Here is a 55,108-nt window from a genome sequence, read left to right on the forward strand (position 1 = left end):
GATCAGGGCGCCTTCGTGGAGTAGGAGGAGGCGGTCGGCCAGTTCGGAGGGGTTGGTGAAGCCGGCGGCTTGGGCCTGGGCTTTGAATTCGGAGCGGGTCCACTGTTTTTGGCCGACGATCACTGGCATTGCGGGGTGGTCGGGTGCGGCCAGTTCGACGCTGGCGTTGATGAAACCGCAGCCGTTGCGGGAGCCGGCCAGCCAGTCCGTGAGTGCTTCGAAGAGAGCCAGGATCACCGCCTCGGGGGTCGCGGGAGCGCGTTCGGCCAGTTGTTCGTCGAGGAAGCGGTGCCAGGCGCGGTCGCGGTCCTCGAGGTACGCGGCGATCAGCTGATCCTTCGAGCCAAAGCGGTCGTACAACGTCTTCTTGGTGACGTCCGCCGCCGCGGCGATCGCGTCGACGCCGACGGTGCGGATGCCCTGCTCGTAGAACAGGCTCGACGCGGCGGCCAGGATCCGTTCGCCCGCCGGGGTCAGCCGCGGCGCCTCCGGCACCGGGCGGTCCACGAGCAGTCTCATCTGTTGGGCCGGCATACTGACAGTATACCGACCGGTGTGGTTACCGTCGTGGTCATGAAGGCACTCAGCTTGGCCGCCGGCGCCGGCTTCGTCGTGTTCTGGAGTTGCGGATTCATCGGCGCGCGGTGGGGCACGGAGTACGCGACGGCCTTCGACCTGCTCGCCTGGCGGTTCCTCGCCGCGGGCGCGATCGCGGTCGTGGTGCTGGCGGTACGGCGGCCACGGATCTCCCGGCGCGACCTGGTGACCCAGGTACTGATGGCGTTCCTGACCCAGTTCGTCTATCTCGGCCTGATCTTCACGGGGATCGACCACGGCATCACCGCCGGCGTCACCGCGCTGATCGGTTCGCTTCAGCCGATCCTGATCGCGACCGTCGCGGGTCCACTGCTGGGCGAGCGGGTCAGCCGTGGCCAGTGGCTCGGCCTGTTCCTCGGACTTGTCGGCGTCGGCCTCGTCGTGGCCGACGACCTCAACACGGCCGCACCGCTGCTGTTCCTGCTTCCTTTCGGCGGCCTGCTCGGCCTAGTGGCCGGGACTGTCCTTGAACGCCGCAGAAGGCCAAGCACAAGCTCTCTCGACGCATTGGCCGTACAGAGCATCACGTCGGCTGTCCTCTTCATGGCACTGGCCGCGTCGACCCACAGGCTGACCGTGCCCAACCAGCCGGCCTTCTACGGCGCAGTCATCTGGCTGGTACTACTGGCGACCGGTGGCGGCTGGGGCCTGTACCTCGTCAACCTCAGACTCTCCGGCGCGACGCGCATCAGTTCACTGCTGTACCTCGTTCCGCCGACCACCATGGTCTTCGCGTTCCTGCTGTTCCACGAGACCATCGGAATGCTCGCCGTCGTCGGCATGCTGATTTGTGCGGTCGCCGTGCTGCGAATCCGGATCGGTGAACAAGTACGCTGCGGGGATGGCGGAACCCCGGTGGCTGAACCAGACAGAGGCCCAGGCCTGGCGCGCATACATCGCGGCTCAGCGCGTAGTGAGCAGCCGGATCGAGCAGCAGTTGCAACGCGACGCGGGCATCCCGCACACGTACTACGAGATTCTCGTCCGGCTGTCCGAGGCGCCGGGCAACCGGCTGCGGATGAGTGAACTCGCCGTCGCGACCCAAGGCTCCCGCAGCCGGCTCTCGCACGCGGTGAACCGGCTCGAGCAGAACGGCTGGGTGAAACGCGAAGGCATCGAGTCCGACCGCCGCGGCCAGGTTGCGATCCTGACCGAGTCCGGCCGGCAGAAGCTGATCGACACCGCGCCCGGCCACGTCGAGGAGGTGCGCAAGTCGATCTTCGACGCACTCACCCCCGAACAGGTCGAGCAGCTGTACGACGTCTGCGCGACGCTGGCGCGGCACTCCGGGGACACCGTCGACCGGGCCGCGTGGGAGCGGAACTGAGATGAGGCGCCCGGTCGCGCTGCTCGCGCTGACTGCCCTCGCCGTCACCGGCTGCGGTGGCAACGGATCCCGGACCACAGCAGGGCCCAGCACCATCCCTTCATCGACAGTGGAGTCGACAACCGCAACGCCTGAAGAGCCAAGTCCGACCGAATCAGAAACCCCGACACCGACACTGACACCCACGCCAACGACAGCTCCCAGCTGCGTGGACCAGAAGCTCAAGGCGCTCACCCTCCGCGAGCAGGCCGGCCAGCTGATCATGACGGGCATCAACGGCTCCGGTATGACGAAGGCCCAGCGGACCGTCGTACGCCAGCAGAAGTCCGGCGGCGTGTTCCTGGTCGGCAACGGCGGCAGCCTGGCCGCGACGCGGACCGCGACGGCAGCAGTCAACGACGCTGCCACTGTCCAGGGCGTCCGCCCGTTCATCGCAGCGGACCAAGAAGGCGGCAAGATCCAGCGGCTCAAAGGATCCGGGTTCGACCGCATCCCCGCCGCGACAGTGCAGGGCACGTGGTCGAGTTCGAAGCTCACGACGCAGGCCGAGCAGTGGGGCAGCCAGCTGAAGCAGGCCGGCGTCAACGTCGACCTCGCGCCGGTCGCAGACGTCGTACCAGCCTCGCTCAAGTCGCAGAACGCCCCGATCGGCCAGCTGGACCGTGAGTACGGCGACACACCCGAGCAGGCCGGGCAAGGCGTCAAAGCGTTCGTACAAGGCATGCGGAACGCCGGGATCGCCACCTCGGTCAAGCACTTCCCGGGGCTCGGCCGCGTGCGCGGCAACACGGACTTCGCGTCCGGTGTGGCCGACAACGTGACGGTACGTGGCGACGCGGATCTGCAGCCGTTCGCGGACGGGATCGCCGCCGGCACGTCGATGGTGATGATCTCGACCGCGACGTACACGAAGATCGACCCGAACAATCGGGCCGTGTTCTCACCGACCGTCATCCAGGGCATGGTCCGTGGCGACCTCGGTTGGGGTGGCGTGGTGATCACCGACGACGTCGGCTCGGCGGCAGAGGTGAAGTCGGTACCGGTCGGCGAGCGGGCGACCCGCTTCGTCGCGGCCGGCGGCGACATCGTCATCAACGCCGAGTCCGGGCTGACCGCGACCATGGTGAGCGCATTGGTCGCCAAAGCGGAGCAGGACAAGTCGTTCGCGGCGAAGCTGACGAGTAGCGTGCGGCGTGTGCTGAGCCTCAAACAGGACTACGGCCTCGTGAGCTGCGGATGAGCGAGGAAGAGGAGCCGGACTACCGGTTCACCCTCGCGAACGAGCGCACCTACCTGGCGTACCTGCGAACCTCGCTCGCCTGCTACGCAGGCGGCCTGTCCGCCGTGCAGTTCCTCGACCTCGGTCCGGACCGCTGGCCGGCCCGGATCATCGGCATTGTGCTGGTCCTGACCGGGATCATCACCACGGCCGGCGCGTTCCGCCGCTGGCAGCTCAACCTGTCCGCGATCCGCCGCGGCGGCGCTCTGCCCGCGAGCCGGCTCCCGCTGATGCTCGGAGCAACGATCGCGACCGTGGGCCTGATCGGCTTGCTGTTCTCCCTCTGGCGATAACTGTGGCGATGAGCACACCCGATCCAGGGCGTCAGCCGGAGCGCACACTGCTGGCGTGGCGCCGTACCGCTCTGGGTTTGATTGCCAACGGCGCCCTCTTGCTCGCCTCGGGTCACGGTTCGTCACAAGTCCGGACCGGGCTCGGAATCGTCGTTCTCGTGCTGTCATTGGGCTGCTGGACCGCGGTCAGCGCCGTCTACCGCCGGACGAAAGGTGGCGCGGTACATGCCCTCGGCCACCAGCACGTACTGCGGGTCGCAGCCGGTCTCGTGCTGGTTGTCGGCCTTTTCGACCTGTACGCCGTGATCACCCGATGAAACCGATCGGTCACCAAGTGTGCCCAAGGAGGGAGCCGAGTTCATAACGACGCGATACGTTGACCAGGCGGATGCCGCGTCAGCGGTCCGTTCCCCCTAGCATGTTCACGGTTTGTCCCTCGTTCACCCGGAGCTTGAAGTGCCGTTACGTCTGCGTCCGAACGACCCGACGTTCTACGACCTTTTCACCGAATCCGCCAACCACCTCGTCGACGGTGCGCGGATCCTCGCGGAGTTGCTCGGCAGTACGGCGGGAACCGGGCTGGCCTCGAGCCACTCGATCGCCGCCCAGATGAAGGACGCCGAACACGCGGCCGACGAGACCACGCACTCGATCATCCGCAGGGTCAACTCGACCTTCGTGACGCCGTTCGACCGCGAGGACATCTACCGGCTGGCCTCCGACCTCGACGACGTCATGGACTTCATGGAGGAGGCGGTCGACACCATCCACCTCTTCAACCTCGACAAGCTGCCGGAGGAGGTCGCCGAGCAGATCGAGGTGCTCCAGCGGGCCGCCCAGCTGACCGCGGAGACGATGCCGCGGCTGCGCACGATGAAGGACCTGGCGGAGTACTGGATCGAGATCAACCGGCTGGAGAACACCGGTGACGCGGTCCACCGGCGAGTGATCGCCAAGCTGTTCAGTGGCGAGTACGAGGCGCTGACGGTGATGAAGCTGAAGACCGTGGTCGACCTGCTGGAGGCGGCGATCGACGCCTTCGAGCACGTCGCCAACACGGTCGAGCAGATCGCCGTCAAGGAGAGCTGAGCGTGGAGCTCACGCTCGTCATCGCCGTCGTCGTCATCGCGCTCGCGTTCGACTACACCAACGGCTTCCACGACGCCGCCAACGCGATCGCGACGTCGGTGTCCACCCGGGCGCTGACACCGCGGGTGGCGCTGCTGATGGCTGCCGCGTGCAACTTCCTCGGCGCGCTGGCCGGTACCGAGGTCGCCGAGACGATCGGCAAGGGCATCATCGCCACGCCGGCCGGGCAACACGGCCTGGTGGTCGTGATCGCGGCGCTGATCGGCGCCATCACCTGGAACCTGATCACCTGGTACTTCGGTCTGCCGAGCTCGTCCTCGCACGCGCTGATCGGCGGTCTGGTGGGTGCCGGTCTGGCCTCCAGCAGTGTGGTTCTGTGGTCCGGGATCGTCGACAAGGTTGTGATCCCGATGGTGCTGTCACCGGCCGTCGGCTTCCTAGGCGCGTTCCTGCTGATGCTCGCGATCCTGTGGCTGTTCCGGCGCCGGAACCCGGGCAAGACCACCCGCGGCTTCCGGATGGCGCAGTCGCTGTCCGCGGCCGCGATGGCGCTCGGCCACGGCCTGCAGGACGCGCAGAAGACGATGGGTGTCATCTTCCTCGCGCTGCTCACCACCGGACATGTCCAGAAGGGCGACGGCATCCCGCTCTGGGTGAAGATCTCCGCCGCGACCGCGATCTCGCTCGGCACGTACTCGGGCGGCTGGCGGATCATGCGTACCCTGGGCCGCCGGATCATCCACCTCGACCCGGCCCGCGGTTTCGCCTCCGAGGCCGTGTCCGCGGTCGTGCTCTACGTGATGGCGATCGGCCTGCACGCCCCGGTCTCGACCACCCACACGATCACCTCGGCGGTGATGGGCGCCGGCGCGACCAAGCGGTTGTCCGCGGTCCGCTGGGGTGTCGCGAAGGGCATCGTGACCGCCTGGGTCCTGACCATCCCGGCGGCCGGCATCGTCGCGGCCGGCGTCTACGGTCTGGTCCATCTGATCCTGGAGTGAACTCACAGATTCGGTTCATTCAGAATTCACTCACCGAGCCTACGGTCGATCGAGCCTGCTGATCGTCCGCCTAGGGAAGTGATCGCGATGGACCTGTCGTTCCTCGTCGTCGTGGTGATCGTCACCGCGTTGGTGTTCGACTTCACCAACGGGTTCCACGACACGGCAAATGCGATGGCGACGTCGATCGCCACCGGCGCACTGCGGCCGAAGGTCGCGGTCGCCGTCTCCGCGGTGCTGAACCTGGTCGGCGCGTTCGTCTCGACGGAGGTGGCCAAGACGATCTCCAGCGGCATCGTCGACGACGCCAAGGTGACCGTGCCGGTGATCTTCGGCGGCCTGGTCGGCGCGATCCTCTGGAACCTGCTGACCTGGTACTTCGGTCTCCCGAGCTCCTCGTCGCACGCGCTCTTCGGCGGCCTGATCGGCGCCACCTGGATCGCGTCCGGGAGCAGCGCGGTCCATTTCGCCACCGTCGTGCAGAAGATCATCGTCCCGGCCGTCGCGGCCCCGCTCGTGGCCGGTGCGGTCGCGCTGCTCGGCACCTTCCTGGCGTACAAGATCACCGCGCGGTCCCGGGAGAAGACGGTCGAGGACGGGTTCCGGGTCGGCCAGATCGCGTCCGCGTCGCTGGTCTCGCTCGCGCACGGTACCGGTGACGCGCAGAAGACGATGGGTGTCATCACGCTGGTACTGATCACCTCCGGCAGCCTGCACTCCGGCGCGCGGCCGCCGCTCTGGGTGATCCTGGCGGCCGGTACGGCGATCGCGCTGGGCACGTACCTCGGCGGCTGGCGGATCATCCGGACGATGGGCAAGGGCCTGGCCGAGATCGAGTCGCCGCAGGGCTTCTCCGCGGAGACCAGCTCGACCTCGGTGCTGCTGATCTCGTCGCACCTCGGGTTCCCGCTGTCCACCACGCAGGTCTGCTCCGGCAGCATCCTCGGCGCCGGGCTGGGCAAGCGGCTGGCCGAGGTGCGCTGGACCGTCGCCGGCCGGATGGCCGTCGCCTGGCTGCTCACGCTGCCGGCCGCCGCCATCGTCGGTGCGCTGGCCGGTGAGGTCGCCGACTCCGGCAACACCGGCGTCGCGATCATCGCCGTACTCGCGGTCGCGGCCGGTGGCGCTATCTACGCCGCGTCCCGGCGCCGCCCGGTGACGTCGGACAACGTCAACGAGTACCCGAGCGCCGCACCCGCGGCGGCAGCGCCCGCGGCGGTCTGAGAGGAGTACGGCGATGCACATCAACTGGAGTGCCCTCGGTGAGGTCGCACTGGTCAGCCTGATCTTCGGCGTCGGCCTGGCGGTGCTTTTCGCGTTCGGAGTGACCGCGATGTCACGGCGCGCCGTGGCGATCGACGAGAAGCGGCAGCCGTCCGCCGTGGACACGGGCGTCGCCGCGCTGTGCTTCGCGGGCTGCCTGGCCGCCGTGCTCTACGGGCTGTACCTGATCATCCCGCAGTTCCACTAGGAATCGGTCAGCGGTTCCAGCGGCGTACGGCCTTGGCGACATCCTTGGTACGGATGGAGCCGAGGTTGTACTCCCAGGCGGCCAGGAGGCGGTCGCCGAGAACCTCTGCGTCCAGGAACGTGCGGGGGCGTACGGCGACGGCCCAGGTGGCCGCTACGGCGTGCCCCTGCTGGTGCAGCAGATGATCGACGGTCGCCTCGATCCGGGCCTTCTGGTCGCTGTCCAGACCGTCCGTGGCCCATTCCTGGAGTAGCCGGGTGTCGTCGGCCGTCATCCGGGCCAGGTAGGTCAGCGGCCCCCGCCAGAAGCCCTTACGGCCGATGCTGTCCAACGTCTCCAGCGGGAACCAGCCGTTCTGGTTGCGCCGGCCGTTCACCGCGGACTCCACCTCGCGGGCCCGATCCGCGCTCAGACCCCGGATCGCCCAGTCGACGAAGTACGCGCCGGCATCCGGAATGTGCTCGGCCACGTGCGGCGCCGGTGTCAGCGCACCGGGCTCGAAGAGATGCAGCTCTTCCGGTGTATCGAACAAGGACCCGCCCCCGCCTGCTCTGGTACGCGAGCCACCCCGGTCGCCCGCTGCACAGGGACCCCCCAGGTTCCTGCTTCGTCAACGAAGGCTTTCGTACCCTTGATCGGCCCTCAGGGTCAAGGTCTCCTCCGCCGTTCGGCCCGCTCGGCGAGTTCCTCGCGGTCCAGCCGTTCCGCCTCGGCCGGCGTCGGGGCGCTGCCGCCGTACGCGGCCGGCAACCACCAGGCACCGGGCGGCTGCTCCGGGTAGGCGCGGATGCTCTCGTCCAGCATCCCGGCCATCGTCGACCGCAGCCGGGCGGTCGCCTCCGCCGGGTCGTCGTCGGCCGTCACGGTGATCGGCGCGCCGATGCTGATCGAGATCGGGCGATGCCGGGTGAAGTCCCGCGGGTGGTCCTTGGTGAACATTCGCTGGGTGCCCCACAGGATCATCGGCAGGATCGGTACGCCGGCCTCGGCCGCCATCCGGACCGTGCCGGACTTGAACTCCTTCAGCTCGAACGACCGGCTGATCGTCGCCTCCGGGAACACCCCGACCAGCTCACCGGCGCGCAGGTACTCGACGGCGGTCCGGTACGACGCCGCGCCCGCCTCGCGGTCCACCGGGATGTGGTGCATGCCGCGCATCAGCGGACCGGAGTACTTGTTCCGGAACAGCACTTCCTTGGCCATGAAACGGACCAGCCGCTTGGCCGGCAGCGCGCCGAACCCGCCGAGGATGAAGTCCACGTAGCTGATGTGGTTGATCGCGACCAGTGCGCCGCCCGTGCGCGGGACGTGCTCTGTCCCGGTGCGGCGGATCTTCAGGTCCAGCACCGTGAAGGCAGTCTTCGCGAAGGCGATGACGGGTGGATACACAAGGTCTCTCATGTCCCGATTATGGTGGGCGCTGACAACTAGAGACCGCGGGAGCTCGCACCGTAGTGGGCTGAGAGGGCGGCTGGACCGGGAAATCTGACCCGGCCGGCGCCGCCGACCGCAGAACCTGTCCGGGTAATTCCGGCGTAGGGAGCAGCAAGAATGGTCAATGTCAGCACCGGCCCGATCTCGGGGTCGGAGAAGATCTATCGTGGCGAGCTCGGCGTACCGGCGCGCCGGGTCAACCTCACCAACGGTGAGTACTTCGACCTCTACGACACCTCGGGTCCGTACACCGACGCGTCCGCGCGGATCGACGTACAGGCCGGTCTGCCGGCACTGCGGCGGGAGTGGATCGCCGGACGCCCACGACTGACCCAGCTCGGGCACGCGCGGGCCGGGACGATCACCGAGGAGATGCGGTACGTCGCGATCCGGGAAGGGCTCGATCCGGAGTTCGTCCGCGCCGAGGTGGCGCGCGGCCGGGCGGTGATCCCGGCGAACCGGTGTCACCCGGAAAGCGAACCGATGATCATCGGGAAGAAGTTCCTGGTGAAGGTGAACGCGAACATCGGCAACTCAGCGGTCAGCAGCTCGATCGAGGAAGAGGTCGAGAAACTCGTCTGGGCGACGAGGTGGGGCGCGGACACCGTGATGGACCTGTCGACCGGCAAGAACATCCACGAGACCCGCGAGTGGATCCTGCGGAACTCACCGGTGCCGATCGGTACGGTCCCGCTGTACCAGGCGCTGGAGAAGGTGAAGGGCGATCCGGCGGCGCTGTCGTGGGAGGTGTACCGCGACACCGTGATCGAGCAGTGCGAGCAGGGTGTGGACTACATGACCGTGCACGCCGGCGTACTGCTGCGGTACGTACCGCTGACCGCGCGGCGGATCACCGGGATCGTGTCGCGCGGCGGGTCGATCATGGCCGCGTGGTGCCTCGCGCATCACCAGGAATCCTTCCTGTACACGCATTTCGAGGAACTGTGCGAGATCTTGCGCGAGTACGACGTGACGTTCTCGCTGGGCGACGGCCTGCGGCCCGGGTGTATCGCGGACGCGAACGACGAGGCGCAGTTCGCCGAGCTGCGGACGTTGGGGGAGCTGACCCGGATCGCCTGGGAGCACGACGTACAGGTGATGATCGAGGGGCCGGGACACGTGCCGATGCACAAGATCGCAGAGAACGTCCGGCTCGAGGAGGAGCTCTGCGGCGAGGCGCCGTTCTACACATTGGGGCCGTTGGCAACTGATGTGGCACCGGCGTACGACCACATCACGTCGGCGATCGGGGCAGCGCAGATCGGCTGGCTGGGTACGGCGATGCTGTGCTATGTCACGCCCAAGGAACACCTCGGCCTGCCGGACCGCGACGACGTGAAGACCGGGGTGATCACGTACAAGATCGCTGCGCACGCGGCCGATCTGGCCAAGGGGCATCCCGGTGCCCAGGCCTGGGACGACACGTTGTCCAAGGCAAGGTTCGAGTTCCGCTGGCAGGATCAGTTCAATCTCTCCCTGGATCCCGATACGGCGCGCTCGTTCCACGACGAGACATTGCCCGCCGAGCCGGCCAAGACCGCGCACTTCTGCTCGATGTGCGGCCCGAAGTTCTGCTCGATGCGCATCACCGCCGACATCCGCGCGTACGCCGAGGAACGCGGCCTGACCTCCACCGAAGCGATCGAAGCGGGCTTCGCCGAAATGTCCGAATCCTTCAAGTCGACCGACCAGAAACTGTACCTGCCGGTCGCCGAATGAACCGGATACGGGGAGTAGTCGGCTGAATCGGTTCAGGTTTTGCCCTTCACTCTGCGTTAATAAGGCTGTAGCCTTACCCCGTCGGAAGGAGGTGCTGGTGATGGTCTTCGTTCTCACGCTAGATCAGCGGGGCAGCCGAAGCACGAGTGATCTCGTACCCGAGTTGCTGAACTCCCTGAACCGGCGGCCGCGGCGCAGTGGGCTGTTGCGGAGGTTCGAGCGGACCGCCGGCGACGAGGTACAGGGCGTGCTGTCCGAGGCGCGGGCGACCGTCGACGTGATCGTCGACCTGCTCCGGACCGACAGTTGGTACGTCGGACTCGGCGTCGGCGACGTCACCGAACCCCTGCCGCGCAGTACGCGCGCCGGCAGCGGTGACGCGTTCGTGTTCGCCCGGGAAGCGGTCACCCGAGCCAAGTCGAGCCCTCACCACGTCAACGTGGTGGGGGCCGACCCGCGGCGCGCCGAGCAGGTGGAGACCGTGCTGTGGCTGATGGCTTCCGTACTGCGCCGCCGCAGCGAACGCGGCTGGGCGGTGGCGGATCTGTTGGGCGAAGGACTGACCAGGCGGGAGATCGGTGTGAAACTCGGCATCAGCCAGTCGGCAGTGACGCAGCGGGCCCAAGCGGCCGGCTTCGCCGAGGAACAACGCGGACGGGTGCTGGCGGCCGATCTCCTCGACCACGGGGTCGCTGCGTGACGGCGCTGGTCCTGTCGCTCACCGCAGCCGCCCTCGTCCTCGCAGTACTGGCCTGGGTCCCGAAGTCCGGATCCACCCTCGAGATCGTCATCAGTGGCCTCATGCTCGCCTGCCTGGCGGCTGTCGGCGTCCTGCTACTCGCTGGGCACGGGGTGCACGGCTGGGCCGAGCGCTGGTGGAATGTGCTGCTCCTGCTCGCAGGAGGCCTCGCAGTGACCGGTGGCGGTCCACTGACGACCTCTGTGCTGGCCCTGGCCGACAGAGGGAACACCCGTGCCCAGTCGACGCAGAAGGCCGGTGAAGTACTCCGTGGCGGCGCACTGATCGGTGCGCTCGAGCGGATGGCCATCTACGCCGCACTGGTGGCGGGCTGGCCGGAAGGCATCGCGATCGTGCTGGCGATCAAGGGGCTGGCCAGGTACCCGGAACTCCGCAGTCCTGACCAGCCCGCCTCCGTCACCCCACAGGCCGTCGCCGAACGCTTCATCATCGGCACGTTCACCAGCGTCCTGTGGGCGGTCACGTGCGCAGGGCTGCTGCGCTCGCACTAGGGCGTCAGATGGTGCGCACCACGTAGGTGTTGCAGACCTTGTCGTGCCAGGTCTGCTTCTGCTGGTCCCACAACGGCCAGAGCGAGTTCAGGAAGCAGGCGCTGTCGAAGACACCTCTGAGGATCTCCCGCAGGAACGCCCGGCCGGCTCCGATCGTCTGCCCGGTCTGGGTGTCGACCAGCCTGATGTGCAGCACGCTCTTGCCGACGCTCTGCCCGGTGGACCCCTGCCGGAAGACCCGGTTCCACAGCCACAGGCCGATGCTGGCGAGAACCCCGACGATCAGCAGGATGATCGCGAAGCCGGACGGCCCGGTGTCGTAGCCGTTCCGGTTGGTCGCGACGTCGGCGATGAACACGCCGTACCCGATCCCGAACGGCACGCCGCTGACCAGGCCGTCGATCAACGACGCCCCGACCCGCTGAAGCCAGTCCGCCAACGGAGCCTGCGGGCCACCGCCGTACCCGTACCCCGGCTGCTGCGGGTACCCGTACTGTCCGGGCTGTCCAGGAGCCTGCCCGTACCCGGGCTGCTGCCCGTAGCCATAGCCGGGCTGCTGTCCATACCCAGGCTGCTGGCCATAACCCGGCTGCTGCCCGTAGCCGGGCTGCTGGCCGTACTGACCCGGCTGCCGCGGGTCCTGAGGGCCGTAGCCCGGTGGTGGCGTCGGAGTGCTCACGACGATCCCTTCTGGCGAAGTGCGATTGAGGAGTGCTTGCAGGCTAGTGGTCCGACGTACCAGAGTCGCTCACGGATCCCACGAGCGGCGGGTTACCGTTGTCCGGTGAGCGTCTCGCAGAGCGTCGTACTCCGCCCTACCGGCCCGGTGCAGCCGCTGGACCGCCGGGTGTGGGGCCTGACCGCGGTCGGCATCGGCGGCTTCGCGCTGGCCGGCGCCTATCAGCTGTCCGGCGGGCGGATCGGCCTGCCGTGCATCCTGCACGCGACCACCGGTCTGAACTGCCCGCTCTGCGGGTCGACGCGGATGGCCGCGGCCATGCTCCGCGGTGACTTCGGCGGGGCGTGGCACTTCAACCCCGTGGTGTTCGTGCTCGGTCCACTGGCGGCCGTTGCCCTCGGCTACCAGGTGCTCGCCTGGGCACTCGAATCGCTTCGGCTGGTCAGGCTGCCGCGGCTGCAGCTGAGCCGGCGCACGGTGGACCGCCTGACCAACGCGATCGTCGCACTGTTCATCGTGTACGGCGTCGCGCGCAACCTGTTCTGACCCCGGCCGGGCGACAGTAGCCGCCCGGCCGGACAGGGGTTACTAGTTCGGCCGGGTGATGCCGGACGCGTAGCCGATGATCCCCAGGACCAGGGCGACGATGCCGCCGATCCAGGCGATCTTCGCGAGCGTGTCCGGCTGGCCCTGCTCGCGGTACTTGCTCTGGGCGATCAGACCGAGGACGATCGCGGCCGGGGAGCAGCAGAAGATGCAGACGATGCCGATGATCGACAGGACCTTCGGGGTGTTGCTCTGCGGCGCTGCGGCTCCGTAGCCGGCGTTACCGCCGCCGGGGTATGCGGCATAGCCGCCGGGCTGTTGCCCGTACCCGCCAGGCTGCCCGTATCCACCAGGCTGGCCGTATCCGCCGGGCTGCTGCTGGCCGTAGCCGGGCTGGTCCTGGCCGGGCTGGCCGTAGCCGCCGGGCTGCTGGCCGTAGCCGGGCTGGCCGGGCTGCTGGCCGTACTGTCCGGGCTGGCCGTACTGCCCTGGCTGCTGACCCGGGTAGTCCTGCGGACCGTTCGGGTTGTTCTGGTCGTCGCCGGGAGGTGGCGTCGGTGTGCTCACCGCGGTTCCCTTCTGAGAACGTCGTGGAATCAGCGCAGCCTATCTTTTCCACAGGTTCGTCGTCATGCTCCCACTCCGGCCCGGGAAACCCGTAGGGTCTCTGCCGTGACCGAGACACCGCAATCGCCCGCACCGGGCCAGAACAACCCGGGCGCCGATCCCATCCACAACCTGCCCTCACCCGCGGTGCAGCCGCCGCCCTTCGGGCAGCAACCGCAGTACGGCCAGCCGATGCCGCCACAGAACCTGCCGACGGGTCCGGTGCTGGTGACGATCGGCGACATCGCCGTGGAGCAGCAGCGGATCGTCACCCCGGCCGGCGTGATGCCGACCCACGGTGCGAACTGGTCGGCGATGGACATGTCCCGGACCGAGGAGAAGATCCCGGCCTGGGCGATCGTGCTGGCCATCATCTTCGCCCTGGCCTGCCTGCTCGGCCTGCTGTTCCTGCTGGTCAAGGAACGCAAGACCACCGGCTTCGTCCAGGTCACAGTGCAGTACGGCAACCGCACGCACAACACTCACGTCGGGGTCAGCTCACCGGACCAGGTCGCCGATGTGCTTGCCCGAGTCAACTATGCCCGGACGCTCTGCGTTTAAAGGGCTTCCGAAACACAGAACGGCCGCCGCGGCGGCCGTTCTGTTTGTTGGGCAGCTCAGCCGAAGCGGCCGGTGATGTAGTCCTCGGTGGCCTTCTCGGCCGGGTTGGAGAAGATCTGCTTGGTCGGAGCCATCTCGATCAACCGGCCCGGCTTGCCGGTGGCCGCGAGGTTGAAGAACGCGGTCTGGTCGGAAACCCGGGCGGCCTGCTGCATGTTGTGGGTCACGATGACGACCGTGAACTTGTCCTTCAGCTTCTCGATCAGGTCCTCGATCGCCAGCGTGGAGATCGGGTCGAGGGCCGAGCAGGGCTCGTCCATCAGGATCACCTCGGGCTCGACCGCGATCGCCCGGGCGATGCAGAGCCGCTGCTGCTGACCACCGGACAGACCCGCGCCGGGCTTGTCCAGCCGGTCCTTGACCTCGTTCCACAGGTTGGCGCCCTTGAGGGACTGCTCGACCACCTCGGTGAGCTTCTTCTTGTCCTTGACGCCGTTCAGCCGCAGCCCGGACGCGACGTTGTCGAAGATCGACATGGTCGGGAACGGGTTCGGCCGCTGGAACACCATGCCGACGACGCGGCGGACCGCGACCGGGTCGACGCCGTTGCCGTACAGGTCCTGCTGGTCCAGCGTCACCTTGCCCTCCACGCGGGCGCCCGGGATCACCTCGTGCATCCGGTTCAGGGTCCGCAGGAAGGTGGACTTGCCGCAGCCGGACGGGCCGATGAACGCGGTGACCGAGCGGGGCTCGATCGTCATGGACACGTCCTCGACGGCCTTGAAGTCGCCGTAGTAGACGTTGAGGCCGCTGACCTCGATGCGCTTAGCCATAACGGAAAAGGAACCTCTCGCTATTTCGACTTGACGGCGCTGAACCGAGCGACGAGCCGGGCCAGCACGTTGAGGACAAGGACCAGCAGGATCAGCGTGAGCGCCGCGGCCCAGACCCGGTCCGCCGCGTTCGGCAGCGCGAGCTCGGTGCGGTCCTGGTTGATCATCGTCGGCAGTGCGCCCATGAATCCGCTGAACGGGTTCAGGTTGATGTTCTTCGAGTAGCCGACCAGGATCAGCAGCGGCGCGGTCTCACCCATCACCCGGGCCAGACCGAGCATCACGCCGGTGACGATGCCGCCGAACGCCGTCGGTACGACGACCTTCAGGATCGTCTTCCACTTCGGTACGCCGAGCGCGTACGACGCCTCGCGCAGCTCGTCCGGTACGAGCTTGAGCATCTCCTCGGTGGACCGCAGTACGACCGGGAGCATCAACAGCACCAGCGACAGCGACACCGCGAAACCGACGCGGTTGAAGCCGAACACCGTGATCCACACCGCGTAGACGAACAGCGCGGCGACGATCGACGGGACACCGGTGAGGATGTCGATCATGAAGCTCACGATCTTGGCAGCCCGCGTGCCCTTGCCGTACTCGACCAGGTAGATCGCCCCGAGGACGGCGATCGGCACCGCGATCACGGCGGTGATCAGTGACATGATCAGCGTGCCCATGATCGCGTGGTACGCACCACCGCCGGCCCGGCGGACGGTGATACCGCGCTGCGACTGGCTCCACCAGTCCGCGTTCAGCAGCAGGTGATAACCCTTGCCGATCACGGTGATCAGAATCCACAGCAGCGGGATCATCGCGATCACGAAGGCCAGGACGATCAGCACCGTGGCCAACGTGTTCTTGAAGGCGCGGGCGCCGGACTTGCCGGACAGGTCCAGGACCTGCCCGTCGTAGGCGGGTTTGTTCTCTGCGATGGCGGTCATGCCGATGCTCCTTCGGCTGCGCTGGCGCGGCGGTTGCGGCGGGGGCGCTTGGCTCCGGGGGCGCTACGGTCGACGATGATCCGGGCCGCGGAGTTGACCAGGAACGTGACCACGAACAGGACCAGGCCGGCCGCGATGTACGCGCCGGTCTTCTCCGGCGAGTCGAACTCGGCGGCGTTGTTGGCGATCTTCGACGCGAACGTCTCGCCGCCGGCGAAGATCGACGGGTTCCAGGGATCGTTGCCGTTCGGCACCGACAGGATGATCAGTACCGCGACGGTCTCACCGAGCGCGCGGCCGAGGCCGAGCATCGAGGCGCTGACCACACCGGAACGCCCGTACGGCAGCACCGCGGTGCGGATCATCTCCCACTTGGTCGCGCCGAGTGCCAGCGCGCCCTCGCGGTGGGCGATCGGCGTCTGCGCGAAGATCTCCCGGCTGATCGCGGTGACCACCGGCAGGATCATGATCGCCAGCACGACCGACGCGGTGAAGACCACGCCGACGTCGTCGCCCGGCGGCTTCTCGAACACCGGGATCCAGCCGAGTGCGTCCGCGAGGCCGTTGATGACCGGCCGCAGGATCGGGGCGAAGAACAGGATGCCCCACAGGCCGTAGATGATCGACGGTACGGCGGCCAGCAGGTCGACCGCGTGCGCGACCGGCGAGGCCAGCCGCTTCGGGGCGTAGTACGTCACGAACAACGCGACGCCGATCGCGATCGGGACCGCGATCAGCATCGCGATGATCGAGCTGATCACCGTGGTGTAGAAGAGCGCCGCGATACCGAACTGCGGGTTGTCGCCTCCCGGGTTCCAGACCCGGGAGAACAGGAAGCTGCTCTTGTCGTCGGCCAGCGCCGGGATCGCCAGCGCCAGCAGGAAGATGCCGACGAACGCGACGATCAGAACCACCAAGCCGCCGGAGCCCCGGGCCAGGCCGCCGAACAACCGGTCGCCGAGGTGACCGACCGGGCCGAGGGCGAGCTCGCGGTCGGCGTCCGCCCGGGTTTCCGGCGCGGCGGGCGTACTGTCCGCGGCTTCGACGCCGGTCTCGGTCATCACCTCGGTGGATCGCTGGGCCGCTTCGTGCTCGGCGTGTTGCTCGGCCAGGTCACCGAACTTCGGCGTCGGGCCGATGTTCTCGTGAACCAGATCCTCGATGGCGGGATCTGCGTGGTTCGTGGCCGTGCCGTCCGGCCGGTCTGGCGGTGCCGTGCCGTCTGGACTACTCATCGATGGTGCTCCAAGCGCCTGATTTTCATGATGTTTGACGTCTGGTCTGTCCCGAGCCTGTCATTGCTGCGAGCCCCGGCCGCCTCCGATGACTCGGACCGGCCGGGGCTCGCATCAGTACTGCTTCGCGATCAGCTGATCGCCTGGATGGCAGCGTCGACCTTGGTCTGGATCTCGGCCGGGAGCGGCGCGTAGTTCAGGTCGGTCAGCGAGGACTGGCCGTCCTTGCTGACGAAGTAGCTCAGGAAGCTCTTCACCAGCGCGGTCTTCTCGGCCGGAAGGCCCTTGGTGCAGGCGATCTCGTAGGTGACCAGGATGATCGGGTACGCACCCGGGGCCTTGGTCGCGTAGTCCAGCTTGAGCGCCAGGTCCTTGCCGGAGGCATCGGCCGGAGCGGCCGCGTTCAGCGCCTTGCCGGCGGACTCGGCGGACAGCTCGATCGGGGTGCCGGAGCCGTTGTCGATCAGCGCGACGCCGAGCTTGTTGTCGACGGCGTACGACCACTCGACGTACGAGATCGAGTTCTTGGTGCTCTTCACGGCCTCGGCGACACCGGCCGACTTCTCCTTGCCGGAGCCGGTACCGGTCCACTTCTTGGCCGGCTTACCGGTCCAGGCGCCACCGCCGGCGGCGGCCAGGTACTTGGTGAAGTTCTCGGTGGTGCCGGACTCGTCGGAGCGGAAGAACACCGAGATCGGGGCCGACGGCAGCGTGACGCCGGAGTTCAGCTTGGCGATCGCCGGGTCGTTCCAGGTCTTGATCGTGCCCTGGAAGATCTTCGCGGCGGTCGGGCCGTCGAGGGTCAGCTTTGAGACGCCGTCGACGTTGTAGGAGATCGCGATCGGGCCGATCACCATCGGCAGGTCGATCGCCGGGTTGCCCGCGCAGCGCTTCGTGGCCGCGGTCATCTCGTCCGGCTTGAGGGCCGAGTCGGAGCCGGCGAAGTCCACCTGGTTCGCGTTGAACTGCTTGATACCCGCGCCGGAACCGGTCGGGTTGTAGTTCACCGTGACGTCGGCGCACTTGTCGTTGTACTTGCTGATGACCTCTTCGATGGCGTTCTTCTGCGCCGACGAACCCTCTGCGTTCAGGGTGCCCTTCGGGCAGTCGGCACCGGCGGACGACGACGACGAGGAGTCGGGGCTCGAGGAGCCGGACGGCTGCGGGTCGCTGCCGCACGCGCTGAGCGCGAGGACGCCGAGGGAAGCCACGGCGACGGAGCCGACGCGGAACAGGCGATTGACGGACACGAGAGTGTTGCCCTTCTGCGGGAATCAGACTTCTGAACTTCCACAGACGGTAGGGAGACCAGGTGACGCGGCGGTCCGTCACCGGTGAACGAGCGGTGAACGGTTTCGGTAGCGTGTACGACGCTTGGCGTGCCGCCAGGCAGCCAATAGGTGAACTGAGTTAAGACCCGTCACTCTCCGTCGACGCAAACGCCCGTTGGCTCACGCTCCGGTAACGCTCAGCGCACCGCCAATGTGAACGATCGACTGCCGGTGGTCTGGATCGGCAGCCCGTAGTACGTCATCCCCGGGACGGCCACACGGTACGTCGTCGTGGTGCCACGCCCGGCGGCCCGTACGTACATAACGGCCTTGCCCTTCGTCACCGGCACCGGCAACACAGTCCGCCAGTACTTCCCGTCCCACCGCTGCAACGCACCCTTCACGGTCCCACCGGGCCGCACGTCCACGGTCAACTTCACCATCTGCCCGACCTGCGCAGTCCTCACGTTGAACCCGGCCACCGCAAAGTCAGCCAGCGTCGGGATGTATGTCGAGGCGGAGATCACCTGCCCGGTGACGACCTCGTCGTACCTCCACGCCGGCACGTAGAAGCGGTACTCGCGGCCACCGACTGCGACGGGCTCGATGAGGAAGCCGTGCACGCTCGACTCGTAGCGTCCGGCATACGCCCACGGCTTGGACGCGGTGGCCCTCGTCTGCATGGTCACCTGAATGTTCGATCCGGTGTACAGGTCCGTCTCGTCGCCGTCGTTCGCACCGGCCATGCCCCGGATCGCCATCGGTTTTCCGAACACGCCGTACGCCGGTGCCTTGGTGACGAACAGCTTCATGTCGTCGTAGTGAATGTCCTCCGACCCGGCCGAGGCCCACTCGTTGGTGGCGAGCACCCAGATGTTCTGGGGGTGGGGTCGGGGTGGCACGACGGCGGTCGTCGTATCCAGCGCGTACGGGACCAACTCGACCGCGCCGTTGGGCCACGACCAGAACTGCAGTCTGACCTTTCCTACCTGGCTGGGCGGGAGGTCGAGCGGGTCGCCCGGTGTCGTGTCGGCGGGTGCCGCCGTGTTGAGCCAGATGAGCTGCACGGACCCGTTGGCCTGAGGTACAGCTGCCGTGATCTTCGGCGCCCCCGCGAGATTGGTGTCGAACCACGGCGAGTACGCCGGAGCGCTTGCACCCGCCGCATCGGTCGTCACCACCGCGACCCGAGCGACCTTCCCGTACCGCACGGCCCAGTTGCGGGCGAACTGGTTACCCGTCGTCGGGAACCACTCCGTGGGCGCCGAGCCGTCCTGGTACTCGATCCGGGCCTTGCTGTCAGCACCCCCACCGCTCCAGCTGGTGCGGACCAGGTGCAGATTCGCATCGGCCCAGTTGACCTGTACGTCGGTGGGTGCCGGCGGGGCCGCGAGGGCTGGGGTGGTCTGAGTGGCCGTGAAGAGTGCGACGGCTGCTGCGGTCGCGACGGTTCTGCGCATGTGGATGTCCCCCCAGGTGACGAGCGCCCGGCGGTCACCCCTGCCGACAGTGCGCGTTCGAAAGGTAGCGCAGGGTGGGCCTGGATGTCAGCTCGAGAAGTCCTCGGGGGCGACGCCGTCGAGGAACTGGCGGAAGCGTTCGAGTTCGGCCTGTTCTTCTTCGGGGGTGGCGACGCCGGCTTCGCGGAGTACCTCTTCGGTGCAGCGGATCGGCGTACCGAGGCGGACCGCGAGGGCGACGGAGTCGCTCGGTCTGGCTGACACCCGGGCGCCGTTGGCGAGCACGAGTTCGGCGAAGAACACCGCGTCGCGCAGTTCGACGATCTCGACGGCCTCGATGTGCACGTCGAAGGCCAGGATCAGGTCCCGCATCAGGTCGTGGGTGAGCGGCCGCGACGGCCGCAGGCCCTGCTCCTCGTAGGCGATCGCGGTCGCCTCGACCGAACCGATCGAGATCGGCAGGTAGCGGTAGCCCTCGGTCTCGCGCAGCATCATCACCGGGGCCCGGTTGGGCGATTCCATCCGGATCCCGATCAGTGTCAGTTCTCGCATCATCGTCATGGTGCGCCCCGAACCTCTCCTCAGACCGGCACCCGGTGGGGCGCCGGTTCCTCGGGTAGGAACATACCCGTCACCTCCAGTGTCTCCCGGCCGCCCCGTCGTCCGTACCTCGATCGTCACCGAGCCGTGTCGCTAAGGTGCCCCGAACCGCTCCCTGACCACCGTGCCGTCCGCAAGCCGGTGCGCGACCAGTAACGAGCCGGTGGCGAATTTGCCCACCTTGAGGCCCAACTCCCGCGACAGCGCGGGCAGCACCGGACGGTGCGAGCAGATGGCTGTCACCTTGCCTGGGCGCCAAGCTCGCTCGCCCAGACCGCGCAGACCGTTAGGGTCGGCGTCGTACCCCCGCTCGGAGATCTCCGGCCACAGGTGGATGCGGCGGTCGAGCGAGGCGGCGTACGGCGCGACTGTCGCGACACAGCGCTCCGCGTCGCTGCTGATGATCCTGTTGACGCCTAGCGCCGCCAGCACGCCGGTGAGCCGCTCCGCGACCTCGACACCCGCACTGCTCAACGGGCGGAGCGTGTCCTTCCCGTCCCAGTCCTTGCGCTTCACGGCGTCTGCGTGGCGTACGACGATCACGGTGGAGACGACAGGCACCACGCGGTCAAGTGCGTCCAGGACGTCCACGTCACGGGGGTAACTCAGCTTGGCACGGGCCTTGTCCACCGAGAACCAGCCGATCTCGTCGACCTCGTCGTTCGGTTCGAACGCACTGGGGCCGACCGGTACGGCGGACCAGTAGTGGACGAGCTTCTGCGCGGTACCGCCGTTCTTGCGGATCGCGTACCGCTGCACGCCGACCGGGGGACCGAAGACGACCCGGTGGCCGGTCTCCTCCTCGATCTCGCGCCGCGCACCGATCAGGACGTGCTCGTGCGCGGTCAGCTTGCCCTTGGGCAGCGACCAGTCGTCGTACCGGGGACGGTGCACGAGCAGCACCTGCCGGGTGCCGCCGCGTTCTCGCCAGACGACACCACCCGCGGCGATGACCGTCGCCGGGTTGCTCATACCTTCACCCTAGAAGCGCGTTCGGTCGGGCTAGCTGACGGGGTCGATCGCGCGGCGCCGGCCACGGGTGCGGATCAACCGTTCCTGCAGGTCGCGCAGGGGTTCGCCGTCCGGACCGGTCAGCCGGGCCTGCCAGTTGTCGTCCGGCTGCAACCACCACGATCCGGTGCCCTCGTCCATCGCCAGGTCGAACATGTCGCTCAGCTCCGTGACGTGGTCCTGTTCCTTCAGTTGGACCAGCACCTCGACCCGGCGATCCAGGTTCCGGTGCATGAGGTCGGCGGAACCGATCCACACCTCCGGCTCGCCGCCGTTCTCGAACAGGAACACCCGGCTGTGCTCGAGGAACCGGCCCAGGATGCTGCGGACCTGGATGTTGTCCGACAGCCCGGGTACGCCGGGGCGGAGCGTGCAGATGCCACGGATCCACAGGTCGACCGGTACGCCGGCCTGCGACGCCCGGTACAGCGCGTCGCACAGGGCCTCGTCGACCAGGCTGTTCACCTTGATCCGGATCCGCGCGGGACGACCCGCGAGGTGGTGCTGGATCTCCCGGTCGATCCGGTCCAGGAGCCCACGCCGTACCGACTGCGGAGCGACCAGGATCCGCCGGTAACCGGCACTGCGACCGAAACCGGACAGGTGGTTGAAGAGCAGCGCCACGTCCTCGGTGACGACACGGTCGCTCGTGAGCAACCCCAGGTCCTCGTAGAGCCTGGCTGTCTTCGGGTGGTAGTTGCCGGTGCCGATGTGCGCGTAGCGGCGCAGGCCGTCCGGCTCGTCGCGGACGACCATCGAGAGCTTGCAGTGCGTCTTCAGGCCGATCACGCCGTACACGACATGGCAGCCGGCGTGCTCGAGCTGACGGGCCCATTTGATGTTCGCCTGCTCGTCGAACCGCGCCTGGATCTCCACCAGCACTAGGACCTGCTTGCCGGCCTCGGCCGCGTCGATCAGCGCGTCCACGATCGGGGAGTCACCACTGGTCCGGTACAGCGTCTGCTTGATCGCGAGGACGTGCGGGTCCGCCGCGGCTTGTTCGATGAAGCGCTGGACGCTCGTCGAGAACGAGTCGTACGGGTGGTGGACCAGTACGTCGCGCTGCTTGAGCGCGTGGAACATGTCCGCCGGGTTGGCGGTCTCCACCTCGGCCAGGTGCGGGTGCGTCGACGGCACGAACGCGGGGTACTTCAGCTCGGCCCGGTCCAGACCGGCGATCGTGAACAGGCCGCGGAGGTCCAGCGGGCCGGGGAGCTCGAACACCTCCGCCTCGGTGACGCCCAGCTCGGACAGCAGCAGCGCACGCACCTGCGGGTCGATCGACTCCTCCACCTCGAGCCGGACCGGCGGGCCGAACCTCCTGCGCAGCAGCTCCTTCTCCAGGGCGGCCAGCAGGTTCTCCGCGTCGTCCTCCTCGACCTCGAGGTCCTCGTTCCGGGTGACGCGGAAGGTGTGCTGCTGGATCACCTCCATGCCCGGGAACAGCTGGCCGAGGTGCGTGGCGATGACGTCCTCGAGCGGTACGAAACGGCCCTCGGCGACCTTCACGAACCGGGGCAGCAACGGCGGTACCTTGACCCGGGCGAAGTGCTCGCCGCCGGTGTCGGGGTTGCGGACGACGACCGCCAGGTTGAGGCTCAGGCCGGAGATGTACGGGAACGGGTGCGACGGGTCGACCGCGAGCGGGGTCAGTACTGGGAAGATCCGGTCCCGGAAGAACCGGGTCATGTCCTCGCGTTCGTTGTGCTCGAGCTCGTCCCAGCGCAGGATGTCGATGCCCTGCTCGGTCAGCGCGGGCTGCACCGACTTCCGCCAGGTCTCGGCGTGCCGGTCCATCAGCTCGCGGCTCTTCGCCAGGCTCCGGTCCAGCACCTCGCGGGGGAGCAGGCCGCTGGCCGCCCGCACCGCGACCCCGGCCGCGATCCGGCGCTTCAGACCGGCGATCCGCACCATGTAGAACTCGTCCAGGTTGCTGGCGAAGATCGCGAGGAACTTGGCCCGCTCGAGCAACGGGATCTGGTCGTTCTCGGCGAGCTCGAGGACGCGCTGGTTGAACGCCAGCCAGCTCAGCTCCCGGTCCGAGAACCGGTCCTCCGGGAGGTCGCCGGCCGCGTTGATGTCGTACGGCGGTTCGACGTCGTACTCCCGGTTGTGGGATGCCAGCAAGTCTCCAGCCACGTCGACAAGGATCCCACCCTTTGGTGAACAACAGGTAGCCGTCCGCGAGTTGCCGAATGTGACGTTTTCGTCGGCTGCGGAGCGTTGTCCGGGGCCCCAGTTGCTAGCGTCGCTCCTTGTGAACCTACGACTGGACTCGGTACTGCGGGACACGGTGACCGCCGTACAGGCGAACGCCCTCACCCCGCTGTACGCACTCCCGGCCGCCGTCCGCCGCCGCATCGCCGGCGCCCCGATCCAGATCGACGGCAACACGCTGGACCCCGACATCCGGTTGCTGCTCCGCCTCGACAACCTGTTGCCGCACACAACCAAGACGGACGCCGCCACGGCTCGTGCGCACTTCCGCCGGCTCTGCCGGCTCATCCCGGGCACGCCCACCGAAGTACAACGAGTCACCGACCTCACCGTCCGCGGCGCCGACGGCCAACTGAGCGCCCGCCTGTACGTCCCGAGGTGTGAGGCGGATGCGGCAGTGAAGGGTGGATTGCTGGTGTTCTTCCACGGTGGAGGATGGGTGGTCGGCGACCTCGGTACTCACGACGCGCTCTGCCGGGCGATCGCCGCCGACGCCGAGATCCGGGTCCTCTCGGTCGACTACCGCCTGGCGCCGGAGGCTCCCGCGCCGACCGCCGCCGAGGATGCGATCGCCGCCTTCACCTGGGCCGCGGACCACGCGGAGGACTTGGGTGCCGATCCGTCATTGGTAGCAGTAGGAGGCGACAGCGCCGGCGGAAACCTGGCGGCCGTAGTAGCCCAGCAGACGGTCCTGCGAAACCTCCCGCGACCAGCCCTGCAGGTCCTCCTCTACCCAGCCCTCGACCTGGTAGCCCGCCGCCCCAGCCGAGACCTCTTCGCGGAAGGCTTCATCCTCACCGAAGAAGACATCATGTGGTACCGAGACCAGTACACGCCCGACCCCACGCTCCGCCCCGACCCGATCGTCTCGCCCCTCCGCGCCCCGGACCTCCGCAACCTCTCGCCCACCTACCTCACCACCGCAGGCTTCGACCCCCTACGCGACGAGGCCCTCGAATACGCCAAGGCCCTGACCGCCGCAGGCAACCCCCTGACACACACCCACCACCCCACCCTCCCCCACGGCCACGCCAACCTCCTAACAGTCCCCGGCCGCACCCGCGAAGCCCTGAACCACCTCACATCCCACCTGAAAGCAGCCCTCCACCACCCCTGTGGATAACTCCCACGGGCTCGCGCTGTGCGCAGATATCGTGGCCGTCAGTACTGAAGCCCGGGCTCAAGGAGGCCTCCATGGACGTGGCGCGATTCAATTCGGCGTTCTCAGACGCTCGCCGTCGCCGCGACAGCGACGACGACTTCGACCTGGCCGTCGCTCAGCAGGAGTTGCGAGAGCTGATCGCCGACGAGCCCGAGGGACACGAACGGGCCTGGGCCTTGCGAATGATCGACAAACTCGCCGTACCCCCGCCCCCACCACCTGAGTACGGCCCGCTCTACCACGAAGCCGGCGCCATCCACGCCGCGGCGTACCTGTCCGAAGGAACCGACGAGGAAAAGGCGGACGCCCTCGCCGAGGCCCGACACAAGATCTGGGCGATCGCTGACCGAGCTCCCGCGCACGAGGCCCCAAGCATCCGGGGTATGACGCGGGCCCTCCATCACATGGAGATCATGCTGCGCGGGCACTGGCCAGAGGACTGACGTGGACCTCGACCGACGGGTCCCACCGGACTCGTTCGTCTACAAGGAGGTCGCACGCCTGTACAAGATCGCGCATTCACTTCGCCCGGTTGCCACCGACCGCTGGAATCGCGAACTGTACGAGACGAACCTGGACACCTTGGGCGGTCTGGATCCGAAGACGGGGGTTCTCAGACTTTCCAAGCACCGTGTGCTGATGCACCTGACGGGTGCGACCTCCACCGAGCGCGCGGCCGATCAGGCCGAAGCCCTGTCCACAGTCCTCCACGAGGCAACCCACGGCGGAATGCACATCAAGGTCGTGGGCGAGCCCAACGCCGTCCTGACCAGCCACTCGCGCGGTGTGATGGAAGGATTCGCGGAGGTCCGGGCCGTCGCGGACTTCGACGCCTTCGCCGACCTGGCTGGGTACGAGGGTCTGACGCTGGGCGCTCCGCATTACCCAGGCGCCTTCGCGGCAACCAAAGACGTGATGACCCACGTCACTGGACCCGGCTACTCGATGGACAACCTGATCGACGACGCCTGCCGCGGGCCCGTACTCATGCACTTCGACCAGTTCGCCCACGCCCTCGTTGTCAATCAGTTGAGCGACCTGACCCATCGCGAACCCCGAACCCAGCAAGCGATCCGCGCCCAACTGATCGAACCGATGCTTCACGCCCATTGGCCGACCCTGCCGAACACCGAAGCCCCGACGGGCCACGCCGTCGCACGTGATATCCGGTTGGCCCTTGACGCGAGGGTGGACGAACTCCGCCGGAGGTACGACTTCAGCGGCCTGACCGACGGCGGCCAGCCGGGCGTGCTCACCGTCGACCGCTCGAGGATCCTCGGCGCGCCGGCCGCACGGACCGACGGACTGGACAACATGCGTTTCCTGGGAGCACAACCCTCAGCGTCCGGTGCTGTCGCCCACCGGCCAGTGCTCGGGCAGGGAGCCCGCAGACCGACCACGACCTCAGGCCTCCAGAACAGGCCCACCCAATCCAGACCTCGAGAGTGACAGCAGCCTCGGTCAGCGCCCGGGATCAACCAGAACAGGTACTGCTTCGCGGACCTGGAGGAGGGTGGCGGGGCCGGTGATCAGGACTGTGCCTTCGATGTACTGCCAGCCGGTGTCGGCGACATTGAAGCGGGCGGCGTAGTTCGTGGTCACGGTGATGCCAACGCCTTCGCGCTTCTTGTACTTGTGCGTGATCTCGGCGTGCGGGTACGCCTTGCCAGGCGTACTCGTCGTCAGTGTCGGGCTACCGTCGCCGAAGTCCCAGGTGTAGCTGATCGGCGTCGCCTCGACCACCACCGGGAACCCGAGCAAAGTCACAGTCGTCCTCGACACCTTGCTGTCGTCGGTGTAGACGACGGTCGCCATATTCACGATCGTCGTCCCACTGGGCTGAACCTTCACCGACAGCCCCGGAAAGATGACATTCTTCGTCTCCGACCGCACCTGCTCCCAGCTAATATCCTCCGGCCGCGGGGGTACGACCTTCGGTGGCACAGTCGGCCGAATGACCCTGCCCCGCTCACGACCCGGCTGACACCGCGTCGGCCCGGGAACCGTCCCGTCCGGCTGCATGCGACCACAGATGCCAATGTTGATCCGCAAATTTCGCCGGTCGCCGGACGGCCCGGCTGGAGGCTTGGTTGCCGCCGGCTTCGAAGCTGCAGGCTTCGTTTTGGGCTGTGGCTTGGACGTGGTGGTCGGACGACCTGAGGCGAGCCGCCCTTTCTTGTTTGAAGTTCCGGAGAGGGTGCTGCCCCAGGTGGATCGCTTCCCCTTGACATGCGGCTTTGTGCTGGATGCCGACGGAGCGGCCTCAGCGTGATCCGGGTACGGATCGATCGAGATGACGGCAGCTGTCACCATCGCAGCTGTGAGCGTCGTGATGACGGCGTGCGCGAGTTTGCTCATGACTCGTTGATCTGCATCTCGAACATCACCCAGTTGCCGCCGCTGCCTTGCTGTGCCACGGGCGAGGCGCCGGGCGTGCTGCGCTCGACGTACTTCCCGCCCTTCAGCGCTGCGGAGCCGCCCAGCCTGCCGGTCTCGCCGCGGTAGATCTCCTTGACGTCGACCAAATGATCCTTGTAGTCGCCCTGGAGTCCACCGTTCTTGGCGTTGACCTTCCGCACGTAGTCGGCGATGCCCTTACAACCCTCGCAACCCTTGTCGCTCGCCGCCAGAAGAGCCGCTGGGTCGCCTGTGGTGTACGAGTAATTCATCAGGTCGACGTAGTAGCCGATGAACGCTTCACCGGCGGCCAGGCTCGACCCTGTCGCGGCCTGCGGACGCGTCGGAGGCGCGGTGGGCGGGTCGGTAGCAGGCGTGCTTGCCGTGCCGCCTGGCGTCGGAGTCTCCGGTGTGGAGACCGTCGGCCCGCTCGAGGATGCCGGAGGTGGAGCCGTGTTCGGGTGGCCTGCTTCGGGGCTGCCGTGGGTGCAGGCGGTTAGCAGGGTGGTGGTGGCTAGGCAGGCCAGGAGTGCTTGGGTTGGCCTGTTGCGGTGTGTCACGTGTGTCAGCCCTCCGTAGTTGACACGAATCGTAACGGGGTGGTGGGGCGGGCGGGGATGTCAAAAGGTGCAGTTGTGGATAACCAGAGGGCGGGCCAGGAGCCGCCCGGCTGGGGGGTTAGAGGCTCGGACGGCTCCTGGTTGATGGGGAGACGGCGGAGCTGAGGGGTTTATGACGCGACTCCGGGTTGTGATGCCGGTCACGGCATGTGACCGACTGGGTCGGTCCGGAGGTTCCGACTGGTCTGTTGGGGAGGATTTCGTCCCGTGGCGGGTGGAAAATCCTCCCCAAGCCGGGAAGGAGCTGTGGTCGGGGCTCCGGCTGCCGGTACGAGCGCCCGCACCGCACGGGCTGCCTGCGCCGCGCCCGCACCGTATGCACGGGGTGCCGGTACGAGCTCGCGCAGCGGACGGGCTGTACGAGCGCCCGCACCGCACGGGCTGCTGGTACGAGTAACTCGGGGCTAGGCGGGGGCGTATTGGACGTCTAGGGCGGCGGTGGTGAAGCCCAGGGATTTGTAGAGGGAGTGGGCTGGGGTGTTGGTGCCGTCTACGTAGAGGACTATTTCGTTGAGGTTGCGGGTTTCTTGGAGGTGGTGGAGGCCTTGGAGGGTTAGGGACTTGCCTAGGCCTTGGCCTTGGAAGGATGGGGAGACGCCTACTACATAGACCTCGCCGACGCCTTCCTCCACCTTGGTCCAGTGGAAGCCGGCTAGCTCGTCGGTTGGCGAGACGGCCAGGAAAAAGCCTTCGGGGTCGAACCATGGTTGTTGTAGGCGTTCGGCCAGGTCCGCGGCAGTCCAGCTGCCCTGTTCGGGGTGGTCGGCGAAGGCGGCTGCGTTGACCGCGAGCCAGGCCTCGTTGTCCTGCCCGGGGACGAACGTGCGTACGGAGATCCCCTCAGGCCACACCGGCTCAGGAAGCGGAGCCCTGGTACGGCGGAGGAAGTACAGCTCACGTGTCACCTCCAGCCCGAGCCGCTGGGCCAGTTCGTCTGCGCCAGGCAGTCGCCCATGCGCCCAGACGCGGGTGCGCGATCCGCCGTGGTCCAGCAGCATCCGGAGGAGCGCCGTACCGTACCCCTGGCGCCGGTACGACGGGGAGACGACCAGCTCGGCCGAGCCGTCGGGGGAGAGGGCTGCGTACCCGACCAGGTTGCGGGCGCTCTGCAGGCCGCTGACCTCGATCGTGCCCGGATCACCTTCGTAGGCGAGGACGTGGACATCGCCGGGATGCTCACCGTCCAGGTGCAGCAGGGTGCGTTCGGACAGCGGGTGGACGCCGTCGCTCTGTGCGGCGGCACGGGCGAGTTCCGTGACGGCGGCCGCGGTGGCCGGGGGCAACGGTGCGGGAACGGCTTCGAGAGTCACCGGAACACAGTAAAAGAGTTCTGCTGAGTTCATTCTCAGGTTCTGGAAAGAAGGTTTGCTGCTCAGGTAACTTCAGCGGACTCGACAACCAAGACCCACGGAGAAAATGACATGGCACGAGACAGAGCACGGTTGGGGGGACGGCGGGCGGCCGGGCTGCTCGCCGCCGGGACGGCCGTCGCGCTCGCCTTGGCCACGGGGGGATCGCTGAGCCAGGCCGGAGCTGCGACCCAGCCCGATGCCGCGGCCCGGACGACCACCGCGGAGGCGAAGAAGCCGAAGCCCACGCACTCGCAGATCGACCTGCTGGCGATCAACGACTTCCATGGCAACCTGGAGCCGGCCACCGGGTCCGGCGGCAACATCAACGGCATCCCGGCCGGCGGCGCGGCGTACCTGGCCACGCACCTGAAGCAGCTCCGGGCGGCCGCGGCGGCCAAGGGCGCGGACTCGGTGACGGTCGCCGCCGGTGACCTGATCGGTGCGTCGCCGCTGCTGTCGGCCGCGTTCCACGACGAGCCGACGGTGGAAGCGCTCAACGGGATGGGACTCGAGGCTGCGTCGGTGGGCAACCATGAGTTCGACGAGGGCTGGCACGAGCTGCTCCGGATGCAGAGCGGTGGCTGTCTGCCGGACGGCGACGGGCAGAACAACCAGAACTCCTGCCCGGACCCGGCGCACCCGTTCCCGGGGGCGAAGTACAAGTACCTGAGTGCGAACGTGTTCTTCACCAACACCCAGAAGACGCTGTTCGCGCCGTACACGATCAAGACCTTCAAGGACGGCAAGAAGGTCGCGTTCATCGGGATGACGCTCGAGAACACGCCGAACATCGTGACCAAGTCCGGTGTGGAGGGGCTGACCTTCAAGGACGAGGTCGAGACCGCGAACGCCCTGGTCCCGGTGCTGCACAAGAAGGGCGTGAAGTCGATCGTCGTGCTGCTGCACGAAGGCGGTTTCCCGGCCGACCCGAAGGCGTACAACAGCTGCCCGGGCATCTCCGGCCCGATCGTGGACATCAATGCCGGCCTGGACCCGGAGATCGACGCGATCATCTCGGGGCACACCCACCAGGCGTACAACTGCTCGCTGAAGGACAGCGCGGGCAATCCGCGGCTCGTGACCAGCGCGTCCTCGTTCGGGCGGATCGTCACCGACGTCCGGCTGAGCATCGACAACGCGACCGGTGACGTGGACCGGACGAACACCCTGGCGCAGAACGAGATCGTCACCCAGGACGTCGTCCAGGACCCGAAGACGGCCGCCCTGATCGCGAAGTACAAGGCACTGGTCGCCCCGATCGCGAACAAGGTGATCGGCCACATCACCACGCCGTCGGTGGTCCGGACGAACGACGACTCGCTCGAGTCGCCGCTGGGCAACCTGATTGCCGACGCGCAGCTGGCCGACCCGTCGGTGGTCTCCGGTGGCAAGGCGCCGGTCGCGGCGTTCATGAACCCGGGCGGTATCCGCGCCGACCTGGCCTCGAACAACGGTGAGGTGACCTTCGGCCAGGCGTTCACCGTGCAGCCGTTCAACAACTTCCTGGTGTCGATGGACATGACCGGGACGCAGATCAAGGCCCTGCTGGAGCAGCAGTTCTCCGGCCTGAACGGCCCGGAGGCGGCGAAGTACAAGGTGCTCCAGGTCGCGGGTATCACCTACACCTGGAACCCGGCGGCCGCGGCTGGTTCGAAGATCGTGGCCGGTTCGATCAAGATCGCGGGGCAGCCGCTGGTGGACGGTACGTCGTACCGGATCGTCACGAACAACTTCCTCTCCGACGGCGGCGACGGCTTCGCGGCCTTCACCACCGCGACGAACAAGGTGTTCGGCGGGCTGGACATCGACGCGTTCGCGAACTACCTGACCGCGCACGACCCGTACACCCCGGTCGCCACGGATCGGATCTCGCTCGGGTCCTGACGACCGAAGAAGGCCGGTGCGCGTCAGGCGCACCGGCCTTTTTTCGTGTCACCCGGGGGATCCTGGTACCTTGCGTACTCAGGTGTTTACGGAAGGTGAGCGATGGCGCACGTTGCTCCGACCTCGCACCGGCGGCCCTCCCGGGCCTCCCACCGCGGGCATCGCAGCAGTGGTGACGGGTCGATCCAGACGAGTAGCTGGCTCGGGTTGACGTTCGCGTTCGCCGTCGGGTGGGTGCTGACCTGGCAGTCGCACGTCGGCGTGCACGCGGCGGGCGTGACGTTGCTGGTGATGCTTGTGCCGGTCACGATCGGGACCTTCGTGACGGCGTTCAAGCAGGGTTTCGGCTCCTGGAAGGCAGCGCTGTGCGCGGCCGCCGGGCTCACCTTCACCCTGGTGAAGTTCTTCTTCTGAAACCTAGCCCTTCACGTCCGCTGTCTCGCGGGCAGTAGGCGCGGGCGGTACGACGAACCGGTATCCGACGTTGCGGACGGTACCGATCAACGCCTCGTGCTCCGGGCCGAGCTTCGCGCGCAGCCGCCGTACGTGCACGTCGACCGTCCGGGTACCGCCGAAGTAGTCGTAGCCCCAGACCTCCTGGAGGAGCTGCTCGCGCGTGAACACCCGCCCCGGGTGCTGTGCGAGGAACTTGAACAGCTCGAACTCCTTGTACGTCAGGTCGAGCGCCCGCCCGTTCAGCTTCGCTGTGTACGACGCCTCGTCGATGACCACGTCGCCGCTGCGGATCAGTGTCGACTCGGGCTCGTCGTTGCGGGTCGCGGCCAGGCGGCCGATGACGAGTCGCAGCCGGGCCTCGATCTCGGCCGGGCCGGCGGTGTCGAGCAGTACGTCGTCCGCGCCCCAGTCGGCGTTGACGGCGGTCAGGCCGCCCTCGGTGACGACCAGGATCAGCGGTACGTCGATACCGGTGGTGCGGATCAGCCGGGACGCGCTCCGGACCGCGACCAGGTCGCGGCGGGCGTCCAGCAGCACCGCGTCGGCGTCCGGGGCGTCCACCAGCGCGGCGACCTCGGCCGGCAGGATCCGGATCTGGTGGGGGAGCAGGGCGAGCGACGGCAGCACCTCGGTGGAGGCCTGCAGCGCGTTCGTCAGCAGAAGCAACGTGCTCACGCTGTCTCCTTGTGCTGAACGTGCACGTCAGGCCCCGACGGCGTCATTGCCTGGGGCCTGAGACACACTGGTTCCTAGCAGCAAGCTGACATAATACCGGAAGACCCACCCGACCAGTGAGGCGCCGATCAGATGCCGGAAGTGACCATCAGGTACTTCGCTGCCGCGCGAACGGCCGCGGGGACCTCGACGGCGACCGCGGACGCGGGCTCGATCTGCGAGCTGGTCAGCACCGTGTCGACCGACCGGCCGGAGCTGGCCCGGGTGCTGTCGATCTGCACGTTCCTGCTCGACGGTGAGCGCGCCGACCCGAGTACGCCGCTCCGCCCAGGTGCCTTGGTCGATGCCCTGCCCCCGTTCGCCGGGGGCTGAGAGAGCTTCCCGGGCGGTACATTCGTCGCCGTGGCGATGGAGTCGGGGACGCTACTCACTACGGTGGGCCGTGCGGGGGTGCTGTTCGGTAAGGCCTGGCCGCGTCTACTAGCGGTCTTCCTGGTGGCGCAGTTGGCGCACAGGGGCCTGCAGTGGGTCGCGGTGCAAGCAGGGGCGAAGGCAGAGGCAGCCGGTATCGCCGTACTGGCGCTGCTCGTCGTCGTGTCGCTGGCGATGTACGTGACGATGTTCTTGGTGCTCCGGAGCGAGCTGCCGTTCCACCGGCGGGCTGTGGCCGAGGGCATGCTCGCGCCGGACGGCATGGAGCCTGGCCGCGAGCACAAGCCGCTTGACGCGATCGCCGCGGCGTTGCTGCCGTTCCTGGCGTTCTACGCGGCCTACAAGTTCCTGCAGAACGAGGCGCTCAACTACGAGTACCAACTGGCCGTCAAGAAGGTCAACGACGTCGCGGCCACCGTTCTGACCGGCGGTACGGTGCCGCAGCAGTCGGAGGGCCTGCAGTCGCTGTCCACCTGGTTGTTCATCGGCCTGGGCGCCACGGCGTACCTGCTCCGCTTCGTGTTCAAGAAGTGGAAGAAGGAGAAGGAAGGCCCGGTACGCAAGCTGTTCGTCACGTACCTCGAGGCGCTCTGGATCTTCGTGGTCGTGTACCAGGCCACGTCCGTGATCCCGCCGCCGATGACCTGGTTGAAGCAGCGCGTCGCCTGGCAGTGGCTGCACGACGGGTACACGTGGGTGCTCGACCACGTGCTCGGTGTGAACCAGGTACGCGAGGTGTGGGACTCGGTCACCGGGTTCATTGCCGCGGGCATCGGTGACCTGTGGAGCGCGGCCGTCCTCCCGCTGATGTGGATCACGATGACCGCGGTCATCTACGGACGCGTCGTACAGAAGCTCGAGAAGCCGCGCTGGCGGTTCGACCGGCTGACGCACCGCTGGCAGCAGACCCCGCGGATCGTCCGGGTCGCCGGGAACTCGGTGGTCGCGGACTGGAAGGACCGCTGGACTCCGGTGGTGGAGGCGTTCCGGCTGGTCGTCCGCTCGGGGCTGCGGCCGATGCTCGGGTACTTCCTGGCCTGGGCGGTCGTCACGTTCGCGGCCAGTGGCGTGTGGATCGCGCTCAAGCTGTGGGTGCTCGGACCGCACACCCTGCAGTTCTGGGAGGTCATCGACGAGCCGCTGAGCCTGCTCACCGACGGCCTGAAGATCATGCTGCAGGTCAGTCTGCTCGCGGCGGCGTACGACCGGATGATCGGCGGCCTGGCCGGCTACCTGAGCCAGCGCACCCGTGCGGTCCACCAGCAGCCGGTCGGCGACCACGGTGTCACCGACCTGAGCGCGGCTACCTCGGGAATGCCAAGTACTGAGGAAGTTTCGTAGCCCAGGTGATCATCGGCTGGACGCTGCCGGCCACTGACGTGGGTACGACGAAGATCGCGACCGTCTCGAACGGCTTCCCTGCCACCGGCTTGAGGTAGTACTGCGCGGCTGCACCACGCCAGCTCTCGGGCTTGTCGTCAGAACCGCCAGTGCAGCCGGTCGGACGGTCCTGGTAGTCGTCGGCGACCACGGTCTCGTCCCAGATGCGCCCGTCCGGGGCGCGGAGATGCATTGTGCAACCAGCGAGGCCGTCGAGCGCAGACAGCTTGTCCACCTGCAGCCGGAAGTACACGCGGACCCGGGTGGTGTTGGGCGGAAGCTTGTCATCGAGGCTGTTCCCGGCGTCGACCGGCTGCGGGTCCTGATCGACGCTCGCGCCGTACCAGGTGGCGCCGTTGTACGCCGTACCGCCTGCTGACACCACGACGGGTTTGCGGGGCTCCGCGTCGTACCAGGACTTGTAGTCGCTGTGCGTGGTCCACCAGCCGGTGAACGGGATCGCCACGGCGAGGGTCGCGAGCGCGACCGTGTTCTTCCGGAACCAGCCGCGGCGGGCGCGGCGCGCACCGGTCATGTGTCGCTCGCAGTGGAGAGCGTGACGACGTCCTCGAGTTTGGGCGCGTCCTTGCCGAGTGGGACCGTGACCTGCGGTTCTAGGTCGTTCAGGATCGACTTCTCCATCACCAGGAACGTTGCCCCAGGCACCTTGTCGGCCGGCATCTCGACCACGAACGAGCCGCGCACCGGGATGTCCGGCGAGAACTGCGACCCGGTCAGGTCGACCTGGTCGAGGCCGCTGCGGTTCGAACCGAGGTACGTGACGCCGTCCGCGGACCGGATCTTCACGCCCAGGATGTGGATCGGCTCCCGGGTCGCCGTCACGGTCGCGTCGACGACCACGAAGTCGGTCAGGCTGTCCCGGTCCGGTGTCGAGTTCGGGATCCGGAGCTTCTTGCCGACCCGGACGTCGTTCACTGTGAGGTCGAATCGTGGCGTCTTGACCGCGCGTCCGACGATGCCCTTCACCGGGGTCGGGTCCTGGATGTCCTTCTGCGTCGGCGTCCATCGATACAGCGCGACGATCGTGACGAGAACGGCAAGGGTTAGGCCGATGTTGGCGAGCTTGCGGCCGGTCATTTGCGGTTGTCCTTCACCTTGACCGTGGAGTCCGCGACGATCTTGTCCGGGAGCCACTTCTCGTGGTGGTCCAGGATCGACTCGTCCTCGTGCTCGTAGCCCTGCACGGTCAGGTCGACCTCGGTCGGCAGCTTGGTGCCCTTAGGCAGCTGCCAGACGTACGCGACGTCCTCGGCCGCGTCCGGGGTGAGGACCGGGTTCATCGTCGCGTCGCGGAGGTTGGTCGAACCCATCGGCTCGGCGGTGTCCTTGACGCCGGGCACGCCGATCAGCCGGATCAGGTCCGGCGGCGGCGTCGTACCGGTGTCGTCGGTCACCTTAAGCTTGGTCACGATCGCGATCAGCACGCCGCCCGGGTCCGGGGTGAACAGCGGCTTGAGGTCCGGCACGATCACCGCGCGCTGGATGGTCACCTCGAACTGGCCGGCGTCGATCGCCGTACCGGGGTCCACCTGCGGGATCTCGTCGCCGGCCTTCTTCAAGCCGCCGAAGATTGCGGAGATCGCCAGCAGGACGACGCCCGCGCTGATCGTCCAGGTGCGGACCGAGCGGCCGCGCACCTTGAGGTCCTTGAACTCCGGAAGTTCCTCCGGTTCTTGTTCCTGCGTTCCCCCGGTCCCCGTTTGCTGCACGCCGGAAAGCCTAACCAGCAAGAGGGCCGTGTCAGTCGCTCGGCCGGCCGCGGAGCCGCTTGGTCTCGCCGCGGCGCTTCTTGTCGTCCAGGCGGCGCCGTACCGACGCTTTGCTCGGCTTGGTCGGCCGGCGCTTCCGGGGCGGTGGAGCGATCGCCTCGCGCAGCAGCACCGCCAGTCGCTCGCGTGCGGCCTCGCGGTTGCGCCACTGCGACTTGTACTCCGAGGCCGCGATCGTCAGTACGCCGTCCACCAGCCGCGACTGCAGCCGCTCCAGCGCACGCGTCTTCAGTACGTCGCTCAACGCCGTCGTACCGGCCACGTCGAAGCTCAACTCGACGCGGCTGTCCGTGGTATTCACCGACTGCCCTCCCGGCCCACTGGACCGGGAGAACCGCCACATAAGCTCCCCCTCCGGAACCACAACCCCCGCCCGCACAGTCACTCCACTCTCCACGCGTCCATTAGACCCGCAGGTGGTTCTCAGTACGTGAAACGGGCGGTTGAATCGTGGAGGGAGGGTCGTACCGTGGGTAGCTGTGAGTCTTGGACTGTGGGTGCTGGTCGGTGCGGTGGTCGCCGGTGTGGTGCTCAGTGTGCTCAAGGCCTGGGTTGACGGGCGCTTTCGTGGGAAGAGCGAGGACGACGTGGAGCGGGTGACGGCCGCGGAGGTCGGTGGTGAGCTCGGGGAGCGGGCGACGCTGCTGCAGTTCTCGTCGGCGTTCTGTGCGCCCTGCCGGGCGACCCGGCGGACGCTGGCCGAAGTCGAGGGTATGGTCGACGGCGTACGGCACGTCGAGCTGGACGCCGAGTCGCACCTCGAGCTGGTCCGGCGGTTGGACATCCTGCGGACGCCGACCACGCTGATCCTGGACGCCACCGGAGCCGTGGTGAAGCGCGCCAGCGGAGCACCCCGGAAGCCGGACGTGATCGCCGCGCTCGCCACCGCGATCGAGCGCCAGCCGAGCTGACCCCGTCCGGTACGCGCCATCGGATGGCGCGCGCCCCTCGGCGTAGGCGAGACTCTGCGGGTGAGCTCTCAAGCAGCAGGTTGGTACGACGACCCCGAGGACCCCGCCCAGCAGCGTTACTGGGACGGCACCGCCTGGACCGACCACCGTCGCCCGCAGCCGAGCCCACAGAGCCCGCCGCCGTTCCGGCCCGCCCAGCACGGCCAGGTGTACGGCAGCCAGCCGCCGGTGCAGCCGCAGCCGGAACCACGCTACGGCCAGCGACTGCCGCAGTACCAGCAGTACCCCCAGCAACCCCAGTACGGCCAGTACGCGGGCCAGCAACCGCAGTACGGCCAGTACGGCCCGCAGCATCCGCAGCAGGGCTACGGCTATGCCGGTCACGGGGCGAAGGTTGCTCCCGATGGACAGCCCCTGTCCGGCTGGTGGCGGCGGGTGTTCGCCAAGATCCTCGACAGCATCATCGCCAGCGTCATCGGCCTGCCGCTGACCGGCTACTTCTACTACCAGTACGGCCATGCGTTGAGCGGCTACTTCCACGAAGTGATGCGCGCCGCGGAGTCCGGCAGGCCCGCGTCCCCGATGGCTTTCCCGCCTGAGCTCTTGAAGTGGATGGTTCCGATCACGCTGATCGGCTTCGTGGTCTCGTTCCTCTACGAGTACCTGTTCCTCACCAAGAAGGGTGCGACGCCGGGCAAGATGGCGCTCGGGATCGCCGTCCGGCACATCCCGGTGCCAGGCCGGTTCGTCTCGACGCCTCCGCCGGGCAGCGCCGTCGCCAAGCGGTACGGGTTCCAGCTCGGGCTCAGTGCGCTCGGACTGGTCCCGATCGTCGGTACGCTCGCCGGTTTCGCCGCGCTGCTCGACTACCTGTGGCCGTTGTGGGACAGCAGGCACCAGGCGTTGCACGACAAGGTGGCGGACACGTACGTCGTCCGCGTGTGATCCACCATGTGATCAGTTGTCTCAAGTAGTGGGACCAGAGTGGGTGTGCCCGGCCAGGTTCCGTAGTCTCGTTGCGTGGTTTACACGACATGGCTGACCAAGCGCAGGGCAGTGGACAACTGCCGGATGCGCTCGTCGCTGTGTCGACGCCGCTGACCAGGCGGCGTCCCGAGCGCTGCGGAACCGGTCGCTGAGCACGGTTCCGCGTACGTCGTCTCCCGCACACTCGGGCGGGTTCCGGCTCGACAACCTCCTTCACCGGGAGTCGTCATGTCCGAACAACACGTGACCCCGAACTCGACCCGGCAGGTCGATCCACGGGGTCTGCGGTTCGCGGCCGCCATCACCACGGTGGTCCTGGCGTTGACGCTGGTCCTGAACAACCCCTGGCCGCTCGCGGTGCAGGCCGTGGTCTTCGCGATCTCTGTCGCGTTCGGCGTCCAGGCCTCGCCGTACGGCTGGCTGTTCAAGCGGTTGGTCCGGCCCCGGCTCGGCAAGCCGACGGAGCTGGAGGACGCGGCCCCGCCGCGGTTCGCCCAGCTGGTCGGCCTGGTCTTCGCGATCGCCGGTCTGGCCGGTTACCTGACCGGTGCGACCGTGCTGGGAGTTGTCGCCACGGGATTCGCCCTGGTGGCCGCGTTCGTGAACGCCGCCGTCGGGCTCTGCCTCGGCTGCGAGGCCTATCTACTGATCCACCGCATTCGTACGCCATCCACCGCTACCAACTGAGAGGCAGCACCACATGAGCAGGGAATCCGCGCTCGTCTCGGCCGACTGGGTCGAGGAGCACAAGTTCGACGACGGCGTTGTCCTGATCGAGGTCGACGAAGACGTCTCGGCGTACGACGCCGGCCACATCGCCGGAGCGATCAAGCTGGACTGGAAGAACGACCTGCAGGACGCGGTCCGCCGCGACTTCGTGAACCAGGAGCAGTTCAGCGCGCTGCTGTCCGAGCGTGGCGTGAAGAACGAGGACACCGTCGTGCTGTACGGCGGCAACAACAACTGGTTCGCCGCGTACGCGTACTGGTACTTCAAGCTCTACGGCCACGAAGACGTCCGGCTGCTCGACGGCGGCCGCAAGCGCTGGGAACTGGACAGCCGCGAGCTGACCGACGAGGTCGTCAAGCGCGAGGCCACCGAGTACACCGCGAAGGCCCCGAACCTCGACATCCGCGCGTTCCGCGACGAGGTCAACGAGGCGATCGGCGTGAAGAACCTCGTCGACGTCCGCAGCCCCGACGAGTACGCCGGCCGGCTGCTCGCCCCGGCGCACCTCCCGCAGGAGCAGGCGCAGCGCGCCGGCCACATCCCGACCGCGGCGAACATCCCGTGGAGCAAGGCGGCCAACGACGACGGCACCTTCCGCGCCGACGACGAGCTCAAGCAGCTGTACGCCGACGCCGGGGTGGACTTCGGCAAGGACACGATCGCGTACTGCCGGATCGGCGAGCGCTCGGCGCACACCTGGTTCGTGCTGCACGAGATCCTCGGCCAGCAGAACGTGAAGAACTACGACGGTTCCTGGACCGAGTGGGGTTCGCTGGTCGGCGTACCCGTTGCCCTCGGCGACGAGCCCGGAAAGGCGTGACCCATGTGCGGAGCTAAGCAGGGCGGCCTCGACCTCAAGGGTGTCGACGTCGACAAGGAAGCGGTCATCCAGGGCCAGGTGCTGCGCGGCGAGGAGCCGGTCGGCGGCGCATACGTACGGCTGCTGGACAGCACCGGCGAGTTCACCGCCGAGGTCCCGACCTCGGCGACCGGGCACTTCCGGTTCTTCGCGGCGCCGGGCAACTGGACGCTGCGCACGCTGGCCCCCAAGGCCCAACCGGTCGACCGCCAGGTCGTCGCGCAGTACGGCGAGGTCGCGGAAGTGGCCGTCACCGTCTGAGGTGTCGTTCGTTACACAAGGTGCCACTCACACCAGAGGGTGGCCCACCCTGAAGTAAGCACCGAAGGGCCCGGACCTTGCGCGTCCGGGCCCTTCGGCATGCCCGGAAGTCGTTGTACTGGAAGGGATTTCGGTCATCATCCGGCAGTTACGGGGTCTGCAGAGAATCTCAGCAGCCGGGCGGCAATGTAACGGTTCGGTCTCGGAGCGCCGTCATCTCGTTACCTACCGCAGTCGCCTGAGTTGTGTCTGTGTCCTGACCCGCGATTCGGGTCACGTCATCACTCAGGGAGGAGGGGTCAATGCGACCCCGCATCGGATACAAGAAGCTCGCTGCCGTCGGAGTTGCGGCGGTCGTCGGCGTAGCTTCTACGATCGCGCTGACCTCGGGTTCGGCGTCCGCCTCGCCGGTTTTCGGATACAGCGGTTACTCGTACGGCACTGACGTCGAGTCCGGTTTGGCGAACAGCGGCCCGCAGGTCATGAGCAAGTTCGGTTGCACCACGGACGCCACCCGGCACGACAGCAACGATCTCGCCACGGCGAACGTGAACAACCAGGCGATCGCGCGCACCGTGCGGACGGAAACGCACGCTTTCAACGACAAGAGCGGGACGGGCGTGCAGAGCAACGCGTCCGCGGTCGACATCAAGCTCGGCAACCTGCTCACGCTGACGGGCGTGAAGACGACCACGACGGCGAAGTACTCGAAGGGCCAGCTGTCCTACACCGGCAACACCACCTTCGCGGGCGTGAAGATCGGTGCGGTCTCGGTCCCGTCGCTGCTGGCGCCGAAGTGGAACACCAAGGTCGCGGTCCCGGGCCTGGGCTACATCGTGCTGAACCGTGTCGGCGGCGTGAAGACCGCGTCGGGCATCTACTCGTACGCTCAGGCGGTCGTGCTGCACGCGACGGTCAAGAACCAGTACATCCCGCAGGGCGTCGACGTCGCGATCCTGAAGACCCGTGCGGAGATCTCGAAGCCGGCCACCGCGCTGGTCATCGGCGACGCGTACGGCACCAAGGCCAACGCCGACAAGCTGGTCGTCTCCGGTCCCACCTCGCTCCAGACCACCTGCCAGGGTACTGAGGGCAAGACGGTCCGGGTCGCCATCGGCGAGCTGAACATCCCGAAGGTCGCCTACGTCGGTGCGGTGTACACCACCAAGAACGGCGCCATCGGCACCAACAAGTCCTACATCAACTTCACCTCGCACGTCGCGGGCGTGAAGGTGGGCAGCCTGTCCATCGGCGCGATCGAGTCCTCCGCCTCCGCGTGGAAGACCAAGGACGGCAAGGCGGGCGTGAGCTCGTCCTCGCAGATCGCCTCGATCACCGTCGGGCACAAGACCTACCGGGTCCCGACCGGCGAGAACGCGACGCTGGACATCCCGGGTATCGCGCGGCTGACCTTCAACCAGGTCATGCGGCAGAAGCGGTACATCTCGGTGAACGCCCTCGTCATCGACGTCTACAGCCTGAACACCAAGGTCATCGTCGGCCACTCGGCCGCCGGCGTCGTCAGCTGATCACGGCAGACACCGTCTGAAACACGTCTGAGTCGAACCTCACCGACCCAGAGCACCGGCCCCCGGATCCCACACGGATCCGGGGGCCGGTGCCGTTATGCGTCCAGGATCAGGGTGACCGGGCCGTCGTTGACGAGGGCAACTTTCATGTCGGCGCCGAAGATGCCGCGTTCGACCTTCGCGCCGAGGTCCTGCAGTGCGGTGCAGAACGCGTCGTACAGCGGCTCGGAGACCGGGCCCGGGGCCGCGGCGCTCCAGGACGGTCGCCGGCCCTTGCGCGTGTCGGCGTACAGCGTGAACTGGCTGATCGCGAGGATCGGCGCCTGTTCGTCGGCGGCCGAGCGCTCGCCCTCGAGGATGCGCAGCGTCCAGATCTTCGCGGCCAGTGCGGCCGCCTTCTCGGCGGTGTCGTCGTGGGTGACACCGAGCAGGATCAGTAACCCGGGCCCGTCGATCGCCCCGACCACCTCGCCGTCCACGGTGACCGACGCCTGACTGACTCGCTGTACTACGGCTCTCATGGGAACATCTTCTCCTGCAGGAGATCGTCCGGTGATCGGACCCTGCGACCGGCAAATATCCGTTTCGCGACCCGATCTGGCAGGATTCGTCCATGGCGTCGACTCTGATCACTGTTGCTCCCACCGGTGCCGAGACCGCGAAGGCGGACTGCCCGGCCCTGCCGACCACGCTCGACGAGCTGGTCGAGACGGCCAAGCGCTGCGAGGCGGCCGGCGCGGCGATGATCCACATCCACATCCGCGACGGCGAGCACAAGCCGACCCTGGACCTCGGCCGGCTGACCGAGACGGTCGCGGCGGTCCGCGAGAACACCGCGCTGATCGTCCAGCTCTCCACGGGCGGCGCAGTCACCGATCCGTACGAGCGCCGCCTGCGCGTCCTGGACGCCGCACCGGACTCCTGCTCGCTGACGATGGGGACGGTCAACTTCGGCGACGACGTGTTCATGAACCCGTGGCCGTTCGTGACGCAGCTGTTCCAGCTGACGCAGGAGCGGGAGGTCGTTCCCGAGTTCGAGCTGTTCGACCTCGGTCACGTCGCGGCGCTGCACCGGCTGCTGGACAAGTACGGTCTGCCGTACGGCGGACGCGTGCACTGCGACCTGGTGATGGGCGTACCCGGTGGCATGCCCGGTACGGCGGACGCGCTCGTTGCCGCCGTCAACGCTCTGCCCGACGCCGTCACGTCCTGGTCCGCCACGGGCATCGGCCGTACGTCGCTGACGGTTGCCCTGGCCGCCCTGTCGAAGGGCGGCAACCTCCGGGTGGGGATGGAGGACACCCTGACGCTGGCGAAGGGCGTACCGGTCACCCACAACGCCGAGCTTGTCGAACGAGCCGCCTCGCTGGCGACCCTGGCTCAGCGGCCTCCGATGTCGCCGGACGAGGCCCGCACCCTGCTCAACGTGAAGTAGCCGACGGCACCGATCAGCACAATTGTTGCTTCCAGCAATAACCAGTCGCGGAGGTAGTCGCGGGGGAGCACCGTCGGATTGACGCCGGTGCCCTGCCGCAGCAGCAACGGCACCGCGACCAGGGTCGTGACGCCGACGCACACCAACGTCGCCCGCACCACACCGATCGTCCGATGCGCTCCCGGGCGCCGCGACCAGTTCACCACCAGCCAGCCGACCCCAATGCTCAGCGGGGCGAGCACGAAGTCGTCCACCACCACCGCCCCGCCCAGCCACAGAGGCAACCGCACCAACCCATGGACGTCAACGCTGTGCAACAGCTTCCAAACGCCCCACAAGGCCATCAGCACGCCGACGGCAACCAAAGAGATCCGGGTCTTCACGCGACGACCTCCAATCGATGAACCCACTTGGTCTGGAGAACGCCCGGCCGGTTGGGCGCAATGATCCGCGCCGGGAAGCCGTGGTCGAGTGCGAGCGGACTCCCGTTCAACTGCAGTGCCAGAAGGGTCAGCGGATCCGCAGCAAACTCCTCCGGCAACTCACTGGTCGCGTAGAACCCACCCTTCTCCATCGACACCACCCGTACCCGTGACTTCGCCGGCGCCCCGCACAACGCGAGGAGGTCCCGGATCCGTACTCCCTCCCACCGAGCTCCCTGGCTCCACCCCTCCACACAGGCGATCGGCAACGCCGACCGGCTCTGTGGCAGTGCCCGCAACTCGTCGAGGGTGTAGGACAGTTGCCGAGGGCCCGCGATCGTGAACCGCCAGTCGGCGTCGATCCCGGTGACCCCGGCCGCTTCCGCCGTACGGTTCACCGGCAATCCCTGCGGCCCGATCCCCGGCTTGCGCGGCGCGAGTACGGCGACCGAGCCGAGCGGCGTCAGGGACTGGCCGACGGTCGTGACGCCGATGAGCGCGGCGGCGCCGGTGACGGTACGGAACAGGCCGCGGCGGGTGAGGCCGGTGATCTCGGGCGGGAGCGACTCCGGTACGGGTTCCGGCGTACGGCGCCAGTGGGCGCGGATCAGCGGCAGTTTGACGGCTATATGGACCAGGAGCGCGCCGACGATGACCCATGCGAGCGCGTAGTGCGTCTGGCGGAACGGGAACGGCCACGGGTACCACTGCAGGGTGTTGACGAAGCCGATGAACAGTTCGAGTGCCATCGAGGAGACCAGGACCAGGATCGACAGGCGCTCGATCAGTTGGCCGACGGCCTTCAGGTCGGGCTTCGCGAAGAGCTTCGGGTAGACCGTCCAGAGCTTGGCGAGCAGCAGTGGTACGGCGACGGTTCCGCTGAGCACGTGCAGGCCCTGCGTGACGCGGTACAGGTTGGCCGGGCGACTCGGTACGGGCAGCCAGCCCGGGGTGTCCTGCAGGAAGTGGCTGTAGAGACCGGTCAGGAAACAGATCACCACAGTGGTCCCGAGCCACCGCCCGAGCACCGTCGCGACCCGTGGATGGTGCAACGGCGACCGGAACGTGGGGACTGCCGGAAGCTTCATGTTTCCACTACAACCCAGCCGCGGGCGTGCGAACGGCGTACAGCGGTTACTGCTCGCGAACGGTGGCGGCGGAACCAGTTATCCACAGGTCTGCGTCTGTACGTCCGCGGGTGGCACCGATCGGGGCATACTCTGGGCAAACTTCTCTGGGCAAAACTTGACGAAGGGAGTGTGGCGGCGTGAAGACGCAGGAGCGGTCGTTCGACGACGACGAGCGCGCGATGGCGGACCTGGCCGAGGTCGCCGACTGGCGTCGGCTCTGGGGTCCGCCGGCCACCGGCACGGACGCGATCCGTGCGCTGGTCGACCGCGTCACCGCTGCCACCGGCTGGCGTCCGTGGGCGCCGGGCAACATCGACCCGGACCGTTTCACCTGGGGCCTGGTCACCCAGCGGGAGACCGTGATGCTGGTGCTCCCGGACGCGGTGCTGCCGGAGAGTCCGCGGTCCGGCTGGGCGGCGTACGAGATCGCTCCGTCGGAGCTGGCGCAGGCCGAGGAAGGCCTCGACACGTACTGGCCCGAGCAGCTGCAGCGCGCCCGCAGGTTCTGGGGACCACCGGTGTACGTCGGTCCCGGGTACGACCCGCGCATTCCACCGGAGTGGCGCGGCCGCCGTCGGCACCTGGCGGTCTGGCTCCGGCCGGGCGCCGAGTTCCATCTGTATGCGTCCCAGCCCGGCCCGGACGATGATGCGGCCGGCTTCGGATACTCCGTCTATGCCAGCGAGGTGGCGTGATGTCGATTCAATCAGGCGATCACCACGTCGACGAGGTTCTCGCGGGGCTGCACCAGGGCCTGGCCGAGGTGCGACGTCTCTGGCAGCAGGCCAGGAATCTGCTCGACCGCTGGCAGCGTGGCCGCACGTCCGTTGAGGACCTACTCAACCGGCGGACCTGGGACCCGGAACTCGACCGCGCCATTCCCCCGCAGGAGAACCAGAGCCAGCAAGCCGAGTTCGCCGCGCTGCAGGCGTACGAGCGTGACCTGGCTGCCCAGGTCCAGCAGTACGAGGCACGGATCGCGGAGTTGGAGAGTCAGCGCGACCAGAGCCTGAACGACGACCTGGACCGGGACGGGATCGACGACCGGGTCCAGAACCGGACCGATCGCGACCGCGACGGTATCGACGACAACGTCGAGGATGACGAGCGGGCGGCCGAGGACATCGAGGACGCCCACGACCGGGACGGCGACGGGATCGACGATGCCGTCCAGGACCGCCAGCAGGACCAGGCCGAAGCGGACGCAGACCGACAGCGCCGCCAGGACCAGGAACGCCAGTCCCGCGAAAACGCCGAGCCCGGCCTCGACCCGACCACCACCGCCGAAGCCGCAGCCGGCACGGCGGTCGCCGCCGAGGCCGTCGACGAGGAACTGGGCGAGCCTGGTGTCGACGCGAACGCCAGGGATCAGGCGATCGACTCCGAACAGCAGGCCGGCCCTGAGGCGGCGCAGTCCGACGGGAACGTTGTGTCGATCGGGCAGGGCGACAACAGCCAACAGAACGTCGTCGACTGGAACCCCGAGCGGGACGGCCACCACATCGACGCCCAACCGAACACGGTGTACCGGGTCCAGGGAGAAGGAGGCGTCAGCTTCAGCTACAACGGCGAAGCGGAGCAGGACAGCCCCGGCATGGACATGCAGGACATGGGGCGAGACGCCGCCGACGCGAACCGTGAATCCATCAACGTCGGCAACATCTCCGGCAACAACCAAACCTTCGTAGTCGACCAGAACGGCGTCCACGAAGGCATCCAAGACGGCGACAGACTAGTCGCCGACACCCGCCAACCAGCCCAGCAAACCCAGCAGGTCCAGAACGGTCAGCAGACCGAAGCGGGCCAGCATGCCGAACAGACCCAGCAGGGTCAGGATGGTCGGCAGGCCGAACAGAGCCAGGAGGGAGAAGAAGCTCAACAGGTCCAGCAGACCCAGCAGGCTCAGGAAGGCCAGCGGGTCGAGCAGGGCCAGCAGGGACAAGAAGGTCAGCAGGTCCAACGGGATCAGCAGGGCCAGCAGGTCGAGCAGGGTCAGCGGGCTGAAGTCGGGCAGCCGGGGCAGGACGGTTTGCAGGCAGGGGACGGTCGGCAGTCGGCGCAAGGGCAGCAGCCGGAGGAGGCGGTGGATCAGCCTGCGTTCCCGACCGCCGGGGATGCGGCGGAGGCGAACCGCGTCCAGCAGCAGAGCCAGACGCAACAGGGTGGCCAAACCACTCAGCAGGCAGCACAGGTCGAAAACCGGGAAGCACAGGAGAAGCCGGTGCTCGACGGACTGCGTACCGAGAATGCCGAAAACCGGGCGAAGAATCCTCCGGCCCGGTCGCAGACCGAGATGTCCCCCGACGAGATCGATCAACAGCACCACGTGAACGCGGGCCTCCCGTCAGCCGCGGAAGCCCCCGGATACGACAGCGGCGAACTCGCCAACGCAGGCTCCAGCGGCCAGCGCGACTACGCAGACCGCGCCAGAACCCAATCCTCCCGATCCCCAGACCGAGGCAACGACGGCCCCGGCCTAAGCAGGTAACCCACCCACCGCCCGCCGCCGACCCAATCCAGCGGCACGCGGCGCCGCGGCACACCCACCGCACCCACAGCACGACCGCACCGGCGGCACCCACCGCACCCTCCGCACCCAGGCACCCAAGCCCGCCACGAGACGCCACCCGACAGAAACCCCTGCGAGGGGACACTCCGCAGCGGTGCACCTGCCGGCGCATCCGACGGGTGGGCACCTGAGGGTGGATCCCGTCGGCGGGACGCCCCGACGGCACATCCCAGCGGCGCCACGCGCCCGGGGCACCCGGCGGCGCACGCGCTCGGGTCGACCCCAGGCAACCCCAGCCGTCAACAGACACCGCCCACCACACCGACGATCCACCTGCGAGGGGACACTCCACAGGCGGACCGTACGTAGAGTGCGCCGCGCCGCTTGGATTCGCTGTCGAGCGTGCCGCCCGTGGGATGCACCGTCGAGCCTCCCGCCCGCGATGCCAGGCGCGGCATCCCACACGGCTGGGCCGCCCGTCGTGGTGCCGCCCGTGGTGTGTGCCTACGGGCGTGTCGCTCGGGATGCGCGTCAGGCATCCGGCCTGTGGAGTGTCCCCTCGTAGGTGGGTTGCACACCCGACGGACCGCACGCCACGGGCGCGCCCCGGCGGGTGGGGATCGCTGGTAGGCGGTTGGGGTCAGTAGACGATCGCCTGGGTGTTGTTGGTGAGGATTTCTTCGGTGAAGGTGGGGGCGCCGGCGATGCGGGTGCCTGGGCGGAGGTCGGGTTGCGTGAGGGCGCGGCGGTTGGCGCATTGGGTGCAGACGGTTAGTTGACCGCCTTCCAGGACCGCGGTGAGTAGGTCGGTGAGTGGGGCGGCGTGTGGCAGTTCGAATGTCTCGGCTCGGCCGGGTACGGCGAACCACACCGCTTCGCCGGTCAGCCAGAGTGAGACCGTTGCCCCGGCGGCGACTGCGGAAGCGGCGACGGTGAAGGCCTGGTTCGCGCGCTCGGGTTCGTCGGCGCCTGCGGTCAGCTTGATCACCAGCGTTCGAGACATCCCGTTAAAGTAGCCCGCCCCGAACGAACAACGGCGTGCGGGATCTCACGTGAGGGTCGCCGTACGCATCCTCTAGACTGACCGGGTGCTGCATGTTGTGTTCACTACGTTGCTGATTCTGGTCTGTGTGTTCATGGGCTGGTTCTCGGCGTTTGTCGTCTACCGGTTGTACCGCGGTCGCGGTGCCAACTGAGTGGGCTGAGTGATCGCATGGCGTTCGAGATTTCGCAGGATCTGCATCCGGACCTGATGCCGCTCGCCTGGCTGGTGGGGCGTTGGGAAGGGCGCGGGCACGGGGATTACCCGACGATCGAGAAGTTCGAGTTCGGGCAGCAGATCGACTTCACCCACAACGGCAAGCCGTACTTGCACTACGTCAGTCAGACGTACGTGGTCGGCGAGGACGGCACCAAGGAGCGTCCGCTCGCGGTCGAGACCGGGTTCTGGCGGCCGCAGCCGGGCAACAAGCTCGAGGTGATCCTGGCGCACCCGACCGGGATCGCCGAGATCTGGTACGGCGACATCGACGGCGCGAAGATCGAGCTCCAGACCGACGTGGTCGCCCGCACCACCTCCGCGAAGGAAGTCACCGCCGGCCACCGGCTGTACGGCCTGGTGAACGGCGAACTCCTCTGGGCCTACGACATGGCCGCCGAAGGCCAGTCACTCCAGCCCCACCTCTGGGCAACCCTCGTCCGCTCATAGGCCACGCGCAGGGCAAGCGTCCTCGCGGATTCGCACGTCAGAAGCCCAGATCCGGGAGCCGGACCGGGCTTCCGCCGCTGTGTTCGTCTCAGACCTTGGGGTGCTTCGGGGTGATCCGTGTCGCGACCGAGGTCCAGCTGATGACGTCGCCGCTCTTCAACGGCATCGGGTCGCCGTCGCCGTTGAGCGGTGCTGTCACCGTGGCGACCTCGCGAAGACCGATGAACTGACCCGTCTTCGCGTCGATGATCAGCTCCTTGCGGATCCCCCACAGCTCCACCAGCCCGATCGCCCGGCCGACCTTCCCGTCCAGATTGACCGCGTTCGGAAGGAGCTGGATGTTTCGGATGCCGCGCAGCGCCTTGTACAGCGTGGCCCGCCGCTCCGACGTCGCGAAGCCGGACACCAGGATGCTCCCGGCGCGCTCGAACGCCCGATAGTCGCCCTGTGCCGGAGCATCACCCAGCCCGGGCCAGGTGTGGTCGTTCTTCCGCAGCGCCGCGAGCAGGGCGGCCGGGTCCTGGGGCAGCCGTGCGACGAAGTCGGCCGACGGATTCATCCAGCCGGCCTTGCAACCGTTCGTCGTGCCCTGCGCCTGGACCACAACGGCACCGCCGGTCAGGACGGCACAGGCGTCCGCGGTCTGGATCTTCTGCGGCTTGACGTTGAGCGGGTCGGTGCGGTGCCAGAGCTGCTCGGCGGCTTTGCTGGAGAACTCCTGCTTGGCGCCGAGCACCGAGATTGCGGTGAACGGCGGCCGCTGGGTGGACGGAACCCACCAGTCGCTGACCGAAAGGCGAGTGCCGTGGTATTCGTTGCGCGGACCGAAGTTCCATCCTTCCTGGCTCCGCTGGGTGACCCGTCGGTACTGGCCGGCCGGGATCGGTGCGTCCGGGGCACTCGTCGACTGGTCGGCGGCGGTCGCCAGGAACGTGCCGGCGTCAGCCGCCGCCCCAGGCGCGACCGTCCCGTCATTCTTGGTGACGACGTCGTTGACGAGGAAGCCGGCCGCCAGCGTTCCGGCGAGGGCACCGGCGAGCACCATCCGGCGGGCCCCGGTCGAGCGGCGCTTTGCAGGTTGCGGGGTCAGCACCCTTTGACGGGCGCGGGCGAGGACCAGCGGGTCGGCCGGCGGTACGTCGTGGTTCAGGCGCTTGAGCGCATCGATCTCGGTCATGAGCGGTTCTCCTGGAAGCCTGGGCCCAGCGCGGCGCGCAGGACTCGACGGGCACGGTGCAGGCGGGACGCAACCGTCCCGGCGGGGATGTTCAGGGCAGCGGCGATCTCGGGATAACTGAGGTCTTCCCACGCGTAGAGCAGCAGGACGTCCCGGTCGGTCTGCCGGAGGCCGGCCAGTACGCCGGCCAGCGCGCGCGAGGTCGTCTCCGCGTCGACCCGGTCGGCGACCTCGGCGGAGAGCAGGTCCGCGCCGTCCGGCGCTGCGCCCGGGGCGGAGCGCGAGTACGCCCGGTACTGGCGGATCTCGTCACGACGCCGGCGGCGGATCAGATTGGTCGCGATGCCGTACAACCAGGGCATCACGCCAGACGGCGACTCACGGTAGCGGTCCCGACGCTCGAAGGCGATCAGGAAGGTTTGCGCGACGAGGTCGTCCGCCTCGCCGGTGCCGAGCCGGCGAGCGATGTACCGATGGATCGCGGGAGCGTGCAGGTCGAACAGCACCGCGAAATCCTCCGGCGTCCGAAGGCTCGCGGAGTCGAGATCCGGGTCGGCGGACCGGCTCGTCCCACCGGGTACGGCGGTCTCCGCCGCCGGTATCCGACCTGGTATCGGGGGCGGACTATGGATCTCAGGTATGCGTTCCCGACCGAGAGACGCTGTCAGCGGTTGCTTCATACCTGTTTGTTGTCCGGTCCCCGTGCAGCGCTTCTCAAAAATCTACTCGCCGAACACGCCTCAACTCTCGGCCACCCACGAGTACTCGACCTTCGGTCGGCCGCTGCGTCCGTCGTAGCGCTGGGTGCGCAACGCCTGACCCTGATCGGCCAGGTGTTCGAGGTAGCGCCGCGCCGTGATCCGCGACGTACCGAGCGACGTCGCGACCTCCTCGGCGGTCCACCCCTCCCGGTTCGCCAGTAGCTGCACGACCCGGTCGAGCACGCCGCCGGCCAGCCCCTTCGGCACCGACGAGACGGTTGCCGGATGCAACAACCGGTCGACCTCGTCCTGGTCCGCGACGACCTCGCCGAGTGCGGCGGCCCGGCGTTGCCGTGCGTACGCCGTCAACCGGTCTCGCAGCGTCTCGAACGCGAACGGCTTCAGCACGTACTGCACCACGCCGATCCGCGCCGCAGCCTGCACCGCCGCGACCTCCCGGGCCGACGTCACCGCGACCACGTCCGTTTGGTTGCCAAGGGCACGCATCCGCCGGACGATGTCCAGCCCGTGCCCGTCCGGCAGGTTCATGTCGAGCAGTACCAGGTCCAGGTCGCCCCGCGCGAGCACCTGCAAGGCGCGTCCCGCTGTACCGGCGACGCCGACGCAGGTGAAGCCGGGCAGCCGGTCGACGTACGTGCGGTGCGCCTCCGCGGCGACCGGGTCGTCCTCGACGACCAGTACGCGCAGGTCAGGCACTCGTGCTCACCGCCCGCGGCAGCCGTACCCGCACGGTCAGCGCGGGTACGTCGTCCAGCTCGGAATCGGGATCGACCATCAGCGAACCCTGCCACCGTTCGACCGTACTGCGCACCAGCACGAGCCCGAGACCGTGTCCCGGCTCGGCCTTCGTCGTCCAGCCGCGCTCGAAGATGTGCGCCAGCTCCACCGATCCGAGTTCGGCCCCGGTGTTCGTCACGACCAAGTCGATCGAGTCCGCCAAAGCGGCTGCCCGGAACTCCACCTTCCGCGGCGCCGGGCCGCCGCGCGCGGCCTCGATCGCGTTGTCCAGCAGGTTTCCGACCACGGTCACCACGTCCTGGGCCGGCAGCCGGGTGTTCAGCGTCTCGTGCCCGAGGTCCAGCGACAGGACCACACCACGCTCCTGTGCCTGCGACAACTTTGCCAACAGCAACGACGCGAGGACCGGGTCGCCGACGGTCCCGACGACCCGATCCGTCATCGCCTGCGCGAACTGCAACTCCGACACCGCGAACTCCCGGGCCCGTTCCGGCTTGCCGATCTCGATCAGGCTGACGACGGTGTGCAGCCGGTTCGACGCCTCATGATTCTGCGCCTGCAGCGATTCCGCCAAACTCCGTACGGCGTCCAGCTCGCCGAGCAACCGCTGCAGCTGGGTGTGGTCCCGCAGCGTGACGATCCGGCCGCGGCCGGACGGCTGCTGGTTCACGACGACCACGCCCTGCGCCCCGAGGTGCAGTTCGTCGTACGCCGTACGCCCGGACGCGAGCAGTTCGGCCAGCGGTGCGCCGAGGGGCAGCTCCTCCAGCGGCGTACCGGGTGCTACCGCACGGAGCCCGAGCAGCGTCAGCGCCTCGTCGTTCGCGAGCTGTACGCGGCCGGCGACGTCGAGCAGGATCAATCCTTCGCGCGCGGCGTGCAGGACGCCTTCGTAGAAGTCGAGCATCCGCGCCAGCGACTGCGTTCCCATCCCTCGGGTGGCCCGCCGTACCCGCCAGGTGACGAGCGCGTTGCCGGCGATCGCGACGCCGAGCATGAGGCTGGCGATCCCGAGCATCGAGCGCAGGTCGAGCCGCACGAGCTCCCACCAGCTAGGAGCGGCCAGACCGCTCACCGCGGCGTCCCGGACGGCTTGCGCGCGAGAGCGGCTCACCAGCACGATCCAGACCATCGCAATGAGTACTGTCGCCGTGACGGTCTGCAACCAGAAGACCTGGCGGCGCAACTCCCACGACCGACGTTTCATGCCGATCAGTCTGCCCCGAACTCGCGCAGCGAACGATATGAACGAAATGCGCACTTCTCCTGTGCGTCACGTCACAGTTACCCACTAGGTGCCTCTGAGGTACCAGCCACCCCTCCGCCAGGCCGATACAGGAGTCCACCAATGTCGAGCCCGACCGAACCCCGCCCGACTCCGGTGCGCAACGACCGGACCCACTTCCTCTACATCGCCGTCATCGTCGCCGTCGCCCTCGGCGTCGGTGTCGGACTGCTGTTCCCGGCCTTCGCGGTGGAGCTGAAACCGCTCGGCACCGGGTTCGTCAACCTGATCAAGATGATGATCAGCCCGATCATCTTCTGCACGCTGGTCCTCGGCATCGGCTCGGTCCGCAAGGCCGCTAGCGTCGGCAAGGTCGGCGGTCTCGCGCTCGTCTACTTCCTGGTGATGTCGACGGTCGCGCTCGCCATCGGCCTGGTGGTCGGCAACCTGATCCACCCGGGCTCCGGGCTGAACCTGACCGACAAGCTGCGCGAGACCGGCCAGAAACAGGCCGCCGGCGCGCACGCGACCACGACCGACTTCCTGCTCGGCATCATCCCGAAGACGATCGTCTCCTCGCTGACCGAGGGCGAGGTCCTGCAGACCGTGCTGGTCGCGCTGCTGATCGGGTTCGCCCTGCAGGCGATGGGCGCCAAGGGCCAGCCGATCCTCGACGGTATCGGCCACCTCCAGCGGCTGGTCTTCAAGGTGCTCTCGATGATCATGTGGGTCGCGCCCGTCGGTGCCTTCGGCGCGATCGCGAACGTCGTCGGAGCGACCGGCACCGACGCACTCGTCAGCCTGGGCAAGATCATGCTGGCCTTCTACATCACGTGTCTGATCTTCGTGGTGGTCGTGCTCGGCACGCTTCTTCGCGTGGTCACCGGGATCTCGATCTTCCAGCTGCTGCGATACCTCGGCCGCGAGTTCCTGCTGATCGTGTCGAGCTCGTCCTCGGAGACCGCCCTGCCGCGGTTGATCGGGAAGATGGAACACCTCGGCGTCGACAAGTCCGTCGTCGGTATCACGGTCCCGACCGGGTACTCGTTCAACCTCGACGGGACCGCGATCTACCTGACGATGGCGTCGTTGTTCATCGCCGAGGCGATGAACCAGCCGTTCTCGATCGGGCAGCAGATCTCGCTGCTGCTGTTCATGATCGTCGCCTCGAAGGGCGCGGCCGGTGTCACCGGTGCGGGCCTGGCCACGCTGGCGGGCGGGCTGCAGTCGCACCGGCCGGAGCTGGTCGACGGCGTCGGGCTGATCGTCGGGATCGACCGGTTCATGTCCGAGGCCCGGGCGCTCACGAACTTCGCCGGGAACGCGGTCGCGACCGTCCTGGTCGGCCACTGGGTCGGCGAATTCGACAAGGAGCAGGCGAAGCAGGTCTTCGCCGGCAACGACCCGTTCGACGAGGCCGCCTTCGCCGCCGGCGACACCCACGCCGGCGACGCCCACGACACTGGCGCCCCGACCCCTGTCTCGGCCCGCACCGCCGACGTCTAGACCATCTGTCCCACCCCTCAAGCACTGCCCGCCGAAGCCACAGCCCGGCGGGCAGTGCGCTGTCCGGACCGCCCGACCGTCACCAACGCCCGACCCGGATTACTTCCCGTGCAACAGCTCGACGACCGGCGCGAGGTCTTCGAGGTACGTCGCGTTGACCGAGATGTACGACGCGCCGAACTCGTCCCGGCGGCGCTGCAGTTCGTCGGCCATCTGCTGCGGCGTACCGCGCAGCATCATCAGCGAGTCGCTCGCCTCCAGTACTTCGGGGTCGACGCCGGCCGCCTGCTTCGTCCACGGCGGCAGCTCGCGGGTACCGGCCGCGAACAGGTTCATCGCCAGCTCGATCTCGTCGGCCCGCGCACCGGCCAGCTCCTGCAGGTCCCGAACCAGCTTGGCGACCTCGGCCCGCGGTGTCATCGCGTCCTTGGCGAGGGACACGATGTCGGCCCGTGCGGCGGCCAGTGCGAGCGCCCGCGGTCCGCCGGCCGCCAGCATGATCGGTGTCTGGCGGTCGCCGTCCAGCTCGACCAGCAGATCCAGGGTTTCGCGGACCTGGTCGCGGCGCTGCTTCGCCGAACCCCACGGCAGCCCGAGCTCCGCGGTCTGCTGCTCCGCGACCGGGCGCCCGGTGCCGATGCCGAACTCGAACCGCCCGCCGGTCAGCACGGTCAGCGTGTGCGCCTCCCAGGCGGCCGCCCGCGGCGTACGCAGCGGAGCCGCGGCGACGAACGTACCGACGCGGATGTCCGCGACCGCGGCCGCCATCGCCAGCGACGGGAACGGCGACGGCAGCTGCAGCCCGTCGGGCATCAGCACGGTCGAGTACCCGGAATCGGCCGCCTGGCGCACGGTCTTGGTCCATGTCGCGCCGGTCGTCGGGCTGCCGACCACCCCGAACCTGAATGCTTTCATCGTCCCGCTCCCTCCGAAGTTTTCATAACTCCACCGTCGCGGTAGAAGGGGTCTGTCCACATCCCACGGTGGGAGTCCTTCGGTGTACGCCGGAGGACGTACTCTGGTGACATGTCACGCAACCGCAGCCCACTGCTGGACCGGCCCGGCGCCGTCGAGGCCGACGGACTCGACGCCGGTGTCGCCGCGCACTACGGCTCGGACCTGCGCGAACAGCGCGCGCTGGTCGCCGGTGAGGCGTTCGTCGACCTGTCGCACCGCGACGTCGTCACCATCACCGGCCCTGACCGGCTGACCTGGCTGCACGCGCTCACCACGCAGTACTTCGAGGGGCTCAAGCCGGGTACGTCGACCACCGCGCTGCTGCTGTCGCCGACGGGACACGTCGAGCATGTTATGTACGGCGTTGACGACGGGGAGACGTTCTGGTTGCACACCGAGCCGGGGGCTGCCGCGGCTTTGGTGGAGTGGCTGCAGAAGATGGTGTTCATGTCGCGCGTCGAGATTGCCGATGTCACCGACGAGTACGCGATCATCTGGCGCTCCGGGCCACCGCAAGGCGAGCACCTGACCCGCAGTGGTGAGGATTCGCTGGGCGGGCATGAGGTGTTCCTGCCGCGGGCCGAGTTGGCGAAGCTCGAGGGGCCCGCGGCGGGTGTGTGGGCGTACGAGGCGCTGCGGATCGAGGCGGGCCACCCGCGGTTCGGCCTGGACACCGACGAGCGGGCGATCCCGAACGAGCTCGGCTGGCTCGGGATCGGCGTACATCTGAACAA

General features: G+C 67.9%; 63 protein-coding genes (1 of these 63 cut by a window edge). 33 read left to right on the plus strand and 30 right to left on the minus strand.

What is annotated here, in order from left to right; all coding sequences use genetic code 11:
- Window positions 1-534: TetR/AcrR family transcriptional regulator (locus tag FB475_RS19865; RefSeq protein ID WP_141858083.1), on the minus strand; the 534-nt coding region annotated here is incomplete at its 3' end.
- A gap of 39 nt (window positions 535-573) precedes the next feature.
- Here FB475_RS19865 and FB475_RS19870 point away from each other — a divergent pair.
- The 9 genes from FB475_RS19870 (at window position 574) to FB475_RS19910 (ending at window position 7,057) form a co-directional block, all read left to right on the plus strand.
- Entirely contained in the window at window positions 574-1,623 is a 1,050-nt protein-coding gene (locus FB475_RS19870; protein WP_141858084.1) for a DMT family transporter, read from the plus strand.
- On the plus strand, window positions 1,511-1,924 hold the full coding sequence (locus FB475_RS36855; RefSeq protein ID WP_238332298.1) for a MarR family winged helix-turn-helix transcriptional regulator: 414 nt from the start codon (window positions 1,511-1,513) through the stop codon (window positions 1,922-1,924). Before FB475_RS19870 ends, FB475_RS36855 begins: the two co-directional genes overlap by 113 nt.
- Window positions 1,925-2,132: 208 nt before the next feature.
- Window positions 2,133-3,164, plus strand: coding sequence for a glycoside hydrolase family 3 N-terminal domain-containing protein (locus tag FB475_RS19880; protein WP_141858086.1), 1,032 nt, complete (start codon window positions 2,133-2,135; stop codon window positions 3,162-3,164).
- The gene (locus FB475_RS19885; RefSeq protein WP_141858087.1) at window positions 3,161-3,496 is read left to right on the plus strand and encodes a YidH family protein; all 336 of its coding nucleotides are present in this window, start codon (window positions 3,161-3,163) and stop codon (window positions 3,494-3,496) included. Before FB475_RS19880 ends, FB475_RS19885 begins: the two co-directional genes overlap by 4 nt.
- An 8-nt stretch (window positions 3,497-3,504) precedes the next feature.
- Window positions 3,505-3,813, plus strand: a complete 309-nt coding sequence (locus FB475_RS19890) for a DUF202 domain-containing protein (protein ID WP_141858088.1) — start codon at window positions 3,505-3,507, stop codon at window positions 3,811-3,813.
- A 139-nt stretch (window positions 3,814-3,952) separates the two neighbouring features.
- Complete coding sequence (locus FB475_RS19895; protein ID WP_141858089.1) at window positions 3,953-4,585, plus strand: DUF47 domain-containing protein; 633 nt, start codon at window positions 3,953-3,955, stop codon at window positions 4,583-4,585.
- 2 nt (window positions 4,586-4,587) lie between these two features.
- A complete protein-coding gene (locus tag FB475_RS19900; RefSeq protein ID WP_141858090.1) occupies window positions 4,588-5,586 on the plus strand; it encodes an inorganic phosphate transporter in 999 nt (332 codons plus the stop codon).
- 87 nt (window positions 5,587-5,673) lie between these two features.
- Window positions 5,674-6,810, plus strand: coding sequence for an inorganic phosphate transporter (locus FB475_RS19905; RefSeq protein WP_141858091.1), 1,137 nt, complete (start codon window positions 5,674-5,676; stop codon window positions 6,808-6,810).
- A gap of 13 nt (window positions 6,811-6,823) precedes the next feature.
- Window positions 6,824-7,057, plus strand: a complete 234-nt coding sequence (locus FB475_RS19910) for a hypothetical protein (protein WP_141858092.1) — start codon at window positions 6,824-6,826, stop codon at window positions 7,055-7,057.
- A 7-nt stretch (window positions 7,058-7,064) separates the two neighbouring features.
- Here the strand turns inward: FB475_RS19910 and FB475_RS19915 are convergent, their stop codons facing one another.
- Both FB475_RS19915 and FB475_RS19920 read right to left on the minus strand, forming a co-directional pair.
- Window positions 7,065-7,589, minus strand: a complete 525-nt coding sequence (locus tag FB475_RS19915) for a hypothetical protein (protein ID WP_141858093.1) — start codon at window positions 7,587-7,589, stop codon at window positions 7,065-7,067.
- 116 nt (window positions 7,590-7,705) lie between these two features.
- Window positions 7,706-8,458 carry a lysophospholipid acyltransferase family protein gene (locus FB475_RS19920; RefSeq protein WP_141858094.1) on the minus strand — a complete coding sequence of 251 codons (753 nt, stop codon included), beginning with the start codon at window positions 8,456-8,458 and terminating at the stop codon, window positions 7,706-7,708.
- A 150-nt stretch (window positions 8,459-8,608) separates the two neighbouring features.
- On the opposite strand from FB475_RS19920, the gene thiC reads away from it, so the two are divergent.
- The 3 genes from thiC (at window position 8,609) to FB475_RS19935 (ending at window position 11,461) form a co-directional block, all read left to right on the plus strand.
- Window positions 8,609-10,210 (plus strand): phosphomethylpyrimidine synthase ThiC, encoded by a 1,602-nt coding sequence (thiC, locus tag FB475_RS19925; protein WP_141858095.1) that lies wholly within the window; start codon window positions 8,609-8,611, stop codon window positions 10,208-10,210.
- Between the two features lie 100 nt (window positions 10,211-10,310).
- Window positions 10,311-10,910, plus strand: coding sequence for a transposase (locus tag FB475_RS19930; RefSeq protein ID WP_141859574.1), 600 nt, complete (start codon window positions 10,311-10,313; stop codon window positions 10,908-10,910).
- A complete protein-coding gene (locus tag FB475_RS19935) occupies window positions 10,907-11,461 on the plus strand; it encodes a hypothetical protein (RefSeq protein WP_141858096.1) in 555 nt (184 codons plus the stop codon). The genes FB475_RS19930 and FB475_RS19935 overlap by 4 nt, the downstream gene beginning before the upstream one ends.
- Window positions 11,462-11,465: 4 nt before the next feature.
- Here FB475_RS19935 and FB475_RS19940 read toward each other — a convergent pair whose 3' ends face one another.
- Window positions 11,466-12,140 carry an RDD family protein gene (locus FB475_RS19940; RefSeq protein WP_141858097.1) on the minus strand — a complete coding sequence of 225 codons (675 nt, stop codon included), beginning with the start codon at window positions 12,138-12,140 and terminating at the stop codon, window positions 11,466-11,468.
- 105 nt (window positions 12,141-12,245) lie between these two features.
- Between FB475_RS19940 and FB475_RS19945 the strand changes: the two genes are divergently transcribed.
- Window positions 12,246-12,686 (plus strand): DUF2752 domain-containing protein, encoded by a 441-nt coding sequence (locus FB475_RS19945; RefSeq protein WP_141858098.1) that lies wholly within the window; start codon window positions 12,246-12,248, stop codon window positions 12,684-12,686.
- Between the two features lie 42 nt (window positions 12,687-12,728).
- Here FB475_RS19945 and FB475_RS36860 read toward each other — a convergent pair whose 3' ends face one another.
- A complete protein-coding gene (locus FB475_RS36860) occupies window positions 12,729-13,253 on the minus strand; it encodes a DUF4190 domain-containing protein (protein ID WP_185759366.1) in 525 nt (174 codons plus the stop codon).
- 105 nt (window positions 13,254-13,358) lie between these two features.
- Between FB475_RS36860 and FB475_RS37230 the strand changes: the two genes are divergently transcribed.
- Window positions 13,359-13,853, plus strand: a complete 495-nt coding sequence (locus FB475_RS37230) for a hypothetical protein (RefSeq protein ID WP_202878447.1) — start codon at window positions 13,359-13,361, stop codon at window positions 13,851-13,853.
- A 56-nt stretch (window positions 13,854-13,909) separates the two neighbouring features.
- Here the strand turns inward: FB475_RS37230 and pstB are convergent, their stop codons facing one another.
- From pstB to FB475_RS19995, 8 genes are all read right to left on the minus strand, one after another.
- Window positions 13,910-14,686, minus strand: a complete 777-nt coding sequence (pstB, locus tag FB475_RS19960; protein WP_141858099.1) for a phosphate ABC transporter ATP-binding protein PstB — start codon at window positions 14,684-14,686, stop codon at window positions 13,910-13,912.
- A 20-nt stretch (window positions 14,687-14,706) separates the two neighbouring features.
- Complete coding sequence (gene pstA, locus FB475_RS19965) at window positions 14,707-15,627, minus strand: phosphate ABC transporter permease PstA (RefSeq protein WP_141858100.1); 921 nt, start codon at window positions 15,625-15,627, stop codon at window positions 14,707-14,709.
- Entirely contained in the window at window positions 15,624-16,862 is a 1,239-nt protein-coding gene (gene pstC / locus FB475_RS19970) for a phosphate ABC transporter permease subunit PstC (RefSeq protein ID WP_420359226.1), read from the minus strand. Before pstC ends, pstA begins: the two co-directional genes overlap by 4 nt.
- A 131-nt stretch (window positions 16,863-16,993) precedes the next feature.
- A complete protein-coding gene (pstS, locus tag FB475_RS19975) occupies window positions 16,994-18,112 on the minus strand; it encodes a phosphate ABC transporter substrate-binding protein PstS (RefSeq protein ID WP_141858101.1) in 1,119 nt (372 codons plus the stop codon).
- A gap of 218 nt (window positions 18,113-18,330) precedes the next feature.
- Entirely contained in the window at window positions 18,331-19,593 is a 1,263-nt protein-coding gene (locus FB475_RS19980) for a hypothetical protein (protein WP_141858102.1), read from the minus strand.
- A gap of 87 nt (window positions 19,594-19,680) precedes the next feature.
- A complete protein-coding gene (locus tag FB475_RS19985) occupies window positions 19,681-20,154 on the minus strand; it encodes a bifunctional nuclease family protein (protein ID WP_141858103.1) in 474 nt (157 codons plus the stop codon).
- A gap of 132 nt (window positions 20,155-20,286) precedes the next feature.
- Window positions 20,287-21,165, minus strand: a complete 879-nt coding sequence (locus FB475_RS19990; RefSeq protein ID WP_141858104.1) for an NUDIX hydrolase — start codon at window positions 21,163-21,165, stop codon at window positions 20,287-20,289.
- A 30-nt stretch (window positions 21,166-21,195) separates the two neighbouring features.
- The gene (locus FB475_RS19995; protein WP_202878525.1) at window positions 21,196-23,328 is read right to left on the minus strand and encodes an RNA degradosome polyphosphate kinase; all 2,133 of its coding nucleotides are present in this window, start codon (window positions 23,326-23,328) and stop codon (window positions 21,196-21,198) included.
- 133 nt (window positions 23,329-23,461) lie between these two features.
- Here FB475_RS19995 and FB475_RS20000 point away from each other — a divergent pair, with 133 nt between their 5' ends.
- From FB475_RS20000 to FB475_RS20010, 3 genes are all read left to right on the plus strand, one after another.
- A complete protein-coding gene (locus FB475_RS20000) occupies window positions 23,462-24,544 on the plus strand; it encodes an alpha/beta hydrolase (protein ID WP_238332299.1) in 1,083 nt (360 codons plus the stop codon).
- Window positions 24,545-24,615: 71 nt separating this feature from the next.
- Entirely contained in the window at window positions 24,616-25,026 is a 411-nt protein-coding gene (locus tag FB475_RS20005) for a hypothetical protein (RefSeq protein WP_141858105.1), read from the plus strand.
- Between the two features lies 1 nt (window position 25,027).
- Complete coding sequence (locus FB475_RS20010; protein WP_141858106.1) at window positions 25,028-26,032, plus strand: hypothetical protein; 1,005 nt, start codon at window positions 25,028-25,030, stop codon at window positions 26,030-26,032.
- 12 nt (window positions 26,033-26,044) lie between these two features.
- Here the strand turns inward: FB475_RS20010 and FB475_RS20015 are convergent, their stop codons facing one another.
- The 3 genes from FB475_RS20015 to mshD form a co-directional block, all read right to left on the minus strand.
- Entirely contained in the window at window positions 26,045-26,398 is a 354-nt protein-coding gene (locus FB475_RS20015) for a PKD domain-containing protein (RefSeq protein WP_141858107.1), read from the minus strand.
- A 539-nt stretch (window positions 26,399-26,937) separates the two neighbouring features.
- Complete coding sequence (locus tag FB475_RS37680) at window positions 26,938-27,540, minus strand: DUF6318 family protein (protein ID WP_238332300.1); 603 nt, start codon at window positions 27,538-27,540, stop codon at window positions 26,938-26,940.
- Between the two features lie 464 nt (window positions 27,541-28,004).
- On the minus strand, window positions 28,005-28,910 hold the full coding sequence (mshD, locus tag FB475_RS20025) for a mycothiol synthase (RefSeq protein ID WP_202878448.1): 906 nt from the start codon (window positions 28,908-28,910) through the stop codon (window positions 28,005-28,007).
- A 111-nt stretch (window positions 28,911-29,021) separates the two neighbouring features.
- Between mshD and FB475_RS20030 the strand changes: the two genes are divergently transcribed.
- Window positions 29,022-30,836, plus strand: coding sequence for a bifunctional metallophosphatase/5'-nucleotidase (locus FB475_RS20030; protein ID WP_141858110.1), 1,815 nt, complete (start codon window positions 29,022-29,024; stop codon window positions 30,834-30,836).
- Window positions 30,837-30,938: 102 nt separating this feature from the next.
- Window positions 30,939-31,250, plus strand: coding sequence for a hypothetical protein (locus FB475_RS20035; RefSeq protein ID WP_141858111.1), 312 nt, complete (start codon window positions 30,939-30,941; stop codon window positions 31,248-31,250).
- 3 nt (window positions 31,251-31,253) lie between these two features.
- Here the strand turns inward: FB475_RS20035 and FB475_RS20040 are convergent, their stop codons facing one another.
- Window positions 31,254-31,967, minus strand: a complete 714-nt coding sequence (locus FB475_RS20040) for a response regulator transcription factor (RefSeq protein WP_141858112.1) — start codon at window positions 31,965-31,967, stop codon at window positions 31,254-31,256.
- Between the two features lie 132 nt (window positions 31,968-32,099).
- Here FB475_RS20040 and FB475_RS20045 point away from each other — a divergent pair, with 132 nt between their 5' ends.
- Entirely contained in the window at window positions 32,100-32,339 is a 240-nt protein-coding gene (locus FB475_RS20045) for a MoaD/ThiS family protein (protein WP_141858113.1), read from the plus strand.
- A 36-nt stretch (window positions 32,340-32,375) separates the two neighbouring features.
- Window positions 32,376-33,740, plus strand: coding sequence for a hypothetical protein (locus FB475_RS20050; RefSeq protein WP_238332452.1), 1,365 nt, complete (start codon window positions 32,376-32,378; stop codon window positions 33,738-33,740).
- On the opposite strand, the gene FB475_RS20055 is transcribed toward FB475_RS20050, so the two are convergent.
- Genes FB475_RS20055 through arfB form a run of 4 tightly spaced genes read right to left on the minus strand, consistent with a single transcriptional unit; the run spans window position 33,703 to window position 35,966 of the window.
- Complete coding sequence (locus tag FB475_RS20055; protein WP_141858114.1) at window positions 33,703-34,314, minus strand: hypothetical protein; 612 nt, start codon at window positions 34,312-34,314, stop codon at window positions 33,703-33,705. The genes FB475_RS20050 and FB475_RS20055 overlap by 38 nt on opposite strands.
- Window positions 34,311-34,877, minus strand: a complete 567-nt coding sequence (locus tag FB475_RS20060; RefSeq protein WP_141858115.1) for a DUF4352 domain-containing protein — start codon at window positions 34,875-34,877, stop codon at window positions 34,311-34,313. The genes FB475_RS20055 and FB475_RS20060 overlap by 4 nt, the downstream gene beginning before the upstream one ends.
- Window positions 34,874-35,509, minus strand: coding sequence for a hypothetical protein (locus FB475_RS20065; protein ID WP_141858116.1), 636 nt, complete (start codon window positions 35,507-35,509; stop codon window positions 34,874-34,876). Before FB475_RS20065 ends, FB475_RS20060 begins: the two co-directional genes overlap by 4 nt.
- A gap of 31 nt (window positions 35,510-35,540) precedes the next feature.
- Window positions 35,541-35,966: an alternative ribosome rescue aminoacyl-tRNA hydrolase ArfB gene (gene arfB / locus FB475_RS20070; RefSeq protein WP_141858117.1), complete on the minus strand. Its 426-nt coding sequence runs from the start codon at window positions 35,964-35,966 to the stop codon at window positions 35,541-35,543.
- An 82-nt stretch (window positions 35,967-36,048) separates the two neighbouring features.
- On the opposite strand from arfB, the gene FB475_RS20075 reads away from it, so the two are divergent.
- The 6 genes from FB475_RS20075 (at window position 36,049) to FB475_RS20100 (ending at window position 40,845) form a co-directional block, all read left to right on the plus strand.
- The gene (locus tag FB475_RS20075; RefSeq protein ID WP_141858118.1) at window positions 36,049-36,480 is read left to right on the plus strand and encodes a TlpA family protein disulfide reductase; all 432 of its coding nucleotides are present in this window, start codon (window positions 36,049-36,051) and stop codon (window positions 36,478-36,480) included.
- Window positions 36,481-36,540: 60 nt separating this feature from the next.
- Entirely contained in the window at window positions 36,541-37,425 is an 885-nt protein-coding gene (locus FB475_RS20080) for an RDD family protein (RefSeq protein WP_141858119.1), read from the plus strand.
- Between the two features lie 270 nt (window positions 37,426-37,695).
- Window positions 37,696-38,154 carry a DUF4395 domain-containing protein gene (locus FB475_RS20085; protein WP_141858120.1) on the plus strand — a complete coding sequence of 153 codons (459 nt, stop codon included), beginning with the start codon at window positions 37,696-37,698 and terminating at the stop codon, window positions 38,152-38,154.
- Window positions 38,155-38,167: 13 nt separating this feature from the next.
- A complete protein-coding gene (locus FB475_RS20090; RefSeq protein WP_141858121.1) occupies window positions 38,168-39,016 on the plus strand; it encodes a sulfurtransferase in 849 nt (282 codons plus the stop codon).
- A 3-nt stretch (window positions 39,017-39,019) separates the two neighbouring features.
- Window positions 39,020-39,316: a DUF1416 domain-containing protein gene (locus tag FB475_RS20095; protein ID WP_141858122.1), complete on the plus strand. Its 297-nt coding sequence runs from the start codon at window positions 39,020-39,022 to the stop codon at window positions 39,314-39,316.
- A 302-nt stretch (window positions 39,317-39,618) separates the two neighbouring features.
- Window positions 39,619-40,845: a choice-of-anchor P family protein gene (locus tag FB475_RS20100; RefSeq protein WP_141858123.1), complete on the plus strand. Its 1,227-nt coding sequence runs from the start codon at window positions 39,619-39,621 to the stop codon at window positions 40,843-40,845.
- A 95-nt stretch (window positions 40,846-40,940) separates the two neighbouring features.
- Here FB475_RS20100 and dtd read toward each other — a convergent pair whose 3' ends face one another.
- Window positions 40,941-41,366, minus strand: a complete 426-nt coding sequence (dtd, locus tag FB475_RS20105) for a D-aminoacyl-tRNA deacylase (protein ID WP_141858124.1) — start codon at window positions 41,364-41,366, stop codon at window positions 40,941-40,943.
- A 92-nt stretch (window positions 41,367-41,458) separates the two neighbouring features.
- On the opposite strand from dtd, the gene FB475_RS20110 reads away from it, so the two are divergent.
- A complete protein-coding gene (locus tag FB475_RS20110) occupies window positions 41,459-42,280 on the plus strand; it encodes a beta-keto acid cleavage family enzyme (RefSeq protein ID WP_141858125.1) in 822 nt (273 codons plus the stop codon).
- On the opposite strand, the gene FB475_RS20115 is transcribed toward FB475_RS20110, so the two are convergent.
- Entirely contained in the window at window positions 42,226-42,663 is a 438-nt protein-coding gene (locus FB475_RS20115) for a hypothetical protein (RefSeq protein WP_141858126.1), read from the minus strand. The two genes, FB475_RS20110 and FB475_RS20115, sit on opposite strands and share 55 nt — an antisense overlap.
- Complete coding sequence (locus FB475_RS20120) at window positions 42,660-43,790, minus strand: molybdopterin-dependent oxidoreductase (RefSeq protein ID WP_141858127.1); 1,131 nt, start codon at window positions 43,788-43,790, stop codon at window positions 42,660-42,662. Before FB475_RS20120 ends, FB475_RS20115 begins: the two co-directional genes overlap by 4 nt.
- A gap of 179 nt (window positions 43,791-43,969) precedes the next feature.
- Here FB475_RS20120 and FB475_RS20125 point away from each other — a divergent pair, with 179 nt between their 5' ends.
- Entirely contained in the window at window positions 43,970-44,527 is a 558-nt protein-coding gene (locus FB475_RS20125) for a hypothetical protein (protein ID WP_238332302.1), read from the plus strand.
- On the plus strand, window positions 44,527-46,320 hold the full coding sequence (locus FB475_RS38155; protein WP_141858128.1) for a hypothetical protein: 1,794 nt from the start codon (window positions 44,527-44,529) through the stop codon (window positions 46,318-46,320). Before FB475_RS20125 ends, FB475_RS38155 begins: the two co-directional genes overlap by 1 nt.
- Window positions 46,321-46,981: 661 nt before the next feature.
- On the opposite strand, the gene FB475_RS20135 is transcribed toward FB475_RS38155, so the two are convergent.
- Window positions 46,982-47,344 (minus strand): DsrE family protein, encoded by a 363-nt coding sequence (locus tag FB475_RS20135; protein WP_141858129.1) that lies wholly within the window; start codon window positions 47,342-47,344, stop codon window positions 46,982-46,984.
- Window positions 47,345-47,554: 210 nt separating this feature from the next.
- On the opposite strand from FB475_RS20135, the gene FB475_RS20140 reads away from it, so the two are divergent.
- The gene (locus FB475_RS20140; protein ID WP_141858130.1) at window positions 47,555-48,049 is read left to right on the plus strand and encodes a heme-binding beta-barrel domain-containing protein; all 495 of its coding nucleotides are present in this window, start codon (window positions 47,555-47,557) and stop codon (window positions 48,047-48,049) included.
- Between the two features lie 88 nt (window positions 48,050-48,137).
- On the opposite strand, the gene FB475_RS20145 is transcribed toward FB475_RS20140, so the two are convergent.
- The 4 genes from FB475_RS20145 to FB475_RS20160 form a co-directional block, all read right to left on the minus strand.
- A complete protein-coding gene (locus tag FB475_RS20145; RefSeq protein WP_141858131.1) occupies window positions 48,138-49,226 on the minus strand; it encodes a CU044_5270 family protein in 1,089 nt (362 codons plus the stop codon).
- On the minus strand, window positions 49,223-49,732 hold the full coding sequence (locus FB475_RS20150; RefSeq protein WP_238332303.1) for an RNA polymerase sigma factor: 510 nt from the start codon (window positions 49,730-49,732) through the stop codon (window positions 49,223-49,225). Before FB475_RS20150 ends, FB475_RS20145 begins: the two co-directional genes overlap by 4 nt.
- 234 nt (window positions 49,733-49,966) lie before the next feature.
- Window positions 49,967-50,644: a response regulator gene (locus FB475_RS20155; protein WP_141858133.1), complete on the minus strand. Its 678-nt coding sequence runs from the start codon at window positions 50,642-50,644 to the stop codon at window positions 49,967-49,969.
- Window positions 50,637-51,893 (minus strand): sensor histidine kinase, encoded by a 1,257-nt coding sequence (locus FB475_RS20160; RefSeq protein WP_141858134.1) that lies wholly within the window; start codon window positions 51,891-51,893, stop codon window positions 50,637-50,639. The genes FB475_RS20155 and FB475_RS20160 overlap by 8 nt, the downstream gene beginning before the upstream one ends.
- Window positions 51,894-52,034: 141 nt before the next feature.
- Between FB475_RS20160 and FB475_RS20165 the strand changes: the two genes are divergently transcribed.
- Entirely contained in the window at window positions 52,035-53,417 is a 1,383-nt protein-coding gene (locus tag FB475_RS20165) for a cation:dicarboxylate symporter family transporter (RefSeq protein WP_141858135.1), read from the plus strand.
- Between the two features lie 99 nt (window positions 53,418-53,516).
- On the opposite strand, the gene FB475_RS20170 is transcribed toward FB475_RS20165, so the two are convergent.
- Window positions 53,517-54,332 (minus strand): LLM class flavin-dependent oxidoreductase, encoded by an 816-nt coding sequence (locus FB475_RS20170; RefSeq protein ID WP_141858136.1) that lies wholly within the window; start codon window positions 54,330-54,332, stop codon window positions 53,517-53,519.
- A gap of 111 nt (window positions 54,333-54,443) precedes the next feature.
- Here FB475_RS20170 and ygfZ point away from each other — a divergent pair, with 111 nt between their 5' ends.
- Window positions 54,444-55,108: the 5' portion of a CAF17-like 4Fe-4S cluster assembly/insertion protein YgfZ gene (ygfZ, locus tag FB475_RS20175; RefSeq protein ID WP_141858137.1), read on the plus strand. 328 nt of this gene lie beyond the right edge of the window; only the first 665 of its 993 coding nucleotides appear in the window; it begins with the start codon at window positions 54,444-54,446; its stop codon lies beyond the right edge, outside the window.

Source organism: Kribbella jejuensis, from assembly GCF_006715085.1.
In the GTDB taxonomy this organism is placed as follows: domain Bacteria; phylum Actinomycetota; class Actinomycetes; order Propionibacteriales; family Kribbellaceae; genus Kribbella; species Kribbella jejuensis.

Coding starts and splice junctions, on each gene's coding strand:
- FB475_RS20035 (WP_141858111.1), top strand. CDS start 30,939: ATGGCGCACGTTGCTCCGACCTCGCACCGGCGGCCCTCCCGGGCCTCC.
- FB475_RS19985 (WP_141858103.1), bottom strand. CDS start 20,154: ATGACGATGATGCGAGAACTGACACTGATCGGGATCCGGATGGAATCG.
- FB475_RS19980 (WP_141858102.1), bottom strand. CDS start 19,593: ATGCGCAGAACCGTCGCGACCGCAGCAGCCGTCGCACTCTTCACGGCC.
- FB475_RS20145 (WP_141858131.1), bottom strand. CDS start 49,226: ATGACCGAGATCGATGCGCTCAAGCGCCTGAACCACGACGTACCGCCG.
- FB475_RS20165 (WP_141858135.1), top strand. CDS start 52,035: ATGTCGAGCCCGACCGAACCCCGCCCGACTCCGGTGCGCAACGACCGG.
- FB475_RS38155 (WP_141858128.1), top strand. CDS start 44,527: ATGTCGATTCAATCAGGCGATCACCACGTCGACGAGGTTCTCGCGGGG.
- FB475_RS20100 (WP_141858123.1), top strand. CDS start 39,619: ATGCGACCCCGCATCGGATACAAGAAGCTCGCTGCCGTCGGAGTTGCG.
- FB475_RS20005 (WP_141858105.1), top strand. CDS start 24,616: ATGGACGTGGCGCGATTCAATTCGGCGTTCTCAGACGCTCGCCGTCGC.
- FB475_RS20110 (WP_141858125.1), top strand. CDS start 41,459: ATGGCGTCGACTCTGATCACTGTTGCTCCCACCGGTGCCGAGACCGCG.
- FB475_RS20030 (WP_141858110.1), top strand. CDS start 29,022: ATGGCACGAGACAGAGCACGGTTGGGGGGACGGCGGGCGGCCGGGCTG.
- FB475_RS20090 (WP_141858121.1), top strand. CDS start 38,168: ATGAGCAGGGAATCCGCGCTCGTCTCGGCCGACTGGGTCGAGGAGCAC.
- FB475_RS19930 (WP_141859574.1), top strand. CDS start 10,311: ATGGTCTTCGTTCTCACGCTAGATCAGCGGGGCAGCCGAAGCACGAGT.
- FB475_RS19890 (WP_141858088.1), top strand. CDS start 3,505: ATGAGCACACCCGATCCAGGGCGTCAGCCGGAGCGCACACTGCTGGCG.
- FB475_RS19920 (WP_141858094.1), bottom strand. CDS start 8,458: ATGAGAGACCTTGTGTATCCACCCGTCATCGCCTTCGCGAAGACTGCC.
- pstB (WP_141858099.1), bottom strand. CDS start 14,686: ATGGCTAAGCGCATCGAGGTCAGCGGCCTCAACGTCTACTACGGCGAC.
- FB475_RS19885 (WP_141858087.1), top strand. CDS start 3,161: ATGAGCGAGGAAGAGGAGCCGGACTACCGGTTCACCCTCGCGAACGAG.
- FB475_RS20060 (WP_141858115.1), bottom strand. CDS start 34,877: ATGACCGGCCGCAAGCTCGCCAACATCGGCCTAACCCTTGCCGTTCTC.
- FB475_RS20170 (WP_141858136.1), bottom strand. CDS start 54,332: ATGAAAGCATTCAGGTTCGGGGTGGTCGGCAGCCCGACGACCGGCGCG.
- FB475_RS20095 (WP_141858122.1), top strand. CDS start 39,020: ATGTGCGGAGCTAAGCAGGGCGGCCTCGACCTCAAGGGTGTCGACGTC.
- pstA (WP_141858100.1), bottom strand. CDS start 15,627: ATGACCGCCATCGCAGAGAACAAACCCGCCTACGACGGGCAGGTCCTG.
- FB475_RS20015 (WP_141858107.1), bottom strand. CDS start 26,398: ATGGCGACCGTCGTCTACACCGACGACAGCAAGGTGTCGAGGACGACT.
- FB475_RS19905 (WP_141858091.1), top strand. CDS start 5,674: ATGGACCTGTCGTTCCTCGTCGTCGTGGTGATCGTCACCGCGTTGGTG.
- FB475_RS19870 (WP_141858084.1), top strand. CDS start 574: ATGAAGGCACTCAGCTTGGCCGCCGGCGCCGGCTTCGTCGTGTTCTGG.
- FB475_RS19910 (WP_141858092.1), top strand. CDS start 6,824: ATGCACATCAACTGGAGTGCCCTCGGTGAGGTCGCACTGGTCAGCCTG.
- dtd (WP_141858124.1), bottom strand. CDS start 41,366: ATGAGAGCCGTAGTACAGCGAGTCAGTCAGGCGTCGGTCACCGTGGAC.
- FB475_RS20055 (WP_141858114.1), bottom strand. CDS start 34,314: ATGACCGGTGCGCGCCGCGCCCGCCGCGGCTGGTTCCGGAAGAACACG.
- FB475_RS20045 (WP_141858113.1), top strand. CDS start 32,100: ATGCCGGAAGTGACCATCAGGTACTTCGCTGCCGCGCGAACGGCCGCG.
- FB475_RS19990 (WP_141858104.1), bottom strand. CDS start 21,165: ATGAGCAACCCGGCGACGGTCATCGCCGCGGGTGGTGTCGTCTGGCGA.
- FB475_RS20120 (WP_141858127.1), bottom strand. CDS start 43,790: ATGAAGCTTCCGGCAGTCCCCACGTTCCGGTCGCCGTTGCACCATCCA.
- FB475_RS20140 (WP_141858130.1), top strand. CDS start 47,555: ATGGCGTTCGAGATTTCGCAGGATCTGCATCCGGACCTGATGCCGCTC.
- FB475_RS20050 (WP_238332452.1), top strand. CDS start 32,376: ATGGAGTCGGGGACGCTACTCACTACGGTGGGCCGTGCGGGGGTGCTG.
- FB475_RS20135 (WP_141858129.1), bottom strand. CDS start 47,344: ATGTCTCGAACGCTGGTGATCAAGCTGACCGCAGGCGCCGACGAACCC.
- pstC (WP_420359226.1), bottom strand. CDS start 16,862: ATGAGTAGTCCAGACGGCACGGCACCGCCAGACCGGCCGGACGGCACG.
- FB475_RS20160 (WP_141858134.1), bottom strand. CDS start 51,893: ATGAAACGTCGGTCGTGGGAGTTGCGCCGCCAGGTCTTCTGGTTGCAG.
- thiC (WP_141858095.1), top strand. CDS start 8,609: ATGGTCAATGTCAGCACCGGCCCGATCTCGGGGTCGGAGAAGATCTAT.
- FB475_RS20085 (WP_141858120.1), top strand. CDS start 37,696: ATGTCCGAACAACACGTGACCCCGAACTCGACCCGGCAGGTCGATCCA.